Genomic DNA, 52,379 nt, shown 5'->3' on the forward strand with positions numbered 1-52,379 from the left:
AGTTCACGGCAGCAGATAAGAAGGCGATGACCCATGCGGCATACGCCCAGTGTTTCTTCATTCTGGCCCAAGTGATGGCATTCCCTTCCCTAGGGGTGGCTGGCGCTATGGTTGCTGCTCTGTGCGGCATGATGCCGTGGTTGACCAAGTTCGCCAAAGAGGCTCCATCGAAAGCCTTTGGCATGGTGATGGCTTCACTCTGCCTTGCTCCTGTGTACGGGAAACTCTGTGAGCTGGTGGTCCACGCGATTCAGGGAGCTTGAGCTTATGGGGGTAGTACGAGTTCCCTACCTCTTGGCTGAGCTGAAAGAACGCGGATGTGCTGATGAATCTGCTCTGGCGCAGGTTATGCAGCCTGGATGCCGAATTGGAGAGGAAGACCTACGGAAGTTGGCCGCAAATTTAGGGCTTGAAGTTTCTGAGCTGGCACCAGCGCCAGAGAACGCGGCCAACACCCGGTTCAAAGCAAAGCTGAGAGGAGGTTTGGCCTCCTTTCTTTTTGAGTACGACGGCTGTTTCCGACATGCCGAAGGCTCCAGCCATGCAGAAATGTTGGGTATCGAGCAAGAAGACGATATTGGTCTTCCGAGTCGAGCTGCTGACGCCATGCTCCTGGAAAAGATGCTTTACCAGGTAATCGCTCGGGCTAAGTACATGCTCGGCAAAATCGACAGCAAGTTTGTCAGGTCAGAACAAGCAATCGAGTTCCGTGAGCAACTTGCTCCTGGGATCTTCAGGCCAGGGTACAGAGGTTTCCGATTCAAGGAGGCTGCCGCTGGTGATTTGCCTACAGTCATGATTGACGGTCGGAAGTTCAATTGCGTTGCCAGTATAGCCAGAGCGCATGGACTTGATCCGGTAACGGTGCGTAGGCGCATTGCGGACACAAGGAAGGCCGCAGACAAACTCTCCAATGATGAGTGGAAACTCATCCTCGCCAAGAAAAAAGGTAAAGGGAAACCCTTCACCTATCTGGACAGGACCTACAGCAACATTGCCCAGTTCTGTCGTGAGCATCAGCTCAACACCAACCTTGTTTACCAGAAAGTCAAAGACCGGGCTGATAGCGCTGATGAAGAGTTCTGGGGACAGATAATCGAAACATGCAAAAGGAAAGACTAATGGCAGAAAACAAAGAGATCCCCTGGGAGAAAGAGCTCATTGAGAAGTACATGTTCACCCTGCATAAAGAGCAGGTGAAAGACCGGCGCTGGCGGACCATGTTGCGTGTGCTTCGCGCATCAGGTTTCGTGCTTCTCATGATCGGCTTCATCATTTTGGCATCTAATCCGGGTGGGATGCCGTGGCAAAGCGCCAAGGCTGGAGCCCCTCACACCGCGTATATCAACATCCGTGGTGAAATTGCTGCTGGCACACTGGCCGATGCTGATCACCTTATCCCGTCCATCCAAGCAGCATTCGACAACCCGAATTCACAAGCTGTCGTGCTTCGCATAAACAGCCCTGGCGGTAGCCCGGTTCAAGCAGGACGGATTTATGAAGAAGTGAAGGCGCAGCGAGCCCTTCATCCGGAGAAAAAGGTCTACGCCATCATTGATGACATCGGTGCCTCTGGCGGTTATTACATCGCCTCTGCTGCGGATGAAATCTATGCTGACCGCGCCAGTCTTGTCGGTTCTATCGGCGTCATTAGCTCAGGGTTTGGATTCACCGGCTTGATGGACAGGCTCGGCATCGAGCGCCGGGCAATCACTTCCGGAGAGCACAAAGCGCTTCTCGACCCATTCTCCCCTCTTACCTCTGATATGAAGAAATTCTGGGAGGGCGTTCTATCGAAAACCCACCAGCAGTTCATCGAACGAGTGAAGGCTGGGCGGGGTGATCGACTGAAAGACGCCCCAGAGGTGTTTTCTGGATTGCTCTGGAACGGGGAGCAGGCCAAAGAAATTGGGCTGATTGATGGCCTGGGGAGTTTGAACTCCGTGGCGCGAGACGTCATCCACCAGAGCAACTTGGTGGACTACACACCAACCGAAGACATCATCCGGCGACTGACCCAACGAGCGAAGCTCGAAGCCAGTTCCTTCGTGCAAGAACTCAGCGCTGTGAAAGTTTACTGATAGGAGCAGTTTGACATGACAGAACAAAGTACCAAATCACTACGTCTCGGGGTTTTTGCCGCCATTATTTTGGGGCTCGTAGGAACCGGGTTCGGAATCTACCAGCTCGTGAAAGAGAAGGATCTGGCGCAAGAGATCGCCAACGTGAAGTCCACGGTCAACCAGGTGAAAGATGCCGAAGGCGTCACCTTCAAAAGCAAGGCAGAGTTTGAGGCTGCTGTGGCCGAAAGCATCAATAAGTTTGTCGCGCAGAAACAACAAGCCGACATCGATCAGAAGTATGCCCAGTTCGAGGCGGCACCTGAAAAGGTCGAAGACGGCAAACACATCTATGGGGACCTTGGTGCCCGATTCACGCTGGTGGAGTTCTCTGATATGGAGTGCCCCTTCTGTAAGCAATTCCACGACACGCCCAAGCAAATTGTGGATGCCAGTAAAGGCAATGTGAATTGGCAGTGGAAGCACATGCCTCTCGACTTCCATAACCCGGCAGCTCACAAGGAAGCGTTGGCCGCTGAATGTATTGCTGAACAGAAGGGCAACCGTGGCTTCTGGGTCTTCGTGAATGAGATTTTCCATCACAGCAAAGGCAACGGTGCCGGTGTTTCTGACTTGGCCTCTGTTGTCACGGGTGTTGGTGCTGATCTGGATGCTTTCCGTGAGTGTCTCAGCTCTGGCAAGCACGAAGATAAAGTTCAAGCTGACATCCAGAAAGCCAAGAGTTACGGCGTTAATGGTACTCCAGCAACCTTTGTTGTAGACAACCAGACAGGCAAGAGTCAGCTACTCGGTGGTGCTCAACCGGCACAAGCCATCATGGCGGTGATGCGAAAAATGATGATTGAGTCGCAACAAGACGACTCAGCGAACCAATAAAAACTTTCACATGTGAAAGTGGAGTGAGAACTGATGATCAAGATTACAACTAAATTGGGGTGCCTTCTGGCGGGGCTGCTTGTCCTGTCGGCTTGCTCAAGCGTCCCTCAGACAAGCAACGAATACACGAAAGCCCTGGATGATACCAAACAGGTATGTGCTGCCTGTGCTCTGGTTGGTAATGACCTGCTGGTTGCCCTCAACAAGTCATGCGACAAACCCATAACCCCGGAGACTCTAACCAGCGTCATGAACAGTAACTCGATGTTTGCCGCCATGATGGCAATTAACTCCATTGGTGGAACCGACCTTTATCAGGTTTACCGTGATGCGGCTATCGACACCCTGCGATGCAATGAGATGGACACTTGGCCTGAACGGACCAAGGTGCGTTTCCAGCAGCCCGACATGCAAAAGGCGCTGGCCTTGAGGGTTTCTGTCAGACAGCAGAATGCAAATTAACTTTCACATGTGAAAGTCAGGTCCCTCAGGGGCCTGATTTCACTATGAGGTGTACCAATGGAGTTACAAGAAGCAAAAAATGCTCTCGATAGCCTTCACCCCCACAAGGCCTCAGCCCCTTTGAGGCTTGTCATCCACCAGCCTGGAGGGATTGGTGGAACCCCTACCGTAGGGGTGAAAGCAATTCATGCTGGGTTTGATTGGGACAGCAACACCATCCTGATCTACCCGGAAGAGCAGCTCACCCGGTTGACGCCGGATGAGGTCGCCGCCATCACGAAGTCAGTATCGAAGGGACAGTCCTGGCATTCATATCAGCAGTTCAAGAAGTATCGGGAGCAGTTGGCCGAAGCCACGGAGGAAATTAATAGGCTCAGGGCTGAGCTGGGCAGGTATCAGAATAACGGGAGGGGGTAATGCTAAAACGCGGAATTATCAATCTCGCTGCTAGTTACATCATTGTTGATGCCCTACTCCGGAATGCAGCAATTTGGATCTTTGGCTTGTCCTTCTCCATTGGTGGCACTTACGTCGCTGGCGAGGCCAGTACATGGGGCGTTTACCTAGCCACTTCTGGTGCAATGACACTCTGTTCTGTCGTAACAGCCTACCTGCTCGTGACCTATCACCGCTGGGGGCTGATGACGGCCAGGGTCTGGCTGCTATTGAGTGCCTGCCTAAACGGCTATGCCGTCTATTTGAGCAGCCACAACATCCAGTTGGTGGTGGCACTGCTTTCCAGCCTGTTTATTGCTTTGTGGATGCTCAAGACCCTTGAGCAACCAGCAGTGAAGGGGACGTACAAGGTAATCGCTGATCTTCACCGTCAGCTATGGGGAATGTTGAAGGGACAAACACAATGACGACGAATACTCAAAACGCGAACGCCAACCAGGTTCGGTCTTTACGCGACATGCTTGTCCCCGCCCTGTTGTTCTATGTGGTGATGACGGCCATGTTTGTGGGTCTTGACGCATTCATGGATAAACCCACCAGCATGAACCTGCCATTTATGCCGTTCCTTGTCTCGATGGTGAGTTTTACCAGTGACGCACGTCGAGCGTGGGACTGGCGGAACGGGACCAAGGTTGTGGCCGTATTGACTGCGGTAGCCATGCTGTTGGCATTCATCTATCAACTCGCGGTCGGAGAGGTAAATCTCTTAGGGGTTGGTATATACCCGGCCACAGCCATCCTTCTGTTGGCAATCACCTGGGTGATTCGCGCTATCGGAAAGACGGCTCCTTTCCAGTTCCTGGGGAGACACCTGGCGCGGTTTGGTGCATCGAAGTGGGTCCAGCGTACCGCCGCAGTCATTGTGCTCGCGGGTGGCCTTGCCATCACTGTCTATGCCTACTGGCTTAACCACGGGAGCTGATGATGATCATTGCAACGAAGAGCGGCTTGCTGGTGGCCGCAGAACTAATCAAGGAAGAGGCCGGGTACTGGCTACTACAGCCTCGTGACCAAAAGACGCCGGTCAGAGTGAATAAGCAAGATGACAATAAACGCGCTTTCACGCATATGGGAGACGCCCTTCGCTGGGCAGGTGATCCTGAGCTTGCAAAGCAGTTCGATGCCGAGGGGGAAGAACATGCAAATTCGTGACTACATGACAAAGTTGTTTGAAGCATTTGGTGATGTAGAAGAAGTCACCCGAGAAATGCTTCTGGAGCAGGCGGAGCTCATTCATACGATCAGCGATAAGTGTCAGAGCACAGGCCTGTTTCTGGATAGTCAGGTTCGTTTCAACCAGTTCGTTCAAGAGATTGAGGCTGACGACAATGTAGAGGATCGGTTGCTTCATGCTTGGTGCTGGGTAATGGACCGAATAGTGAAGGCACCAACATCCTTTCACATGGATGGGGCTGTGATTTTGACAATGCCTCTGGTCGCCAGATACCTGCCACCAGTTGAACGGGAGCCGGAAACCATCGTGGTGAATCTCGATGAGGACTACAAGGCTCCTGTAGGCAACCAAACACTCTGCGAGCTCATTATGGAACGGAGGCATTGGCCGCAAGGTGCAACGTGCGCGACCCAAGAAGCGGATGGTGAAATCCTCTACTGGGACGCCCCGGTTCAGGTAGTAGAGGAAGGCAGAAAGGCCGCTGGCAAGCATGGCATGATGGCTGAAATAGGATTAAAGCATCAAGTAGACTTTTGGTTTTCTGACATGGCCGAAACTCGGCTCGCAACCGATTGGAACACCGCCGTCATCACACCTCACTGCTTGCTACTTTCCTATCTTGATGTGCTCCAAAAGAACAAAGTGCCGTTTGATGAGGGGGTGCGGCTCGCTGCCGAATGGGTAACGCAACTTGGTGGGGAGTCTCGTAAAGATACCGAGGAAGAGCCGGAAGCTGATGCTACGGTGCTTTCCCTTGGGCGAGCCACAGCTCATTGCTTTAAACCTTATCCGGACACACAAAATTTCTATTACGAGGCCTAAGCCTCACCCAAACAGGAGGATCAACATGCGATACCAGGTATTTAAAACGAAGGAAGGGGGCCTGCCGGTGTTTACTGCACCGTGGTACTGGTTGGCCTCTGCCATTGCTCACTGGTCATCTCTTAACTGGGATGCCTGTCGAATCGTAGACAGCAAGGCGGATAAAACAATGCTCTGCTGGGCCAAGGCTCTACCGGCTGCAAAAAAGATGGAGTGATTATGAGGTTCGGTTTTGCAAAAAAGACGGGGATTTCAGCGTTCCTATCAGCAATGCTGGTGCTGGCTCCTCATGTGTGGGCAGAGACCTTCACTGCAAAGGTTGTGGGGGTGTCTGATGGTGATACGGTCAAAGTGCTAACGGAACAAAGCTGCGATACCGGAAAAGACTGCCGGAGTGGCAAGATCCAGTACCGAGTAAGGCTCGCGGAGATCGATACTCCAGAGAAAAAGCAGCCATACGGCTCAAAGGCGAAGCAGGCCTTATCAGATCTGGTGTTTGGTCGAATGATCAAAGTGGAGCAAATCGACAAAGACCGTTATGGCCGCCTGGTTGCCAATCTCTATGTCGATGGCAAATGGGTCAATGCCGAAATGGTCCGTTCTGGGAGTGCGTGGGTGTACCGGCAGTACGCCAAAACACCGGAGCTGTTCAAGCTGGAGACCGAGGCCAAAGCCGATAAGCGAGGTCTCTGGGCATTACCGGAATCGGAGAGAACTCCCCCTTGGGAGTGGCGAAGAAAGCACTAACCACACCCCAGAGTATGCAGGTGTAAACAGTAACCAAGAAAACAAACAGGAATAACGATGAACAAAAGCGAACTGATTATGAAAGTGGCCGAAGACGCTGATATTAGCAAAGCAAAGGCCGAAGCTGCGGTAAATGCGCTGATCAACTCAGTGAAAGAGGTGCTTAAAGCGGGTGGGACAGTAGCGCTTACTGGGTTTGGTACTTTCCACGTTAAGGAACGCGCAGCGCGAACCGGACGGAATCCCCAGACTGGAGAGAACATCCAGATCGCGGCGGCCAACATTCCTGGGTTCAAAGCTGGTAAGGGGTTGAAAGACTCCGTGAACTAGATCTTAATCATGTGACACATGAATAAGGTTTACATAAGGCTCCTTTCGTGGGAGCCTTATTCATATCAGACATGAATAAGGGGGCGGAATGAGGTTGTCGTCAACTCAAAAGGACGTTTTGTTCATTCTATACGCAATTGAGGCCGGTGGAAAAGCCGAGCCTGTACCAGGTGTAAAAATACTGGAGATGATCAACTCAGCTCGCCAGAGCGGTATTCATGGAACGAACTTCCGAACGTCATGCCACACGCTGGTGGAGAATGGCCTGTTGAACAAGTACCGGAATGCTTCTCTAAAGCTGGCCTTTAGGCTGACCGACGATGGCAGGGAACGTGCAGGAGAGATATACCGCAAACGGCTGGAGGAAGTGCAAGATAAGTAATACGCCCCATAACGGGGCGTATCGAGTTAAACGGCAAAGCCGTAGTGGGTGCCGTCCGGAAGTTCAACATCGAGGCGTAGCTTGCCACCGGAGGCCTCAACGTACCGCTTAATGGACGACAGCTTGAGATCTCGTCCAGGTTTTTCCATCTCGGAGACTGTCGGCTGTCTCACACCCAGAGATGCAGCAATTTCCCCCTGGGTAAGGTTCATGCGATCACGAAGCTCTGCCAAGTGGATGTTCAGTAACATCTCAGTGGCCGCTTTCTGTGCTTTGGCAACAACCTCAGGCTTTTCTGTTGCCAGCATTTGGTCAAGAGTTCTTGCCATAACGTCACTCCTTCTTCAATTTATCCAAGTGCGCCGCAAACTCGCGGTCTGCAATTGGGATCATTACTTCATAAAACCTTTTCTCGTCCCCGGTCTTGTTACCGGCGCAGAGAAGAATCCCCTTACGCTTTGGATCGAACGCAAAGAATGCCCTGATAGGATCTCCTTTGCTTTGGACCCGCAGCTCTTTCATGTTGCTGTAGGATGAACCGTTAACAGTATCCGCGTATGGTCTCGACAGCATGGGACCTCTATCTCGCAGCACCATCATCGAAGCCAGCACGTTGGCTCTATCGGTATCATCCAGTGCATCGAACCACTCATCAAAGGTGTCAGTTGTCTCGATGACCCACATGGTTTCTCCTTACTTAATATAGGTGCAATCCTATATAGATTCAAACCTATAATCAAGAAAAATCGGCGGCTATGGGGGACGAAATGCCGGTAAGTAGTCATGTGACTAAAATAGGGGGTAGAATAGGCCTCAATATAGTCATGTGACTAAAAGGTGTACTGAATGAACAACCTGCCCCTACTGCTCGACGCAAGAGAAGCCATTGACTACTACCACCAGCATCCAGACATGACTGATGCAGAAAAGGCCTATGTGGTCGCGTTCCTAAGCGGAGAGGGGCGCTCAAACAGTCAGATCAGAGAGGAACTGGGGATTGAGAAGGTATACACGGTTACACACCTGAAACGCGCCGGTACGCTGTCGGAGGAAGAGCTCACACTCTGGCTCAGAAATCCACGCAAGATCACCCTGGGACATGTGAGAGCCGTGGCTAAGTTACCTATCAGCAAGAGAGAAAAGCTCCTGAGGGATCTCCTGCATACCAGGACACCGGTTCATACATATGAGGCGATAGCGAAGGGCAAAGAAGTGGATAGGGATGCTGACATTAAGCGTCTGGAAACCCTGATGAGCGATGCGACGGGTAGGCCCATCAAAATTCGCTATAACCCCGCGAAGCGCTCCGGGGAGCTGACGCTGGGATTCTTCACGCTCGATGACCTGGATGACGTGTGCAAGGCTCTGGGGTTTGATCCAAGCGAGCAGATGTAAACCAGAAAACTTTCACATGTGAAAGTCTTGCAAGGTGTCTTTTTATTGTTTACAGTATCATAAAATGAATCTGTAAAGGTGCGCGATGAATGTGCTTCCAACGAAAAGCTGGCCTTGGGCGTTATAACTCAACCAGACCTGAGTGGCTGGCGGCGTACCGAAACGCAAGATGTATGAGAAGCTCAGGTAAAGAACCTGATGCTTCTCTTTCCGGGATAGCTTGGAAGGCGCAACTCATTGTTGCCCATGAAAGAGGCAGAATTGACAGCCTGGCTGTCCCTTTGGATGCCAGATTGATAGCAAAGAACCTCATCGACGAGATCCTTGCTGAGGAGAACTGATGGACGAAAAAATTACCTACGAAGAAATGCTTGAACAACTCGACCAGAAAGGCATCCGCGTCACCAACGGGGCGAGACGGCTTTATGTCGCGTTGAACAACGGAGTCAAAGCTGAGGTGCTGGGTAACTGCGGTCCCGCCACAATCAGCTTGGTTGACGGGATGATTGTTGTGGAAGAGCAGACTCTCCACTAAGGGCAGCAGCATGGGCAAAAAAGTACACATCATTTGTGGAAAGTGCGGCAGTGACGAGATGAACTTTGTCATCAATGGACACTGTCCAGACGATCCCCAGAATGTTGCCAGTATGTCCTGCTCAAATTGTTGCGAACTGACAGGCATAGCCGAGTGGTCGGAATTTAATGGACGTGAGCTGAAAGGTGAAGCCGTCGCCCTATCAACACCGGCAAACGTGAATGCTCTTCTAGGATTGCTTCGCCAGGCGATGGACAGCGTTGAGTATCGCCTCTATGGCGGGGGCATGTCATTGAGCGGTAATGATGCTGCCGAACTCATAGACCTCCAGGAGCGAGCTGAGAAGGTCTTGTCTGTTCTTCGGAGTGATCAGCATGAGTGATTTATACGAACCGCTTGAGTTTGTGTTCTGCGGCTTTAGGAAAGGGGACGCTGGGCTCTTTATCTCGGTAGCCACTTTGCGCGATGGTGTTTTAGGCCGTGAGATGTATTTCTCAAAGGGAAAAAGCAAAAGGCGCTGGGTTGTCGGTGGCATTTACTCAGGGGCCTCGTTTTCGGACAACGGAGCAAAAGGTCTGGATGATGCTCATTACGTTAAAGCATGGGAAGTGCAAGGCGACAAGATAGAGTGGCAAGCAAAAAGCGAGCAAGCCGAAGCCTTGGCGCGAAGCGAGAAACTTGAAGCCGACGATAGGAAGCGCAATGAACTCGAAGAGCTGATGCTACCCATCAGGAAGCAATATGGGGCATTAACAAAGCGACGTGATAGGGCAGGGGCCGCAGCTCTTGAAGAAGCTGTCCTGAGAGCGCTGAGAGCGCCCATCAGGAAGGCTGAGGAGAAATAACCGTGGAGCCAGTCTTAGCTAAAGCATTCGCCGGTTTTAAAGTCGTAGCTGTAAGTGCCCATCAGATTGGCTTTTCGGCTTTTTTTGCCATTGGTGTTTGCTGGCGCTTTAGGGGTCGCAAGTACGCCATAGAACAGGATACCAACAAGTGCCGCTTGCCACGCGAAAACAGCAACCAGAATCCAAAAAGCAGCAGCCAGAACCGGCAGTTTGTGCAGAAGGTTGAGCACCGGCTTGGCCCAAATCACTGCCGGGATAGCCAGCACTGCGTAACCCCAGTTGGTTGCCTCAAGCATAGCCAGGCCAAGAACAACAACAGCCATCAGCGCGATATTCAGTACATGTTTCATGGTCATCTCTCCTTTTCAACTTACACTTTTATCCTATCACAGCATTAAAAAATGCAACTGTGAAAGGGCGTTTTTCATTCAAAAAGAGGTGACACTTTGAGTGCAATTATCAGCAAGTGCGGCATGTACAGATACCGTCTGGAAAGGGATGTGCAACCCGAAGGCCTTGTGTTCGGTTATTTTGGTGTAAACGGCTCTACGGCCACGGCCACCGAGGACGATCACACGGTCAGAAAGTGGATAGGGTTTACCAAGGTCAACGGAGGGAGGCGATTCATAGTCGGTAATGCTTTTGCTTTTCGGGCGACCGACGTTCGAGAGCTGGCTACGGCGGTTGATCCTGTCGGGCCTGAAAATGAAATCCACTTGGAAAGGATTATTCGGGATGCTGATGTCTTGGTGCCCTGCTGGGGGAGCCGAACTAAGCTGCCTAAGTCTTTGCATGTTCATTTGGACAGGCTTTTAGAGCAGCTCGTTGCATCTGGGAAGCCGGTATTGGCATTTGGCGTGACTGGTTCGGGGGACCCGAAGCACCCACTAATGCTTGGATATTCGACAAAACTTGTGCCCTGGGGAGGAAAATAATTATGTCGATGCTTGAAGCACGTTACTTCGTGGCAAAGATAAGCGATGCACAGGCCGTGCTCTGCGATGAGGAGCTGGCGACACTGGAAAGGCTGATCCGGAAGGTTGATGATGGCCGCAGAGCAAATGGCAAGAGCTCGCTTACTTGCGTTGTTGTCGAAGAAGATTGGCCGAACTGGCAGCAAACGGTTGACTCTGTACTTTCACTTGCTGACGGGAAAGACAACGATTGGACCAATGCCACACCAGAACAAATCAAGGCCTTTTGGGTCGATGACTCAGTTTGGAAAACTCTGGATGGCCGGGATAAATGGATTGAAGATCTCGACCTGCTGGTGGACGGTTCCCCGGTGGCTTCTGAGTGGGAACCTTTTGGCTTGGAATCAGGGCAGTCTGTCGTCATACGAGGCGGATGGATAGAAGGGAATGCCTTGAGTGATGATGGCGTACCGCTAGTGCAGGCATTCGTCGCTTGGAAACAGGGCCAAGACAACCACTAAAGGAAAATTACTTCGGAAGGGCGGCTATGGCCGCTTTCTTTTTAATATTTACAGTATCACATAATGATACTATGATGTTGTTAATTTACTTGGGGAGGCGCTTATGCTCACTGCTAAATGTATAGGGTGCGGATGCACCGATGATCACGCTTGTGTTGAAAACGGTCAACCGTGTCACTGGCTTCGCGTGAATAGAGTGGAAGGTATCGGGGTCTGCTCTTCGTGCCCGGATGCTCTCAATCAATTCGCATCGACCAGCCAGGAACAAGCAACTGGACAGGATGACTACCGGAACAGTCCAGAATGGAAGGATTTTTCATCACGCATTGGTAATGCACTATGCGGGGGCCGGAGCAAAGCAAAGTAAGGTAAAAACGGCTATGCCGTTTTTTATTTGTCTATTACGGCATCACATTATAAGCCTGTAAATGCTGAATCTGTAATTGCCCAAAATGGGCGTGAGCAGGGGCGGGGTGTGAGGTCGTTCTAAGGCAAAATACTTTGTACTGGCAGAACAAAGAAAGAATGAACTTTCACATGTGAAAGTTTTTGGGGTACGGGATGGAACAAGCAATTCAAAGTTACTTGGCTGACGACCGGCAATATCAAGACAGGATTACCGCAGCTCTCAGCCAGGTTGAAGAGAAAGGTGCAGAGTACGAAGCTCTTTGCCAACAGCGTGCTCAGTTGGGGATCTGGCAAAAAATTATAACGTTCTGGCAGTTTCGTCGAGACATCGCCGTTATACGTTCAGCACTAAAAGGCCATAACAGCGATTTGCGGTATTTGCGCCGTGGGAGAGACCAGCTCAAAGAGGGATTGGTTTCTCGGGCCGTGAAGCAAGCGATTGACGGTAGCCAGATTCTGGAACGAATCACCCAAGCTCAAGATAGGCTTGACGCCGCATCTCGACTCCACGAGAGCAACAAGCGACTGGTGGACATGGGGCAAAAAGCCTTACGTGAAATCAGTGAGGCCTCTTCCAGTATTTCATCAGCACAAACAATGGAGGTTCTCGACCTTGTGACTGACAACAAGGGCATTTCCGTCATGTCGTCGATGTCAAACTCCTCGGCCAGCAGTGAAATAGACGATGCGAAGAGAGCTGTGAAAGCCTTCGCAAATGCGCTGGGGGATCATCGTGACATTGTGGGCTCACTGCACCACTCAATGGCAACTGAGTTTATCGATCTGGGTATGGACTTTGCCGGTTTGAATGATGGTTTCGACTTTGGGAGCGTCTTCTCGCTGTTCAGCTTGTCGTCTGCCAGTTCCTCTCTGGACAAAGTAGAGTCTCGCGTTGAATCTCTGATGCCAGATCTAAGACGAGCCGCCTCCAATTCGGCAGCAGAGTATGCCCGTGTTAACGAAGAGTTCTTTGGCCTAAAACAACAGGCCTGTTGCCAAGTGCATGAGTTGCTGGTGACAAATGGTATAGACGTGTCAGTCAAGCGCGTTGAGTCCGCCGTGAACAGCTACAGAGTTGGAAGGTGATATTTACAGCATCATAAAATGAACTTATGATGTGAGGTGATCAACAAGTCGAAATTTATTTAAAGGATAAGCGATGAGCGATATTACACAGCAAATGGACAAACTTGAGATTCCAATCAAGTTGTCCTTTCCAGTCATCAACGTTAGCACTTTTGAGCTGGGCCGTGCAGAGAGCGTTTTCTCTGACATTGCAAAGAAAGTCGGCAAGCACTTTATTGTGATGCCATTCAAGAAGCTGCCCGATCCAGGCACGATGAAGGCAATGGTGGACGAGTCCAAGAAGTCCTCCAAAAACGGTGTTGTCGTGTTCGACACTTTCTTTTTCGACCGACAACGTGCAAACCCGGAAACACTCCCAGCCCTCAAGTCATCACTGACCTATCTGGAGAATGAGGGGATCAACTACATCATCGCTGGCAAAGACGTCTTCAATGAAGAGTTCGTTTATCACATCGATCTCCCGGCTATGAGCAATCAGGAAATCCTGAAACTGCTCCAGACCTGTGAAGATAACGTGAAAGATGGTGGAGTCTTCGAGAGCAACGAACGTGCTGTCATCGCAAACCACGCCCTGGGCTTGTCACACACCCAGATGAAGAACGTCTTCACCTATTCCGCTTACTTGAAATTCAAGGGTGAAGAATACCTGGGCGAGATCCGAAAAGAAAAAGCTCACATCTTGCGTGATGTCGGCCTCGATGTGCTTGAGGCCATTGATATTGGGAATGTCGGTGGGCTCGAAAACCTCAAGGAGTTTCTCCAGATACGTAAAGCCGGTTGGGACAAAGACCTTCCGGTAAAAGGTGTCCTTCTGGCCGGTGTACCTGGTGGTGGTAAATCGCTGACGGCAAAAGCCGCTGCCGGTGTACTTGGCACTACCTTGGTTCGCCTGGATATGGGCCGTTTCTATAGTAAGTATCTCGGTGAAACCGAGCGCCAGTTCAATCGTGCATTGCAGACCATTGAGCAGATCGCACCCGTTGTTGTGTTGATTGACGAGATGGAGAAGTTTTTTGGTAATGCCGATGGCGAACACGAAGTATCCAAGCGCCTGCTGGGCTCTTTCCTCTACTGGCTTCAAGAGCGCAAGAAGAAGATCTTCATTGTGGCGACGGCCAACCGGGTTCAGTCGCTGCCTCCTGAATTGATGCGAGCTGGCCGCTGGGACCGAGCATTCTTCATTGATCTGCCAAGTGTGGCTGAGCGCCAGAAGATTTTCGAGATCCACCTCGCCAAGCAGAAGGCCAACATCGCCGCGTTCGATATGCCTACGCTACTGCGTACCACCGAGGGATACACCGGGGCAGAGATTGAACAGGCCGTCATTGACGCGATGTATCTGGCGAACGCTCAGGACAAAGAGCTCAACAATGAAGCGCTGGTGGATGCGGTCACTCGCATTACCCCGACCAGTGAAACTCGCCGAGAAGACATCAACCAGATTCGCAGTTTGCGGGATCAAGGCTTCTATCCGGCCAATAACTTCGATGTTCAAGAGCAGAATGGCTCTGGACGAAAACTCGCCATCGAGGACTAAGCGATTAACTTTGTCATGCCGGAACACGGCATGACCCCCGAAACAACTCAGGAGTGATGAGATGAGCCATATCGTAAAAGGCAAGGTGCAGGTCGCCTACAAAGACAAAGAGCTGCTGTTGAAGGCTCTGGAGGGAGTTGGCGTCGTTGTTGAAAACGAAAAGCTATACCGCGTGGGCGCTGGCTACACCTTCGAGAAATACCCGATTGTTCTGATCGACCAGAACAACAAGGAGCACCGGATTGGCTACAAGGAAAAAAACGGTGTTTGGGAGCAGTACCAGGAAAACTACGGCTCTTATGGCCGCTGGACGCAGCAGGCAAGCAGCAAGGTGCAGGATCGCTACATTGCCTTCCACTACGAGCAGCAGTTGAAAGAGGAAGGTTTCAGCGTGACGGTGAAGCAGCATCACGATGGCACTTTGGAACTGGAAGCTGAGGAAGCTGTTTGGTAATAGCGCCAAGGCAATCAGATTAGTTGAACTTAACGACGAGGTGACAAAGTGAAAAAGGTAAACATCAAGATCAAGGGCGGCAAGATTGCTGCCGATTTCACGGGGTTTCAGGGTAAGACCTGTGAAGCGCTGGAGCAGCGTATTCGCCCGGAAGAGCTCGAAGTCGAAGAAAAAGAGCTGAAACCCGAGTACCACTTCAATGCTGGTCAAACCCAGCACGAAACGGAACAGAACGAATGGTGATGAGAAGGACAGGGCGCGTCCCCCTTCTTTTGCTGGTTGGTCTCATGGTCGCAGCTCCTGCGGCCTTTGCCAGTGACTTTGTGACTGGCGTAATGGTGGGGCAAATGCTCTCAGATGACTCAGGCAGCAAGAAGGTAGAGGACACTGGCCCGGAGAGCAAAACGGTCATTGATTACCATGACGGTCAGCCAGTTGTGACCAAAGTGGAGGCCTTCAAAAGCAATAAATGGCGCAAACTGGATGGCCCTCAGGGCGGCTATTTTGTTTGCCCAGGTGAATACCGTAGCTATTCGGGAAGGCTGCGTTGTCGCGTCCATGATGACGGGCTCAATGGCTTTATGGGCGGTATGACTGATGCTCAGGAGCTACCGCTCCAAGAAGCTCTGACCAAGTTGGAAGGTAAACCCATCTCCCTGCAAACCATTGAAGTCCACGGGAACAACCTGGCAGTCAAATACCAGTTAGCACCACCAGCACAAACGCACGTCAAAACTCAGGACCTGGGGGTGGTTAAGCAAGATGGTGAAATGCAGAAGGTTGCCAGCCAACCACCAGCGCTATCCATAGAGACTGCACCAAAGAGTGAACCTCCCAAGCAGATTGGTGCTGCACAAGACACCGACCGCAATACCAGTGCGTTTCAAAGTCCGTTCGAGGAGGTAAGTGACTCCATGATCGGTCTAATGGATAGCTCTTTCGTCAAAGTCATAGCGGGGTTGATGCTGGTGTTTGGGGTTGCTAGTGGAATTATGAGGCAGAGCCCATCAGGAATTGTGATGGGGATAATGCCTGCAATTATGATCATGACCGCGCCAACGGTTATTCGTACCATGTTCGATACAGGCGCGGCCAGTACCAAGCCAGTGGAAGATAGCGGAAGCTCATTTCCTTTCTTCTTGGTGGCAATAGTGCCGGTGCTGATTTTCTTTGCCTATAGAGCTTTTATGAACAACCGGAGCGACTCCGAAATTGATGAGTTGTTAAGAGAAGCCCGACGTGCTGAAAGGGCTGAACGACCAAGCAATGAGCCTCCCTCAGTGGATGAACTCCGTGAGCGCCAGCAACAAAACCCAGAAAGAGAACCGGTGGTTGTCAGCTCATCAGCTCCGGCACCAAAGGTGCAAAAGGAAGAGCCAATCGAAGTACAGCCAGGCAAGCGCAAAATTATTTTGGATTAGTGGGGTAGGTTATGAGCAAAAAGCGCATCGTAATCAAAAATGGTGAGGTCTGCGGGTTTGCCGATGAGGTTTCCTTCAAAGGCCTTGAAGTGCAGGAATACAGTAAAACAAGGGTTTCGCGCATCGTGCCGACGAGCGGCATTCTAATGATTGCGTTCTATGTTATTCGCGGACTTTGTTCAGACGAGTCAAAGATTGCGGCATGGACTCGTGTTTGGCGTTGCCAGTGGAAGGTGCTGATCGACGGTAAAAGCTATGGACCATTCAGCAGTCGTGCGGATGCTATCTCGTTCGAGAAGGACGAGATCTACAAACAAGGCAAATTCTTTGCCGATGCCACTCACGAGGCGGCAGTATGATGACACGGGCGGCTATGGCCGCGCTGTTATCCGCGTTGGTAATAGGCCTTGTGTCTGATTTGTCCGCACAAGAGCTGGTGGTAAGCCAGGTGGCTATAGACAAGTCCACTGAGGTGGAGAAAGAAGCTACCTTCCACAACCGCAAGTGGGTGTTAAGGACGGGGCAGGTTAGTGGATTCTTCATCTGCCAAGGAGATAACAAAGACATTTACTACCGGCATGACAGGGTGGGCGCTCACTGCCAGAAGACATCGACTGGGTGGCGCAATGTACTGGGTCTCAGGGACGATGTTCCGGAAGTTGAGCTGAGCGTGTACCTGGGGACCGTTGAAGGTGTCCCCGTGAAAGTCCTTCATCAGGAAGTGGATGGTTACGATCTGAAAGTGCAGTACAAGGTTGCACGTAAAGGGTCAGCAAATGAGTGAGAGTGTGCGTCGGTCAACGCCGATGGTAAAGATTAAAATCCTGCCGAGTTTCGTAGGGGTTCCCTTCCCGTCGGTGCTACTTATCGTTGCGGGGCTCCTTAATGGCCCTTTGTGGGGCTTTGCCGCATTCGTCTTTCATATCGTCATCAAGCGGTACATCTACAGAGAATACCGGAGGTTGCCATATCCGATGCCAACCGGCTCAAGGCCTATGGATGAGTTGAGCGAGCTCCTTGTAAAGGGGATACCGGAGGAATTTTTCCGGCGGCTTGACGCAGCTTGCAGCTCTGATGCGTCAGTACAAATAACCTGCCCAAAGAAATACCGGCTGCTCAAAATGTCGTTGAATCGCTATGCCAACCGCGCTGGTTGTTACCCGCAGTTCCGGGAGGGGGATGAAATAGCGATTGAGGTAACAGAGCAGAGACCAAGAAAAGCAGGAGCAGGGAAGGGCTTTCCAAGTATTCAAGTTCTGAAAGCGTCAGAGGGTGTTCTGAGTGAACCGGAGCAGCCTATCGAAATTCAGAAAGATAAGCGCAAGATTATCTTGGATTGAGGTGGGTTGGAATGCGGTCATTTTTATACAGAATATTGCTTCTTTGCTTCGTCATTATCGTCCAGATAGGGCTAATCGCCATTGATGCGAGCCCGTTGGTTGTTGCTATGTTCCTCTCGCTAACAGCTTTAGTCGCTGGGGTCTGGATGGCGTACCTTCATTCCCGATTTTTGATGGCGGTGACTCCAGTAGTTATCTCTGTGCTAATGGCGACCCTCGCCATGAAAATGTTTGAGCCGAGACTCTTTGTTTCTGCCAGCGAAAAAGGCTGGTTCCCTTTGTCATTGTTCGTCTCGATACCGTTTTACTTCTACTTGAGTTACTTGCTTGAGATAGAGGAGAAGAGACGTACATTCCGGGCCAATGTGATTGGGTTTTTGCGTGGAGTTTCGGAAGAGATCCGTCGTTCAACCAGAGAGCATAGAGATCAAGGTGAGATAAGACACGGTGGAACAGAGCTGGGGAGTATTGACGAACTACAAAGGGGCGAGGCCAAAGAGCCAGAAGTCATCAGCTCTACATCGGACCAGAAAGAACAAGGCACTCCCAAGCGAGACAAGAGAAAAATCATTCTGGACTGAACATGGAACAAATCAGAAAAGGCTTAACCCTCGAATACGCAAAAGAGAAGCGTGAGAAGCTCTTGGCGGAGCTCAAATCAGATGAACACTACAGCCAGACTGAAACAGTAGCCTATGGGCACCACGACCCGCTCAGCGTTCCTGTGGCAGCCTGCGATAGTTGTCATGGCCGGGCGCAAATGCAGAAGGTTATAGGTCCTCCTGTGCGCTGGAATATGGTCTGCCTGGGTTGTGGGAAGGCGATCCAACAAATCCAGAAACGACCGTGGCAAGCAGCAATGGCGTGGAACCAAATTAACTTGGGAACACAGGACTACAGACAACTGCCCCTCTTTGGACTTGGGAGTCTGTCTCCTGAATCAGCAAGACAGAGAATGGTGGGAATACGCAGGAACCTGGAGCTGAGAAAGAGCCTCGCCGGTATCGAGAGGACGATAGCCCACAAGGAAGGTCAACGCCCACCAGGGAAAGAGTACCAGCAACGACTGGAAGCATATCTGCAATGGGCCATGCTGGCGCTGAGGTTGCTCAAAGTCAAAGCAAGTTAGTGGTGAGAAGGAAGAGAGAACCCGGTACTGTAAAGCGCCGGGTTTTTTATGCCGCCCTGTTTACAGTATCAAAAAGTGATGCTATAAAGTGAGCAAGTCACAAGGAGAACCAACGAATGGCTGTTATCAACTCACTCCGCGCTCTCAAAGGCGTAACCGCCCCCGAAGAACTGAAAAAAGGGGATGGATTCACTATCTCTCCTCAGCTTCTGCTGGAGGAAGAAGGGTTTAACACCCGTGGCGCTTTCTGCGAGGACTACTACGAGCGCCCGGACATCAAAGCTGGTATTCGAGTGCTGGCCGATGCTTACAAGCGTGGCGACTATGTTCCGCCGATCATCGTCAAAGTTATCGACGGAAAGGTGTATGTCCGTGAAGGTCATCGCCGTCGCCGCGCCATCCTGCTTGCTATAGAGGAAGGTGCCGACATCCAGTTCGTGCAGGTCGTAGAGCACAAGGGCGATGAAGCCGAACAGAGCCTTCTGATCGCCACCAGCAACGATGGGCTCCCTCTTTCTCCACTTGAGCGAGCCGTGATCTACGCTCGGCTTGCAAACTGGGGGTGGAGCGACCAGATGATTGCCCAACGTGTTGGCCGCTCGGCTGAGCACGTTCGTATCGCCCGTGCCCTTTTGGAGATGCCTCTGGAACTGAAACGGATGATTCAGGAAGGCTCTGTGGCTGCCACCTACGCTCAGGAGCTCTACAACGAGCACGGCACCAACGCTGTTGAGATCCTGAAAAAGGCGCAGGAAGAACAGGCCAGTGGCAATGACGGCAAGAAGGCCCCGAAAAAACTGACCAAAAAGTCTGTCGAGAAAGGTCCCCGCCTGGGCAAAAAGGTGGTTGAAGCCATGCACCGAGGCGTGAGCTCTATTACCAGTCGTCTGGACAACATCAAGCCGAACGATGACGGTGAAACGTTCACCCTTACCCTGAGCCGGGAAGATGTTGATGCGTTTCAGGAGCTGAAAGCCAAGCTGGCGGAGCTGGAGCCCAAAACTGACGAGTCCAATGAAGACCAGCAAGAGCTGGATTTGGCGGGTAATCAGTAATGGGGCGCTGTACTGTTGAGGATGCCATCCAGTTGCTGGAAGGGGGAACCATTGTTGCGGTCGTACCGGCGTCATCCGGACCAGATACGCTGGTGGTTTCCTCTATCAGGCTTGAATCCGGACTGACAGTACAGTTTTCCCCTCCAGCGGCAGCCAGTGTCAGTGTTCAGCTCGCGGAGCTCGATGATGAACAGTGACAAGAAATCGTCTGAACTAGCCAGACTGAGGCGTCAGCATCAGCTAGTTTGCTCTGTCATCGCAGCCTTGCTCATCTGTGCAGGTATATATGGGACCGTTGCACGTTTGGGCTTCATCCTGATGGCGCCATTGTTTGTTATCGCCTTAGGTGTGTTAGTCGATGCGTTCCTGCCAAGGGTAAGTTGGTTCTTCTGTGTGCGGGACGTGAGAGACATATTTGGGTGGAGAAAACGATAGTGGCGAAGTTGAAGGTTTATGGCGGGATCACTTATGGGGCCGAGGGGCAGTTCAGAACTGTCGTTGCGGCCACAAGTAAGAGCAAGGCTGCTTCAATTCTGAATATCACGATTTACCAGATGAATAGCTGGTGGACGGAGACTTTTAACAAGTACGAGGTCGAGGCGGCGATGTCTGAGCCGGGGGCTATTTTTTCAAAGCCTCTCGATGGCAGAGACCCATTTGTAAAGCAGGAAGGATAATTGTGAGAAGTGTTTTTGTATGGTTGAAGGCCGGGGCAATACTGGCTTTCCTATTCTTCGGTATTGCTGGTGCTGTCAACCGGGTCTATTGGGTTAACAGCCAAGGTTTGAGCCAGGGGTCGATGTCATCCACATTGGTTAAAGAAAAGTTTGGCCTAGACCTTGGTGCAATGTGCCGTTATGACAAACCCCAGCATGTCGAGTTCAAAGTCCTTCCTGATCAGACAATCCAGTTCCGCTGCTCATGGTTTGAAGGTGGCGGATTAACCTGGTGGCCTTTCTACACCGAGCATGATGTAAAGAGCGCCGAGGCGACCTCTGTGCTCAATGACATATTCCAGGGTACGGAGGGGCATGATGAGTAGCCAGCTAGAACTCTTTCATGTCCAAGAGGCGTATGCCAAGGCCGATAAGCCGTTATCGAATGAGGAGCTCTACGATTCGGTGGCAGAGCTCGCTGGAATCCCGAAAAGCGCTCTGAATGAACAAAGTGAAATTGGCAAGGCAAAGGTCAAGCGGAGCAAGCTGAAAAGACAGATACGCTGGTATCAGCAAACCCTCAAGTCGATGAACCTTCTCCAGAAGGTGGACGGCGAGCGGGGTGTCTGGGAGCTCTCAAGCAAAACCAAGAAGGGCCTGCATGAAGCGCTAGGTGGCGTTCGACTGGTCGCTTATTCAACAAATCTTGGGCTGGCGGTGTGGTCAAACAACAAGAGCTTTTTCTCTGACCTCGATGAGCCGGTGCATCTGTGTGTGACATCTCCGCCGTTCCCGCTCCGTATACAGCGTGGCTATGGAAACGTTGATGAAGCCAAATGGGTGGATTTCATTACTCAGGCACTCGAACCGATAGTCAAGAACCTGGTGCCAGGAGGAAGCGTTGTCCTGAATGTCAGCAATGACATATTCGAGGCCAAGAGCCCCTCCAGATCTCTCTACGTTGAGCGAATGGTGCTGGCGCTCCATGATCGGCTTGGGCTCTCTCTCATGGATAGATGGCCGTGGATCAACCTGTCAAAACCACCAAGTCCGACCCACTGGGCTTGTGTGAACCGTTACCAGTTGTGTGCCGGGTGGGAGCCTGTTTATTGGTTCACCAACGACCCTGACAGGGTGCGTTCTGACAACAGAAGGGTCCTGATCCCTCATACAGAGAAACATCAGAAGCTGATGGCCCAAGGCGGTGATAACAGAGTGGTCAGTTATGGTGACGGGGCATATCGACTGAGAGGGAACGCATTCTCTAACGTCACGGAAGGACGGATACCGAAAAACGTTATCCAGCGCGGCCACCGTTGTGCGGATACTCTGGAGCTTCGGAGAATCGCTAGAGAACTGGGGTTGCCACCGCACCCGGCAATGTTCCCAACAGACATACCTGAAATGGCTATCCGCTTTCTGACGGAAGAGGGCGACCTTGTTGTTGATCCGTTCAGTGGGTCGAATAAGAGCGGGTTGGCCGCAGAAAGGAATAACCGGCGCTGGATCGCCTGTGACATCATTCTTGAGTACATTCGCACCCAGGCGGAAATGTTCACCGGCTTTGATGGATTTTGGATGAACCCGGCCATAGCAGCAGTGGGCGGGGGAGCGTTGAATTAAGAGAACAATGCCCATGAATTTAAGTATTATCGCAAGAGTCTTGCGCCAATTGGCAATTATTTTTGTCCTCTCCGTGCTTCTTGTGGCCGGATATATCTACTATGCCGGTAAACAACATCAGCAGGCAGCAATCAACTTTTGGGGTGAGCAATACCAGCCTGATGCCATCTCGACGCAAATTGATTGGGGGTTTATCGGTAATTGGGTTATTCCTCGCGGGGGGCCAATTATTTCTCCGGGCATTGCTGGAGTGTGTCCCAATACACCACTTCCCGTTGTGCCTCTTAAAACTGGTCCTGATGGCCGGGGTTATGTTCTCTGTGGCATTGGAAGTGAGGCTGTCGCTACCAGCTTTGATGTCAATGACATCCAGGATGAAGAGATACGAAACACATTAAAAACGATGTTTGAGGAAGAATTTGAAAAAACTGTTAAGGGGGATAAATGGACACTCAAGAACTGAACCACATGATAGCTGAGGCCTACAGCCGGGATTTGCAAAAGCCTGAGCTGGTATCGTTCAAAGAGGTGAGTCGCTGGGGGCGTAAGTACGGTTTCCCCGTCGTATGCACTCTGGCCGATGAAAGTGAAGAAAAGCAGATTCACTGGGCTGCCAGTTTGCTCATTCAAGTAGCCGGTACTTGGCCGCGAGAAGATATGCCGGAATTGCTCACACCGGAACGGGGCTCCGCGCTGTTCAACGATGCGATGCAGTTATTGGCGAATGGGCTTGGAGCAGCAAATCAATTGCGCTGACAGCACAAACCTTGTCAATAAGCGGCCTTCATGGCCGTTTTTTTGTTTAAAGTTTGTTTTAACAGAACCATAATTAGATATTGCAGTATCATTTTATGATCGCTACAATCTTTCACATGTGAAAGTTTGGGGGTGGTCTTGATCACCTGCGAGAAACCAAAATAGAGGTGGGTATGGCAAAAGTAATCAGCTTCGCCAACCAGAAAGGCGGAGTGGGTAAGAGTACCCTCTGTATCCAGCAGGCCTTTTATCTGGCGTTACAGAAGAAAAAGAAAGTGCTGGTCTTGGATATGGATGGTCAGGGGAACACGTCCTCTCGACTGGCCCCCAGACGAGAGCTTGAGGATGGTGACTACGAGCCCATCCTCACTGGAACCAAAACCGCAGAGCTGTTCGCTTACGAGCTGGACGGCATTGAGGTCATGCACTGCCCTTGCGGTGCAGACCTCATTCATACGCCGAAGAATGACCCGGATCTGTTTGAGATGGAGGCTGTGCCTCTTGACCAAGCCATGAATCCGGCTCGCCATTTGGCTGAGCTGTTTGAGAACTACGACTACGTGCTGATTGATTGTCCGCCTAGCCTCGGCAGAAAGCTGGTGGCAGCGTTGGTGATGTCTACCCATGTGGCATGTCCGGTAAAGCTCTCTGGCTTCGCTGTGGACGGCGTAGAAGGTCTCCTGAACACGATTATTGGTGTGCGCGAGGCATACAACCAAAATTTGGAGATCCTGGGCATCGTGATCAACGACATGGACCGCTCTGTCAATCACGACAAAGCCCTCAAGTCGCTGGAGAACACAGTTCCGGATCTGCTGTTTGAGAACAAAATTATGCACCGGCCTCCGCTCGATACGGCGACGACTGATGGCATCCCTGTCTGGGAGCTTCGCTATGGACATGTCGCGGCCAAAGAGGTTGAGGCGGTGTTGGAAGAACTATTAGAGAAGGTGGGCTAAGCGATGGCATTGAACAATTTAAAAGGCCTGTCCGAACTTGCTAAAGCCGCCAAAGGCAAGAAAGGCAAAGAGGTTCTTACCGTACCTGTTGACGACGTTGTATCCAAGGTCCAGGTTCGTAAGCGCTTCCGTAACATTGAAGAGCTGGCGGCAACCTTGCTGACCGAAGGGCAGCAATCTCCGATCATCGTGTTCCCGAAGAATGAAGAAGGCAAGTTCGTCATCCAAAAAGGGGAGCGGCGTTGGAGAGCGTGTAAACACGCTGGTATCGAGACCATTGACCTGGTGGTGAATGATAAGGTCCAGAACAATTTGGACGAGACTGCTGGTGAGCTGATCGAAAACATCCAGCGGGATGACTTGACTCCGGTAGAGATTGCCGAGGCGTTAAACCTGTTTATTGAAGAAGGTTGGAAGCAAAAGGATATTGCTGATCGGCTCGGTAAGAATATCACTTTCGTATCTACGCATCTGTCGTTGCTCAAGCTACCTGACTGTGTGCGTGAGTTATACGATAATGAAGTATGTTCTGATACAGAGACCTTGAATAACCTTCGTCTCTTGTTCGATCTGAATGAAGAAAGATGTCGCGCCGTCTGCGCGGTGGCTATGTCTGACGGGATTACTCGTAAACAAAGCCGTGAGCTGCTGAATGATGCCAAACGTATCAAAGACGAAATGGAAAAAGGCCCACTGACTGGCTCCCACCAGAATGATGAGCTTGGCGCTGGCAACACCGACGAGCAATCCCTCAACTCGGGTGGGGATGGTACGTCGGAACAAACCGGGAATGACGACCTGAACCTTGCCCAGGAGGAACTGGAAGGGGGTAAAAATTCCAATGGTCAGGACGATGATGACGAAGACCCTTTGCGTGATGAAGAGGGTGAGCACAAAGATCCTGTCAAGCAGCCAGATAACAGCGGCAAGGACAAAGATGAAGAAGGCGGTGATGCTCTTCCTCCTCTGCCGAAGGACAAGGAATGGAAGAACGTCCGGGCTGACAGTTTGATTTTTGCTGTCAACGTTAACCTGGATGGCGAGACCAAACGTGGAGTCATCATGACCGACCGTGTTGCTCTGGTTCCGTCTACTGTCTGGGTTAAAACGCTCGATGGCGAAGGCAAGGAAAAGCATGTTCATGTGCCTGTGTCAGACATTGAACTCCTGAGTGTCGAAGGCTAATAAAGGAGGCCCAGCCAAAGAGGTTGGGCCTGTCAAGAACAGGTGAATATGAAGATCTCACAGGACATGAAAAGAAAATTTGCTTTGGTGAATGCCCTGTCTAAAACGGAGAAGCCAAGTCTCCAAGACCTTCACAAGGCAACAAATATTCCTGAATCAACGATCAAGAGACAGTTGTCTGCCCTGCGTGATGAGTTCGGAATGAATATCTTGTTCGTCAGGGAGTCTACCGGCGAACGAGGTGCCACCGGCTACTACATGCTGACAGACTGGGGGATCTTAGACAGGTCTTCGTTCTTGAACCGGTACGGAAAACTGTAAGGTGCCATAGAGCAGCGCATTGAATGCAAAACCCGCCAATCGGCGGGTTTTTTTATGCTGCCACGGTAGCGGCGGTTGCTGGAGGTTTTTCGGCGTAGTAGGCGATGTTCTTGGTTCGTCTGCTAAGGGTGTCTATGCCGACGATACTCAGCGTTTTGGGAGTGGTATTGCGGGACTCGAAATAATGGAATAGCTGGATCATGCAGCACTTCACCATCAACGGATCGATGTCTTCCAGGTAGATTGAGGCTTCTCTCAATGCTTCGGGACCGTGGTTCTCGATCAGGTTTTCCATCCAGTGAATGGCGTTGATGCCAGAACCACAGCAGGGCTCATAAAAGTCTGCCGAAGACTGTGAGCCAACAATGAGTGACATCAAGCGGCCAATCTCTGGAGGAGTGGGGAAGTAATTGGTGCCCTTCTTGTGGAAGCCAGACATGCTTAGGACGTAACCCAAAACATCGCTGGTGGGGTCGCGCTTAATGGCGGCAGACAGGACGTGAGAGAGCTCGAAGGCGACCGGCTGAAGTTCTTCCGGGATCTCCTCCTTGGCTGGGTATAGGCCAGTCTGCAAGTATGCCCACTGGTCAATAAAGGCCTCAACAAACCGAGATGTGCCCATTCTGTATCGGGACTGCTCGATGAGAGATAAAGCCTTGGATGTAAGTTGCTGTGTTTCTGGTGACATAAGCGCTCCAGTTTGTTCTGACGAAACATTCAAGAGGTAGAAACGAAGAACCCCGCCGAAGCGAGGTTCTTTGCTTTCCTGCCTGATCGCCTTAATGCCGAAGCAAAGACGTCTTGATAAAGTCGGGGCAACCGGACATTTCCCGGTCGATGAAGTCCTGACGTTTCGCCAGCGGCCATTTCATGAACGCCGCGAGCGGGATGCGCTTATTCGTGTTAGTATTGCCTTGCAGCATAACAAAGCTCCTTAATTGCTTGATTGTGTTGTAAGGGCTGCAACGAAGGTCGAAGAGCGATGCGGCCCTTATTTATGATTATTACAGCATCATAAAATAATATCAAGAGACAATAAAACGATACCAAGAAACAAAACTTTCACATGTGAAAGTCTCCCCGCTGTCCACCTCGCACACTCCAAACGCCCAAACGCCCAAATAACTTGTCTATCTGCCCAAAATGGGCGCGTAAGCGTCCGATAGAAAGTAATTGTTAGTGAGATATTGACTACACGGAATATGGCTATATCATAGAATCATAAAATGATGCTGTAAAAGTGATATGTATGCCAAAGCAAGCAAATCATCTCCGTTTGAAGAAACCTTGCGCCAACTGTCCATTCCGGAAGGAGGGCGCTATCGAGCTGGCCCCTGGGCGATTAGAAGGCATCATCAACGACATCGTTGAAAACGACATGACGACGTTTCATTGCCACAAGACCGTGCACTCAAAGTCAGGTGGTGAATGGGATGAAGAGGGTAACTATGCACCTTCGGGACAAGAGTCGATGTGTGCCGGTGCTGCGGCTTACTTGATGAAAATAGGCAGGCCGACAGTGGCTATGCGAATTGCCTTTGCGTTTGGTGATGCAAAGGTGTCCGACTGGGACGAAGCTCAAGAGCTGGTTGTCGAGCCTTTGGTACAAGGGGACCGAAATGAGTAAGCGATATGCGGTAGTGCCGCATCCGAAACTGAAACGAGAGTACAAAGGTCGGCTGGTCAGAACTACTCGGGTACTAAAAAACGGCTGGGGGTTGATCCCTCTAGGGGCTGTGGCAACGGTCACGCATCAGTCTCCCAAGGGATCAGAACTGACCTTTGAACCATGCGACTGCTGCGGCCTGAAAGCCATTATCAGTCATGTAAGCATGGACTCCATTGAATTTATCGAACCGATTACTGAGGAAGAAGATGGACGAGAACAAGCTCAACATTGAAACGGTCGATGGGCACAACGAGCTGGTAGTCAGCTTTTTGTCCAGAATGGTAAGCCTGAGTGACGAGGAAAAGCAGACAGTATTGTCCTGCCTTCCGGACACCGGCAAACAAACAATCACCCAGCTCTATGAGGCGCTGCGTTCTCAAGGGCACCAGGATCTTGCAGAGAAAGTCGAACCATACCTCCAGCAGGGGGTGTTTGGGCCGATCTTCGATAACGCCAAGTCCAAGGTGTTCGTTCGGGACGAAGCGCCTTTTTTCCTCATGGATGAAAATCCTTTGAACTGGGATGACGCTAAAGCATTCAATCGCCTACGTATGAGTACGACCTGTGTTCTTGGCCGTGGCGGCTGGACTATCGGTGAGCGCTTTGATGACCGCTTTGATACCGAGGTGGGCGGAACACAGCTTATCGTCACTCAGTCACTCAACGAAAAAGGTGAGATTGAAGGAGGACTTCCTACCTCGATGTCGCTGAATGACTTTGCTGAGTTCCCTAAACAGCCAAGGCCTCCTCAAATAGTCGATTACCAGGAAGACAAGCGATACACGCTTGAGGAAGCGGAAGCTATCCCTGAGCTCGCACCAGTGGTTCAGCGTCTGAAAGAGCGCATCGAAGAGTATGAGGAGAGAAGAGCCCATGATTGACCTGACATGCCGCCTTTGTGCTGGTTCCGGTGTTTATGACTTTTCCCCTTCCAAAGAAACCTGCGGTATGTGCCAAGGGCATGGGAAATTTGTTGACGCCAAAGCAATGCTGGTGGCTGCCATCGAGCTGGCAAAGAAGCAACGCGAGCCTGTCATTGAAGTGGTAATGGGGTTGGTGCTCCAGGGTGTGGATGTTAGAGGGAAGGAGCCTGGAGAGCGGTTCAAGGCTGCTCAGGCCTTTAACGCCCCAGGGCACAACCTATTACGATACGGGTGGGATGCTTGGGAGCTCTATGCCCTCCATGAGGGTGTAAGTCCAGAACTTGCATCGCTTGGCCGAAGTGTGATGCGCGAGTGGCATAGCCATTCATGGGGCCGGTTCAGTGGAGAGGTAGGCTTTAACGCCGCCGAGATCATGATCAAACAGGCCAAAGACAACCCAGAAAAAGCAGAAGAGCGCTGGGCGTTCCTGCTTAGTGAAGAATGGATGGTGGAGTAATTGTCGTGACAGAACAAACCAATAAGAAATTGATGCTGGATGAGTCTCCAGATATGCCCCTGCAATTCAAGTGGAGAAAGTTTGGTGGTGCGATTTTTACTGCCACGCAAACAATGGAGCACGTCAAGGAAGGACGTAAGCTCGGGCCGACTCCAGCAGGGATGCTACCTCAAGAAGTGTGGCTGAACCGCCTGATCGCTATGGAAGAAACCCTGCCACGAGGGAAGTTTTTTGACAGATTCCGCCGCCGCGACAAAAACGAGCAGTATGACTTGGCCGCCGATCATCTCCGTCTTGTCGGACAGAAAAAGCGATAGGGGGATAGATGAAAGCCCAGGCATACCCACCATCAGTCATTCGTAAAGGCGCTGTGTTGTACGCAGCCCTTTATTACATCTCTGATGATGATAAAGCAAAGGTCGAGGTTACAGAGTGGATAGTTCGCTCTATTCAGAAACGACGCAACTCAACCAGCGATCAACGCTATGTCAATCTTGCCCAAAAGTTAGATGGGATTACGTGGGGGAAAAGGTCACGGAAGAATGGGGACTTTGGTTGGTTGCCATCTATACCGAGCTGGTGCTTGAAGCAGTTCCGGGAAGGTGGCGAATTGCCTTTTGGCGTTTATACGACGCGACTGGCCGCTCTCAAGTTTGCGAAAGTCAGCTTGCAGGAAGAGGTCCAATATTGCGAGGCCGAGCTGAAAAAGGCTCAGACAGAAGAGGATACTCAGGAACTCCAAGAGGAGCTGGCGGAGAACCAGAGACTTCTGAAAGCTGCTGGAGCAATGGTGAAGCGCGAGCAAAACAAGAAGAAAAGAGGTTGACCAATGTTACCGATCGTCTCCCCCTCCGTAGTAACCAAACAACTTGCGTTCAATCGAGTAGGCGATAAACGCAAGGTTAGGGTTTCGTCCAACTTTTTGGATGTTATGGGGTTCAAGCCAGGTATGGGCATCGCCGTTGAGCCAGGGGAGGGGATGGGCGGTTTTTCGGTGATCCCAGCGACCGATGAACTACAGACACACCAGGTTTATCAGCGCCGGTATCAACCAAAGAGTCGCTCCAACAACCCGCTGGAAACCGTTATTGAGTTTTCTGGACAAGGGCTCATAGATAAGTGCTTCCCTCGCTATACAGAGCGTTTCCACGTCGAAATGCGAAAAGGTCGAGTAGTCTTCACTCCCGTCGCAAACAGAGCCTTTGCCATTGCTGATCGGTTCAGAAAAACCAGCCCTTTCCGTGCCTTTGTGGCATTGACTGGCGGGGTAGACATTCATGTTATGGAATCGCTTGGCTGGAAGGCTGAGATTGTTTTGGAACATCGTCCAGTTGAAGCCAGAGACAGAGCATCCGGGCGGAACCTGAGTGAAGTACATGCGCTCAATACGCTGGTGAACAGCTCCCCGCGTATCCTGCTGAATGAAGACATTCATCACCTGGAGCTGGATCGCCTTGGAGCCTTGCTGGCGGAGTGCCCACCAATTGGTTTGGCCCATTACTCGTTGGGGTGTGATGACCACTCAAACGCCAAAAGTCCAAGGGACAAAGAGCGTTCTCTTGAAGATCTCTCCACCATGCTCGACATGGTTTACCCGGCACTAAAACAGATCGAGGTCGTGAACCCTGCCGTCGTGCTGGTGGAAAACGTCCCGAACTTCAAAGCATCCGGAGCCGGGGCGATGATGGGAACGACACTGCGGCGGATGGGGTACTTCCTCACTGAGATGGTCTTGAACGGTCTGGATTTCGGCGCGTACCAGGGGCGAGAACGCTATTACATGGTGGCGTCGGTCTTCCCTGGGTTCGTTCCACCGAAACCTGAGCAGAGAGCTGGTGGACGATTGTGGCCGGTGATCGAGAAGCACCTCGGGGATTGTGCAGACGTCACAGCGTTGAAGTCAATTCAGGCCAGAGAGTCAACTTCTCGCAGGATGCCTGCGTTCTTGACGAGAGAAAGCACCAGTTGCCCGACCATCCTCAAGTCTCAGGATCGTGGGGTAAAGGATGCAGTGTACATCCAAGACGGTGGCCGCATTTACAAGCCATCGGTCGATCTGGTTCAGGAGTTGATGTCGATACCTGATAGCTTTGATATTTCGTGGATGGCAAAAGAACAAGCGACAGAAACACTTGGGCAGAGTGTGGATTACAGATTGCATTCAGCGGTCATGGCCGCAGTTCGGGATCACCTGAATGTGAATTGCGGTCGCCATACCGTGGTGCAGCACGGTATCAGAAGTAAGGAAGGTAAATAATGGCAGTCATTTACTACGGCGAGGGAACCCATGACGCCGGTTTCGTCGGGTTCCGTGTCGCACGAACAGTTGGGGTGGCGGATGATTACCGGCAGGAATACTTCTCCTTGAGAGAGTATTCCTACGCAACAGCTCACCGGCTGGCCTACAGCTTGGACCGAAAGTGGGAAGCTGAGGCAGAAGAGGTGAAGCGTCAGAATAAGACTTGTAAGCGGCGACGCAACTCCGGGCCAAATATCATTGCTGAGGGGCTGAGGGCTTATATCAGTATCGAGAACCGGAGCCGGATGGGGGTGAAGAGAACCTACTTCGCACCTTGTTTTCTCGTCACAAAGCCAGGCTACGGCAATGGGGATATTGTTTTCAGGATTTCCACTCATGGCTACGCAGAAGCCTACGAAAAGGCGGTGGAAAAATATTGTGAGATCCATGATTTGACGGATGAGCAGTATGTTGAGTTGCTTGACCGTATGCCGAGTACAGAGGTGTTCACTGGATACCTGCTGAATGCTCTTTTAATACGCGGTCATCGCGCCACAAAAGCTGAAATACTGAGTAAGCTGGGGGCTGCGAAGAATGAAGATGACATCACCAATAGCAAAGGGAAAAGCGGCCACAACAGAGTGCGTTGCCCAGAGTATCGGTGGGCGCAATAACAGCGCCAGATGTTCAAACCATGTTTTATAGCAACACCTCTTTGGGGGCGGAATTATGTTTTTTGATAACAAAGTAGAATCTCACTCGCTCGTAATGGGAGCCAGCGGGAAGGGCAAATCGGTCTTGTCCGAACAAGTGCGGAAAAACGCGAGGCTGCGCGGTGATCTGCTGGTGGATACTGAGATGTACCGTGAAGGTCGAGGGTTGAAACCATACGAGCATGAGTACGCTCGTCGCTTAGTTCTGGGGCTAAGTGGACCGTTGCCGCGTGAACTGCGTGGGAAGCCGGTGACGGTTATCTCTGATGTGTCCAGACCAAAAAAGGTAAAGCGTCAGCCAAAGCAATTTGTTAAGACCGTAAATGGCGTCACCCTTGAACGCCAATTGGTGGCAGATGCAAGAGACCAGTTGGAAATGCAAACAGGCGTCTGGCTCAAACAACCTCAGCTCATCGAGCTGATGGAAGAGTCGGGCATAGACGAAACTCTAGCCGATTTTGGTGAGGCTGAAACACAGATCCGAGAAATGCTGGCGGATGCGTTGGCGATGAAACTGGTAGGGCGCTCATGGCCCAAGTGTGGAGCCCTCTATAACGCGGCAGAAAAGTCCGACGTTAACTTTTCCTCCGAGCTTGATGCTGCGGCAAAAGAAGCTGGATACATGGTTCGCTGAATGGGATTTGGTGTGGACAAGATAGATCGGCAAAGTTGGCTCGTTAAATTCAGGCGAGCGAAGTGTCAGGACACTTTAGACACGATGCGGGATGCGGCCATTCGCAACTATGAAGGGAATATTCGTGTTATCGCGGATATTGTATTGGCCCATGAGGCGAGAGAGACAGAAATTGAAAAAGGGATGTTTTGTCTAATAGTTAGATAGTCTGATGAGCTATCAGGTGGTGATTATGAAAAAGAGAATACTTCATCTGCCCGTAAAAAAGATTTACTTCGATCAGATCAAATCTGGAGAAAAACCAGATGAATATCGCCTCGTCACAGACTACTGGATAAAAAGACTAGAGGGGCGCGAGTATGATGAAGTCCATGTTAAGTGTGGCTACCCAAAGGCTGGAGATATGTCCAGGATAGAGATTCGTCCTTGGCGTGGCTTCTCAAGGAACGTCATAACGCACCCGCACTTTGGAGATTATCCGGTTGAAGTATTCGCCATCCATGTGAATTGATTTTGGTATTCTGATTTAAAACTATTGTAGCTCAGGTATCAAAAGAACTTGGGTAATTAAAGATAAGGGGCCGACGGCCCCTTAATTGTTTTAGTTTGTGAATATTGAACAATCGAGGTGGGATAGCGCTTGTTCGTAGCTACCTTTGTTGTTCGTCTTACGCAGTGCCACCAGCTCAACAATCAATTGGCTTAAAGCCAGTGATTGAGGCTCCCAGACGCGCTTGCATTTGTCAGCCATGTTGGCATTTACGTCTGTAATGACGTAGAGGAAATCAGGGACGTCTTTCAAGGTCCCCAGGCCTTTTGCCATATCAACAGCCTCAGGGTTTTGATAGCTTCGAGTGGCGCTCAGGTCATCGTGGGAAATATAGCTGGCAGATGTCTCAGCGAAACCTAACACCATGCCTTTTCCTGCGCTTTTTGCAATGGCCGAGCCGATAGCTAGAGTTGGCATGATGGCCTGACCTATTTGGCGGGTAGATGCAGTTGCCAAGCCTGAGGCGATGTTCTTCCCGGCATCTTCGGCAGTGGCAGAGCTGGTTGTGAGCATCGCAGTTAAAATGATTTTTCCAAACATACTTAATTCCTCTATCAATCCATAAAGTCCGACTTTTTGAAGGGCATAGTGCCTTTGCAATCGGGATACGCTGTGCAGCCCCAGAACTTAGAGGCTCGTTTCTTGCCAGGGGCTTTTCCTTTCCTGAGACGCATCGGGCTACCGCAATCTGGGCAGTCTGGACAATCCTCCGCCGCGATACGTTTCTCGGGTTTCCCTCGGTTGTCTGGGAACGTCTTCTTGCAAGCCTCGTTCTGGCAGCCCCAGAAAAAACCGTTCTTCCCTTTGATCCGGTGCATCTCTCCACCGCAGTTGAAGCATTCGTGTGAAGGAGGCTTCGCGCCCTCGAAGGCTTTAGCCATCGCGCCACCTTCTTTGGTCAGAACCGGTGCGGCCACTTTGAGCTGCTCAACCATTTGGCAGATCCAGGTGGAAATCTGCTTCATGAAGACAGACATGTTCCCGGAGCCGGAGGCAACTTTCTCAAGCTCCTGCTCCCAAGCCGCAGTCATGCCGGGTGATTTGATGGCTGGTGGAAGCACTGCTATAAGCGCATGAGCCTTATCAGTTGCAAGCAGTACCTTTTTCTGACGCTTGAAGTAGCCTTTATCAACAGCGCCCTGGATGATGCTTGCGCGTGTTGCTGGAGTGCCTAAACCGGCTGTGTCTTTGAGGATTTGTTTGAACTTCTCCTCAGTCACGAACCGGGCAATGTTCTCCATCGCGGCAAGCAATGTGGCTTCGGTGAAGTGCGGTGCTGGCCGCGTCATTTTGTTTGCCAGCTCGGCCCCATTCAGCAAGGCAGGTTCGCCCTGGCTAACCCTGGGGAGCTTCTCTTGTTCAACCGGCGCGTCGGTGTCTTCCCCCTCGTCCTTGGGACTGCTTTCACTATCAGAAGCAAACAAAACCTTCCAGCCTTGTTTGGTAGGTGTCTTACCAGCGGACGCAAAGAGGTGACGCCCACACTGCACCTCGATGGAGGTTTTGGTGAACTCGAACTCGCTGTAGAACTGCGCGATGTAGAAACGACGGATGGCGTCGTAAAGATTGAACTCGATCTCAGACATGGCACTGATGTCTGTTCTGGCCGGTGTTGGAATGATCGCGTGGTGCGCGGTCACTTTGGCGTCATTGAATACCCTGGCCTTGCGATGAGGATCTGCGCCAGCCACCAGCCCAGAGACGTTCTGATCGGACAAAATGAGCGCCTGGAGAATGTCCGGAATGTCTTCCTTTTGGCTCTCGGGTAGATAACGACTGTCAGTACGAGGGTAGGTGGTCGCTTTGTGCGTCTCGTACAGAGCTTGAGCTGCATCCAGTACCTGCTGAGCTGTGTATCCCCATCGTTTGCTCGCGTATTGTTGCAGCGACGTTAGATCGAAGGGGAGGGGGGCTGACTCTTTACCTGGTTTGGTTTCTGCTTTGCTGATAACAGCATTGGCACCATTGACCTGGGAGGCTACCTGCTCGGCATAGGCCTTATTGACGCACCGGCCTTGCTCGTCACTGCACTCTTCTGGTGGTATCCATTGGGCGGCAAACTGTCCATTCTGTACGGACACGTTCACACCCAGAGTCCAGTATGGTGAGGGGGTGAAACCGGCGATCTCTCGGTCCCGTTGACAAACAAGAGCGACGGTTGGGGTGATAACCCTGCCAACGTGAAGAGTGTGGTTGAAGCCGACATCTCGGGCCAGCACTGTGTAGAGGCGGCTCACGTTCATGCCTACCAACCAGTCAGCGCGTTGCCGTGCCAATGCGGCGTAGTAGAGTGAGACCGTATCCTTGCCATCCTTTACGTTGTTCAGCGCTTTCTTGATGCTTGACTCATCGAGAGCCGTCAAACAAACTCGGCGAATAGGGCCAGAGTAGCGGAATCGATCCAGAAGCGAACGGGCGATAGCCTCACCTTCTCGGTCGTAGTCCGTTGAGATGTAGATGGTGCTCGCCTTTTTGACCAGTCCCTCAACAATTTTGTACTGTTTGAACGCACTCTTGCGAACGTTGTACCGCCATGACTCTGGTGCAATAGGGAGGGTCTCCAGTGACCATGACTTGTAGCGTTCGTCATAATCGTCTGGCATATACAATTCCAGCAGGTGGCCGAACGCCCACGTAATAACGCGGTTTCCTCCATCATGGAGAAATCCATCACCTCGTTGGGAGGCCTTCATTACGCCAGCCAAATCTTTTGCCTGAGAAGGCTTCTCGCAGATATAAAGGTCCATTAAGCAGCTCCTCTCATCTTTGATTCCAGATTCGCCAGCTCAGTCCAGCTTTGAGCCAGACCTTTGACTTCGGGGTAGTCTCTGGAGAGGTTTTCGAGGACTCCAGAAATGACATAGGCCGCTTCGCTGGAATTACCCCTCGAACCGGCCTCCTGGAGCATGATTAATAAAGCGTCGAAGAGCTCAGCCTTACGGCCTAGCTCTGTCTGGTTTCTTATTTCAGAGCTTTGCATGGGTTCACCACTGAATAGGGACGCACGGACTCGCGCACAATGCGGCGATCTGCGTCAGTTACAGCCTGACTGGTGCAAAAGTGCGTCCAGGCATTCAGATAATCTTTATAGGTGTGGGTAGGTGGTATGCAGCCGGTTACAACGTCCTTGGGGATGTTTGTGGTTCCCTCGGCTTCCACAAAGCGCCAATCGTGCTCGTCCATACCTTTGCCACCATCGCAATAGCGTTCCCAGCGTGACAACTCGTACAGCGAGTAGCCTTTGCCTTTATTCATGGACTTGAAGGTATTGATGGCTTCGTTGACATCCCCGTGCTGTTTGATCCCTGCTGGAGTTTTATCTGAACCAGCGGAGTCATCTTTGACCTTGTTCATCGTTGCGCTGACATTACCGTCGCCCAGCACATGGATATAACCAGGTTGACGTAATGCAGCACCACCGCGCCCCATGTTGTCCCATGCCATCGACAGTTCCCGGCTAACTCGGGCAGGTTTGTCATTTTCGGCAGGGGCAGTCTGGGGCTGAGGCTTTTGCTCGGGGGCGTTAGAGGCACACCCGGCCAGAATTGCCACTCCCAGAATTGCTATCAGTTGTCTCATCGTGTCGTTCCTCATAAAAAATTGTCGATGAGCCCATTCTAAAAGGGGGGGGATGGAAAGCTGGTTTCTCAAACTGCCCAAATTGGACAGATAGGCGTGTGTGCGATCTAAAGGTGTTTTGAGAGCATGTAGCGACGAGAAATACGATAGGAATATGGTCAACCTACATGCTGAAAGCCCTTAACAAGTTATTTGGTGGGCGAAGTGGAGTGATCGAGACCGCGCCGAGCGTCAGAGTGTTGCCGCTTAAAGACGTGGAAGATGAAGAAATCCCTCGATACCCACCTTTTGCCAAGGGCCTGCCAGTGGCCCCACTAGACAAGATACTGGCAACCCAAGCTGAACTGATTGAGAAAGTGCGGAACTCTCTCGGTTTCACTGTGGACGACTTCAACCGGCTTGTTTTGCCGGTGATCCAGCGGTATGCCGCGTTTGTTCACCTGTTGCCAGCTTCCGAATCACACCACCACCGTGGCGCTGGTGGTCTGTTCCGACATGGGCTTGAAGTGGCCTTCTGGGCAGCTCAGGCATCTGAGTCAGTTATCTTTTCCATCGAGGGGACGCCTCGTGAACGCCGTGACAATGAGCCGCGTTGGAGACTGGCGAGCTGTTTCTCCGGGCTGCTGCATGATGTGGGTAAACCGCTCTCGGATGTGTCCATTACGGACAAAGACGGGTCAATCACATGGAACCCGTATTCGGAGTCACTTCATGACTGGGCACACCGTCACGAAATCGACCGTTACTTTATCCGGTGGCGCGACAAGCGACACAAAAGACATGAGCAATTCTCGCTGCTGGCGGTGGATCGAATTATTCCGGCTGAGACTCGGGAGTTTCTGTCCAAGTCTGGCCCGTCCATCATGGAAGCGATGCTGGAAGCTATCTCAGGAACCAGCGTCAATCAGCCTGTGACCAAGCTGATGCTTCGCGCTGACCAAGAGAGCGTCTCACGGGACCTTCGCCAGAGTCGTCTCGATGTGGACGAGTTCTCCTATGGTGTGCCTGTCGAGCGGTACGTGTTCGATGCCATCCGCCGCCTGGTTAAAACCGGAAAATGGAAGGTCAATGAGCCAGGCGCGAAAGTCTGGCACCTCAACCAAGGTGTATTCATTGCCTGGAAACAGCTTGGGGACCTTTATGACTTGATCAGCCACGACAAGATCCCCGGTATTCCACGAGACCCTGACACACTGGCCGACATTCTCATCGAACGTGGTTTTGCTGTACCAAACACGGTGCAGGAGAAGGGTGAACGTGCGTACTACCGCTACTGGGAAGTTTTGCCTGAGATGCTCCAGGAGGCGGCGGGATCGGTGAAGATCTTGATGCTCCGACTCGAATCAAACGACCTGGTGTTTACGACTGAGCCTCCTGCGGCTGTTGCTGCGGAAGTTGTTGGTGATGTTGAGGACGCTGAGATTGAGTTCGTTGATCCTGAGGAAGTCGATGACGACCAAGAGGAAGATGTGTCAGCTCTGAACGATGACATGTTGGCCGCAGAGCAGGAAGCAGAGAAAGCTCTAGCTGGTCTTGGCTTTGGTGATGCGATGGAGATGCTGAAAAGCACCTCAGATGCTGTCGAGGAGAAACCAGAGCAAAAAGATGCTGGATCAACGGAATCATCTAAGCCTGACGCTGGCAAGAAGGGTAAGCCGCAGAGCAAACCGGGCAAAGCAAAACCGAAGAGTGATACAGAGAAACAACCCCACAAACCAGAGGCAAAAGAGGATTTGTCCCCTCAGGACATTGCCAAAAACGCACCACCTTTGGCAAACGACAATCCGTTACAAGCACTCAAGGATGTTGGGGGTGGACTGGGGGACATCGACTTTCCGTTTGACGCATTCAGCGCATCGGCAGAGACAGCCAGCACTGACGCAACAAACTCAGAAATCCCAGATGTGGCAATGCCCGGAAAGCAAGAGAAGCAGCCAAAACAGGACTTCGTTCCACAAGAACAAAACTCCCTGCAGGGCGATGACTTTCCAATGTTCGGTAGTTCTGATGAACCGCCATCATGGGCGATTGAGCCGCTCCCTATGCTGACTGACGCACCAGAACAAACAACACCAGCGCCAGCAATGCCACCTACGGACAAACCTAATCTGCATGAGAAAGACGCAAAGACCTTACTCGTTGAGATGTTAGCCGGGTACGGAGAAGCATCGGCGTTGCTTGAACAAGCGATCATGCCTGTTTTGGAAGGTAAAACGACGCTGGGCGAAGTCCTATGCCTGATGAAGGGTCAAGCCGTCATTTTGTACCCGGATGGCGCTCGGTCGCTGGGTGCGCCGTCAGAGGTTCTCTCGAAGCTGTCCCACGCCAACGCGATTGTTCCAGACCCGATTATGCCAGGTCGCAAAGTTCGTGATTTCAGCGGAGTGAAGGCAATTGTACTGGCGGAGCAGCTTTCAGATGCAGTCGTAGCGGCCATTAAGGATGCCGAGGCGTCAATGGGGGGATACCAGGATGCCTTTGAGCTCGTCTCTCCCCCTGGCTTGGATGCAAGCAAGAATAAGTCTGCACCGAAACAACAAAGCCGAAAAAAGGCGCAGCAGCAGAAGCCTGAGGTTAACGCCGGTAAACCCTCGCCTGAACAAAAGGCGAAAGGTAAGGACTCCCAGCCACAGCAGAAGGAGAAGAAGGTCGATGTTACTTCTCCGGTTGAAGAGCCGCAGCGCCAGCCGGTCCAAGAAAAACAGAACGTGGCTCGCCTTCCTAAGCGGGAGGTTCAACCAGTGGCTCCTGAGCCCAAAGTTGAGCGTGAGAAGGAATTGGGACACGTCGAGGTGCGAGAAAGGGAAGAGCCAGAGGTTAGGGAGTTTGAGCCGCCTAAGGCGAAAACAAACCCGAAAGACATCAACGCGGAAGATTTCTTGCCGTCTGGTGTTACGCCTCAGAAAGCACTCCAGATGCTCAAGGACATGATCCAAAAACGCTCGGGCAGATGGCTCGTGACACCTGTCCTGGAAGAGGATGGCTGCTTAGTAACCAGTGACAAAGCCTTCGACATGATTGCCGGTGAAAACATCGGCATCAGCAAACACATCCTCTGCGGGATGCTGAGCCGGGCACAGAGACGGCCTTTGCTCAAGAAACGTCAGGGAAAACTGTATTTAGAGGTAAATGAAACATGACAATGAGTTATGACCCGCTCGCCTACGAGATGCCGTGGCGGCCCAACTATGAAAAAAATGCTGTAGCAGGCTGGCTTGCCGCCTCCGGCGCGGCTTTGGCCGTAGAGCAAGTCAGCACGATGCCTCCGGAGCCCTTCTATTGGATGACGGGGATCTGTGGCGTGATGGCGATGGCTCGTTTGCCAAAGGCTATCAAACTTCACCTGCTCCAAAAGCATTTGAAGGGGCGTGATCTGGAGTTTATTTCTATTGCGGAGCTCCAAAAGTACATCAAGGACACGCCGGACGATATGTGGCTTGGTAGTGGGTTCCTGTGGGAAAACCGCCATGCCCAGCGCGTGTTTGAGATCCTGAAACGCGACTGGACTTCCATCGTAGGGAGAGAGTCCACGGTCAAAAAGGTTGTCCGGAAGATACAGGGTAAGAAAAAGGAGCTGCCAATCGGCCAGCCCTGGATTCACGGGGTAGAACCCAAAGAAGAGAAGCTGATGCAGCCACTCAAGCACACTGAGGGGCATTCGCTGATCGTTGGGACCACCGGCTCGGGCAAGACCCGTATGTTCGACATCCTGATTTCACAGGCCATTCTGCGTGGGGAAGCCGTGATCATCATAGACCCGAAAGGGGATAAGGAGATGCGGGACAATGCACGACGTGCCTGTGAAGCTATGGGGCAGCCGGAAAGATTCGTCTCATTTCATCCAGCATTCCCGGAAGAGTCGGTGCGTATCGACCCTCTGCGTAACTTCACCCGCGTGACTGAAATTGCAAGTCGTTTGGCAGCGTTGATCCCGTCCGAAGCAGGGGCCGACCCGTTCAAATCATTTGGATGGCAGGCACTGAACAACATCGCTCAGGGCTTGGTCATCACTCATGATCGTCCCAACCTGACAAAGCTCCGCCGATTCCTTGAAGGTGGCGCTGCTGGCTTGGTCATCAAGGCCGTTCAGGCTTACTCAGAGCGAGTTATGCCCGACTGGGAGGCAGAAGCAGCGGCTTATTTGGAGAAAGTCAAAAACGGTTCGCGTGAGAAGATCGCTTTCGCGTTGATGAAGTTCTACTACGACATCATCCAACCTGAGCACCCAAACTCTGATCTGGAAGGCTTGCTGTCGATGTTCCAGCACGACCAAACCCACTTCTCCAAGATGGTGGCGAACCTCCTGCCGATCATGAATATGCTGACGTCCGGGGAGCTAGGCCCTCTGCTGTCTCCAGACTCATCTGATCTGAGCGACGAACGCCAGATCACTGATTCCGCAAAAATCATCAACAACGCTCAAGTTGCTTATCTGGGGCTCGACTCCCTGACCGACAACATGGTTGGTAGTGCTATGGGGTCCATCTTCCTGTCAGACCTGACAGCGGTTGCCGGTGACAGATACAACTACGGCGTCAACAACAGACCCGTAAATATCTTTGTTGATGAGGCTGCTGAGGTGATCAACGACCCGTTCATCCAGCTCCTGAACAAAGGTCGCGGTGCGAAACTTCGTCTTTTCGTTGCAACTCAGACTTTTGCTGACTTCGCAGCTCGACTGGGTAGCAAAGACAAAGCGCTCCAAGTGTTGGGGAACATCAACAACACGTTTGCTCTGCGTATCGTCGATGGTGAAACACAGGAGTATATCGCAGATAACTTGCCGAAGACCCGGCTCAAGTACGTCATGCGGACTCAAGGCCAGAACTCGGATGGCAAGGAGCCCATTATGCACGGAGGCAACCAAGGCGAGCGTTTGATGGAGGAGGAAGCTGATCTGTTCCCAGCCCAGTTATTGGGAATGCTTCCGAACCTGGAATACATAGCCAAAATTTCAGGCGGAACAATCGTAAAAGGCCGTCTGCCCATATTGACCCAGTAAGAGCAGAGCTATGTGTGACAAGAAGTATAGAAATTACGAGGTAGCCATCATGGTCGATGTGAACCCTTTCGACAGGGTTATGAATGAATTGAAAAGTCGTGGCCGCAAGAACGCTCACATCCTGAGCATCCTCCAATTCGACTGGCCTGCATCGGAGGCCATCATCGAGAAGCTGAGCTGCTACATCACAGACGGGATTAAGGCTAATCAGGAGCCTGTGATTTACCCGATCATTGAAGAAGCTCTGCATCGCTACAGCCAGCTCGTGTTTCATGAGCAGAGAGAGAAATATGAAGACCCGGCCAGAATTGGGGCATTTCTGGAAACCCTGATCACCGAAACCTGCCGGGCGTTGGAAGTGCAAATTGTCGATAGTGGCGGTGATTCATGGTCTGTCGATTCAGGAGAGTCGTTCTCACTGTGGCTTTCTTCCCATCCAGGAGAACTATCCATTAACCCGCAGCCCCATGAGGATGAGACCTCTTTGCGTGGCTTGCTGTATGAGCTCATCACCTGTGAGAGCGTGAAAACTGTTTTAAGGAGAACCGACTATGAAGAAGCCGTGGTTGCTGGTCGCATGGCTGCTGGTTATTGAGTTGCTGGCAATATTGCTGCTGATCCCTGGCGACTGGACAGACAGAGCCATCAAAAGGGAATCCGAGCTGGTGGAACAGAGTCTTGGTGTCGAAGCAAGAGACTGGATACAGAACAAAGCATCTACCTGGTTCAGGTCGAGCGTTATTGATTCAGGATTCTATGAGGGGATGTACCAAACGCTGATCCCATCAGAAGAGGAGCGCCAGAAGTCCAAGGGGATGCAGGACATGGGCAAGGGCTGGTTTGTGTGGGTCAAAGGCCGCATGGAAGCCTTTGTCAACGTCATTTACCAGTTCTACACAAGGTTGGCACTGTTAGCCGCGTGGGCTCCCTATATGCTGATCCTGTTCGTACCTGCGGTATATGACGGGATGATGACATGGCGAATTAAGCGGACCAACTTCGATTATGCGAGTCCGGTTCTCCATCGTTACAGCGTTCGCGGAACGATGTACCTGATGGCCGGATTGTTCATCGCGTTCTTCATCCCCATAGCGCTCGATCCGGTTGTCATCCCGATGACAATGATGACGTGCTGTGTCCTGGTTGGCCTGACGTTCGGCAACCTCCAGAAACGGGTATAGGGAGGGAGGATGAGCTACTCCGTTATAAATCAAGATGGGGTGCATCTGTGCGACATCCCATTGAACGTCTACCAGGTGATACGTCGCCAATCCTTGTCTGCGTTGTGGCTTTACTGGGCGCAGAGCTTGAATTTGGTGAAGGTGCTCATTGCTTGCGTCGGAAAGATGATCTTTGTGATGCCGGTAATGTGGTTCTGGGTGCTGGTGGTGTGCCGCTTGGTTGAACCAGAACGTATCTCAGACGTGTCAGGACTTATCTCTCCGGACGTGATCGGGTGGGCCGCTGGTGCGGCCATCACCCTCATTATCTTTTCCGTATTTACACGCCCAGCGTTGTACGGATACCACAACTTTTTCAAGCAGCATATTTGCTCAAGAGTAAAGCAAGTAACGCCGGAACTCAGAACAGTCACTGGGCCACTGTTCTTTTACCGAAACGAAATTGGAACGATATAGAGAGGAACCATGAAAGTAACTAATAGACTCCAACTGCTGGCACTGGGGCTGTGTATAGCCGGTACTGCCATCGCGGCTCCTGATGTGCTCAATGACGACGCAAAGCTCAAGAACCTTGAGAAGGTGTGTCCCGACTGTCAGATGGTGGCAAAAGATGTACTCAATCTGCGGGTTGAAAACTGCCAGCTCAAAGACACTTCCAGTGCAATGATGATTGGCACCATGCAAAATGACCCTATGTTTTCGTTTATGCTGGCTGTACACACAGCGGCAGGCTCGGAGGCATACAAAACGGTAGTTGGTGCCGCTGGCAACCATGTTGACTGTGAAAACCCGTTGAACTGGATCAAGCTGACCCAGCAAGCGATTAAAGGTGGCAAAGTCTAATGCGTAAGAGAGATTTCTTTTTTGGAGAGGTGTATGAGGGGAGTGGAGGAGCCACTCTACGACTGAGTGATATGGAACCATTGGCAAGAAAAGTGTCGGCAGAGTTCTTCACTGCACAACTGAACCGTATACTGAAAGAGCATGACGGTCAGTTGACGCTCAGCGATGGAACGTCGTACCCCAGCTTTTGGAGCTTCATCGACAAGGTTGATCCAGAGCAGGTTGGTTTCGTGGAGATCTACGCTCGGCAGGATGTTAACGATAATGTTGAAGCGACACTGGCGTGTGACATCGTTTTGGTAAATGGTGTGATCACCGTTAAACCTCACTGGTGTGCTTACAAAGACATCAGGGCTGACGAAGTGATTTCCACCTTACTGGTGCCTTTGCATTTGAAGGCTCTCCAGGGTAAGGCTTACATTCGCTGGGATGATGGTGAAACCGAACCTCTGTTACAAAACGACGACTATCAGGCTGAACTTGAAAATGTGTTTAGTGTTTCCAAGTACCCATCAGCCATGAGCTGGGGCGATACAGCAGACCAGAAGGTTAAGCAGTACAAGATGGACCTTGAGTGCGCCACAGATGTTGGTCGTCGAGGTGTCTCATCAGAGCAAGCATGGGATGCTTATCGAGAACTCCGTTACAATAGAACAGTGTGAAACAAGCGGCCATCGGCCGCTTTGAACTTTCACATGTGAAAGTTTTTCGCCTCCCGCTCTTATCATCTCCTCGAATAAACCTCCATAAAGTGCCCAAAATGGGCCGTAACAGCACTGTTCCTAGATTGATCAATTAAGAGACGATTACTCCGTGATGACGACAAGTTATTTGGAGGGTCTATGTCCGCACAAGCTCACGTCAGAGAAAGCGAAAGCTCATCTGGTTCATTCATCTCCTGGCAGTTCCTTGTCTGGCAGGTGATGTTCGTTATAGGTGTTGTTGCAGGGATGAACCTGGAACACGCATTCAATTTTCTAGGTTAATGGGAGGAAGTGTGAACCTTAATAAACAATTTTTCTGGTTTTTGATGAACGCGGTGCTGATGTGCATCTTCATCGTTCCAGTGGCCGTCGCGTTTTGGCTGTCTGCTTTTGCGGCAGGTTTTGACTGGAGTCAGTGGGTTAAGTTGGCTGCTGATACGGCCAACAGAGCTGCAAGTGACCCGGCCAAGGCTCTGGGCACGGTTCAGACCTACTGGGGCATTCTCAGCTTCTTCCTGCTGGCGGCGTACAGTCTGATGTTCAAGTTTAAAGCCAATGCTAACAAGGAAGTGAAAACTCTGGAGGTGGCCCGACCAGCCAATGAAGTTAGCGTTGCGGCTTCGGAAAAACATTCGGAAGCGGTTCCTCAAAATCAATAACCGATCCAGTAAACGCAAAAAAGGCGGCTTAGGCCGCCTTTTTTTATTTGTCGCTGGAAGTGCCCGAAAAGGGCGCGAAGCCGTGGCAGAAAATCAGTGACCCTGAATGAGAATACAGGCCACTAGGAAAAGAAGAGGGTTGCTATGAAGCCTGTAAAGATACCGCGCCGGGTCGATGAGCCCCCGCATCTGCTGTTGTGGAGCGCAGATGAGTTGGCCCCGATGCTTTTGGGGCTAACGATAGGGGTCATCATCGGTAAGGCTCTGATCTGCTTTCTGGGGGGGTTACTTGTAACCAACCTTTATCGCCGATTCAGGGATAACCATCCGGATGGATACCTGCTCCACATGATCTACTGGGCCGGGTTCATCATGACCAAGGCCAAATCTCTCAAGAACCCGTTTGTCCGGAGGTATTTGCCTTGAACCTGAAAAAGTATCTCAAGACCTGGGAAGGGACCCAAACAGAAAATAAGTGGGGGCGAATCTTCCAGGGTGGTCTTATTGCTATCGTTTTCCTGCTGGTGGTCCAAGTATTCAGCAAGGAAACCATCGTCACTATCCAGCCTTTCACGCTCACGGAAGAAGCCTGGGTGACGAAAAGTAACGCCTCTCAGTCCTATAAAGAGGCTTGGGGTTTCGCTTTTGCTCAGCTCCTTGGCAATGTGACGCCAGGAACCGTTGACTTTGTGAAAGAACGGATCACCCCGCTTCTCTCCCCGAGCATCTATCAGGACGTGATTGATGCCATCGAAATTCAAGCTCAACAGATCAAGAACGACCGCGTAACCATGCGGTTTGAGCCGCGTTTTGTTGAGTACGAGCCCAAGAGCGACAAGGTGTTTGTCTACGGATATTCCTACGTCAAAGGGGCTTCTTCTAACGAAGAGCGTAGCGAACGCTCCTACGAGTTCGCCATCAAGATTTCAAACTACGCGCCCGTGCTGGACTACATCGACACCTATGTAGGAAAGCCACGCACCAAAACTGTTTTGGAGCAACTCCAGCGCAAAGAAGAAAACCGGAGAAAGCATGAAGAACAACGCTAAACTTTCGCTCCTGGCGCTGTCCTTGGCGCTTGGAACTTCAATGGCCTATGCCTCGGATGACATTCCTGTTGTCCCGGCCAGTGTTATGAAAAAGGATGTTCCTGCCCCTGTGACGTCAGGACAAAGCTCCCATGAGGTTGTGGGCAGCATGAATGAAAACCCCTTACTGACGATGAAGCCGGGGGTTAACCAGATCATCCCGATAGCCGTTGGTCATCCGAACCGAATCGTCACGCCTTTCAGCAATCCTGAGATCGTTTCAACATCTCTGACCGGGGCGACGGATAACGGCCAGTGTGGTGAGGTCTGCATCAAAGAGAATGTGGTCTATGTCGCCACGGATAAGCAGTATCCGGTGACTATGTTCATTACTGAAAAAGGCTCGGAAGCCCAAGCTCTCAGCCTGACGATGGTTCCCCGTCGTATTCCGCCCAGAGAAGTCTTTCTCAAGCTCGATGGTGGTGTAGGTATCACTGGTGCTTTTGCCAATACCAAGGCTGAGACCTGGGAACAGAGCCAGCCTTATGTCGAAACCATCCGGTCGGTATTCCGCAAGATTGCTCTTGGTGAAGTCCCTCAAGGTTACACGTTGAACCGCATCCCTGCTGGTGCTGCGGTGCCGAGCTGCGCTCATCCTGGGGTAAAGGTGGATTTCAGCAAGGGGCAATACATGATGGGCCACCACCTTAACGTGTTCATCGGTGTCGCCCTGAACGTCTCTGATCAGCCTATTGAGTTCAAAGAGGCGTTGTGTGGGAGCTGGGATGTGGCTGCGGTGACTACGTGGCCGCTTAACGTGCTTGAGCCCGGCCAGAAGACGGAGATCTATGTGGCGAAGAAGCAGAAGCGTGGTCTCGCACCAACGTCTAAGCGTCCATCGCTGCTGGGAGGTGCCCAATGATTAAGCGATTTTGGACACAGTTAGACCCCAACAAGAAGCGTTGGGTGTCTATCGCTGGCGGCGTCTTCGTTCTTTTTGCGGTCGTGACAATGTTCTCTGGTGAACCCAAGAAAGAAGAGAAGCGCGGTCGCCAAGAAACCATCAAGCACGTTCTCACAGACAAAAACACCCGTGAGATCGGGATAGATTCGTTGTCTGCCGATGTGAAGATGGTGTCTCGTGAAAACTCCGACCTGAAAAAGGAGCTGGAACGAGTCAAGAAAGAGCTGGAGGAAACCAAAACCACTGCCGGGAAATCCAGTGATGTTGGCCGTGAGATGACCCGCCTTCGTCAAGATTTGGACCGCCTGACCCAGAAGAACATGGAATTGGCTAAGAAAGTCGAAACCGGCGCTGCTGGTGGAAAAACATCCTCTTCATCAGAGGATGCCAGAGCCGATGTTAATGGTGCATCTGGTGGTGATGGTCAGTTCATGGAGAAAAAGCTCGACTACAAAGATCCTGCATCCTTTTTTCGGGACGCACCGCTTCCTGACTCGAAGGGTGGGGCTCCTGCAACTGGCAAGGGAGACGGTCGTGATGCAACTAAACCAGGCATCCAAATAGTGAGCTACTCGCAGAAAGCGCCAGAAGTTGAAGAGAAGGACAACAAGGATGATGAGTCTATCTACCTACCTTCTGGCTCCATCCTGACAGGGGTGCTCATCAACGGTATGGACGCACCAACATCTCAAGGTGCTCGTCGAGATCCGTTCCCTTCGACCCTCAGGATTCAGAAAGAGGCTATTTTGCCTAACCGCTTCCGTGCGGATGTTCGTGAGTGCTTCCTGATTGTTTCAGGCTATGGAGATCTCAGTTCAGAGCGAGCGTACCTGCGTGGCGAGACCTTCTCGTGCGTTCGGGATGATGGGGGTGTCATAGAAGCGAAGCTGGATTCCTATGCAGTGGGTGAAGACGGTAAGGCCGGTGTCCGTGGTCGCGTCGTATCGAAGCAGGGGCAAATCATCGCCAAGAGCTTGATGGCAGGCTTCCTTGGTGGCGTTTCCGAAGCCTTTGACGTCAATCCTGTGCCGGTCGTTAGCACTAACCCTGGCTCAAATACCCAGTACCAGTCTGTGTTCTCCGACCAGATGTTGCAGGGAGCAGCAGTGAAGGGGGCCAGTAAGGCGCTAGATCGCATCGCTCAGTTCTATATCGACATGGCCGAAGGCATCTTCCCTGTTATCGAGGTCGATGCTGGCCGTCAGGTAGACATCATCGTGACCAAAGGAACCAAGCTACAAATTCGTTCCACCGGGGGAACCAAGAAATGAAAAATTTGAACATTTTGACCAGAAAGGGCAGTTCCAGAGGCGAGGCTCAAAAGGAACAGGCAGTAAGATCCGCAAAGATGTTGGGGGTGGGTGCAGCGCTACTTATTTTGTCGGGCTGTTCGACGTTCAACATCGGCAAGGATGAGTATAGCTGTCCGGGAATGCCGAATGGTGTTCAGTGTATGTCAGCGCGAGACGTTTACGCCGCAACCAATGACGGAAATGTCCCGCGTCCAATGAAACCAGAGGAAGTCGAGGCCAAAGCGGAAGCGGATGGCGAAGGTTCCTCAAACGTTTCAGCGAACTCATCTAGCTCCGGAGACCCGGTGATTGACAACTATGTCGCACCGCGTCTTCCGGATCGCCCGATTCCAATTCGTACACCAGCACAGGTTATGCGGATTTGGGTAGCTCCCTGGGAGGACACCAATGGTGATCTCATCGTGACAGGGTATGTCTATACCGAAATCGAACCGCGCAGGTGGGTGATTGGGGATGGCACACCGCAAAGTGAGCCAGTTTTGAGACCGCTGCAAACGGTACAACACGAACCGAAGTCTGAAACAACCAAATAGGAGATGTTCTTGATGAACGCAAATCAGTTGGCGAATGCCTCAAGTAAAAACAACGCACTCTTCCTCTTCCTGGGGTTGATGGTGGTAGCCTTCCTGCTCGTGCCGGATCAGGCCCACGCTGGTACTGGTGGTACAGCGTTTGACGACGTATGGGTAACTCTCAAGGATTGGACCCAAGGTACTTTGGGTCGAATCGTTGCGGGTGCGATGATCCTGGTCGGTGTTGTTGGTGGTATCGCTCGCCAGAGCCTCATGGCTTTCGCTATGGGTATCGGTGGCGGTATGGGCCTGTACAACTCCCCGACCGTAGTGGAATCCATCATGTCTGCTACTCTGGAACATGCAGAGAAGGTCATCCCGGCTGTTGTGCAACTCAGCAATGGCCTGGGGGTGTAAAAGACACCTTGCCGTTAATCAACGGGTGATAGGGGCAGCCTAAAAGCTGCCCTTATTTTTTGGCAAAAAGTCCAGTCATAACAAATTCCAACTATTTCCTTATTTGCTCAAAAAGGGCACTTCCACAGCCCATGTTTATGCACTCCCTCCCGTAACCTCCAGCATTGGGTTCTTGTAACTCAAAACGAATGGAGAATGCGATGATCAATTTCAAGCCTAAAATTCCGGCGATGCTTGGGGCTCTGGCGGTTCTTACCGCTGGTGCTGCTCATGCAGAGCTGCTGGAATACACCTTTAAGGCTCCAGATGGTACGCAACGGTCTCTGACTCCGAATGCCAACTATGCCAACCCAACGGGCAATATCTCGTTTGCCTTGAGTGCCGGTATCGACCGAAAGGTAAAGATTTCGGTGCTTCGGTCGGATGGAACAGTGGTTTCGACAGCGACCAGCCACCTTCTTGGGGCTACTGATCGCATCACAGTGGGTGGAAAATCCTACTATGGTGCGGAACTTCAACTACCAGCTCCAGTTGGTGGGGCATACACTATCAGGGCGGAAATTCTTGCCTCTGATGGTTCTACAGTACAGACGGATGAATACCCTCTTACTGTCGATGTGACGCCGCCAACCTACTCTTCGCTTGCCCCGGTTTATAGTAACTATGGGCAGGTTACTAGCGGTGATGTTTGGAAACTGGGTCTAGGTGGCTCTGAGGATAATGCCTTTTTGCTGTCAGGAATCTCTGATGAGTCACCCATCAAAGGCGTCAAAGCAAAGCTGTATCGTCAAGACGGTTCACTCTACAAAGATGTATCCGTGAACTACGATGACGCTAACGGACAAGCTAGACAGTCTTTCCAATCTGGCTTTTTCCCAGCCTCTGACTTGGATGAAGTGTTTACACTTCAGTTTGAGATAAGCGATAGCGCTGGAAATAGCTATCTTTCACCTCGTCAAAAAGTGATGTTTGATAGCATAACCAATGCTCCGTCTGCACCTTTTGGTGTTTATGACCCTTCAAGTACAAACAACTTAGGCCCTGGATTAACCGGATTTGTTGCTTACACTGAGGGCATGACAGTTAAAACTAACCCAATCAAGTTAGCTTGGCGTGTTCCGCGTGATAACTGGCATGAGTATAGAGAAGGTGGGATAAATATGACCAATGCCTTGGGAGAGATGTCCAAGGTAGGAGAAGATGCCAGCTATGTTTATCTCGTCACAACCGCACCTTATGGCAATACCGACGGCAATTATTGGCGTTGGGTGAACTTCGGCCAGTGGGGGGGAGGCGGTATTGCTTATAACCTCACACTCTCTCCATCAGCGCCTAAAAGTCCCAGACTTTTGGGTGTGGACTACAATTACAGTGATATAGGATGGTCTAGTTTTTACCGCTACTGGGTGAACAATTCTGTTCTTCCTGTCACTGTTAGTAGTATCCGTGTCAAAGTTGAACCAAGGCCTTACGTTCAAACTGCCGTTCACAGGGGAAGCTGTGAAATTCCTGTTGGTCAAGATAGCTGCGTGATTGCAAATAGCTTCACAATGGCTAAAGGCACAACAGGGTACGTCCACGATAATGCGACAGTTTTCAATCCGGATAAATCTCTTCGCTCGAATCCTCTTTGGGCAGAGGTTAACTGGAACGATCAGCACTACCCTCAGCTAAGTCAGCAGTTCGATCAAAATAGCAAGGTATTTACCTTATTCGTTAACCAGCCAGGACGAGGCGCTTACTTTGATAGGCTGCGTCTGCGAAGTGCATGGATTGAAGATAGCAAAGGCAACAAGCTGTCTCCAACTGGTGGGTTAATAGCCAACAACTGGGAGAACTACACTTACCAGTGGGATCTTAAAACTCTCCCTGAGGGGCAATACAGTCTTGTTGCCGCAGCAGAGGAGATGCACGGGCCTTTAACGCGACAACCAATGTTCCAGATAACGTCTGATAGAACGCCACCAACCATGACACTCAGTGTGGCAGATGGAGCAGCTATCCAGACTCTAGATGATGTTGTTATTACCTTGGCTGATGCTATCGACCCTTCACCTAAATTGACCTCTATTGCCCTTGTAGGGGGGCCTGCCAATGACAAGGTGCAGTTGTCTTGGCGTGAGGAGTCGAAAGGTCGATTCCGCCTTGAGTACCCGGTAATGTTCCCTTCTTTGAAGGAAGGGGAATCTTACACGCTGACTGTTTCCGGTGAGGATGCACAAGGCAATGCGGTTCAAAAGGCTGTTGGCTTCGAGTACAAACCTCGTCAGGTAATGCTGGCGGATGGGATGGATGGCAAGGTCATGGTCCCCGCTGTCACTCATGAATTTGTTCATGCAGATGGCAAACGGATCATCGAAACCAAGCCGCTGACGCTCAGTGATGGTGCTGTCGTGACAGGTTCATACGACGTGTTTGCGACCCTACGTTCTGATGCGAAAGTACCGCTGGTGGTTAATGGGGTGCGTATCGAGCCAGGCCAGACAATGGGGATCATGAGCCAACATGATTTCGGTGCGTCAGGTGGTCGTTTGAGCATTCCGGTTAAACCTGCTGTTCCTGATGTGGTCGGCTCTTCCAGCCTTCTTGTCATGACCTCCGCGCCGAACTCACCCATCTTGGTTGTGGACATCAATACCTGGAAAGGGACGGCTAAGCTCTCTGCTGAATCATGGACAATTCGCCAGGTCATTGACCCAGTGAAAATCTATGCCCTGCCAGAGTCGGGTGTGCCTTGCCGGTTCACCACGAAAGAGGATGTGGCTATGGCCGCAGACCCAATTCGTGACCCGGTGTGTTTGCTCCAGTGGGACAGAACTCCAGATGAGGCTGAACAAACTACGCAGGACAACAACGGGATGAAAGTTGCTGGGCTGGTGGGGCAGGCTGTGAGCATTGGTGAACAACCTGTCGAATACAGCCTGTACCTGTTCAGTGGTGACGGTTCCAAGGTAAAAGTTGGGTCTGGCTCTCAGAACCTGACGGTAACTACTGCCTATGGCTCTGTTGGCTACACCCCGATTGATGACATTGCTCAGGTGAATCGCGTCATTGAAGATTTTGATGTGAACTTCAAGCAGAGCAAGGGGCCAGACTGTTCTATAACCCTCAGCGCAGACCGTGCGAAAAAAGAGGCCGCGAACAAGGCTGTTGGTAGTGCAAGCCGTGCCTGTCTGTTCGAGTGGCAGCAGATCCCCGATGGATTGGTCCAAGACCCGTTATCGGAATCACCTTCGCTCTCTGGTTCATTGGCCTCCAACGGCGTTCATCCACTGGGGTGGCGGGTAAGTATTTTCACCCGTAACGGCACTAGGGTGACGTTGAACGACGAGACTTTCAATGTCGAAGCGGTTGACCCACCAGCTCCGACCGTTGAACTAGCCTCCGACTACAACTTCAAAGACAACATCTACTTGGTGCCGATGACAGGTAACTACCTGGGTGATGCCATTATCAACTCTGAACGAGCTGATCTGGATATTGCCATATCGCGCAACTCGGATGTTCTTGAGTCTGAGACCT

At 51.4% G+C, this 52,379-nt stretch carries 75 protein-coding genes (2 of these 75 cut by a window edge); 66 read left to right on the forward strand and 9 right to left on the reverse strand.

Features of this window, described 5'->3' with window-relative positions; all coding sequences use genetic code 11:
* From R7P80_RS23170 to R7P80_RS23235, 14 genes are all read left to right on the forward strand, one after another.
* A protein-coding gene (locus R7P80_RS23170; RefSeq protein ID WP_001370730.1) for a hypothetical protein crosses the window boundary here: on the forward strand, positions 1–263 show its 3' portion. It extends 31 nt beyond the left edge of the window; only the last 263 of its 294 coding nucleotides appear in the window; the start codon falls outside the window, past its left edge; the stop codon is at positions 261–263.
* Between the two features lie 4 nt (positions 264–267).
* Positions 268–1,122 (forward strand): hypothetical protein, encoded by an 855-nt coding sequence (locus R7P80_RS23175; RefSeq protein ID WP_000539391.1) that lies wholly within the window; start codon positions 268–270, stop codon positions 1,120–1,122.
* Complete coding sequence (locus R7P80_RS23180) at positions 1,122–2,081, forward strand: S49 family peptidase (protein ID WP_000829617.1); 960 nt, start codon at positions 1,122–1,124, stop codon at positions 2,079–2,081. Before R7P80_RS23175 ends, R7P80_RS23180 begins: the two co-directional genes overlap by 1 nt.
* A 15-nt stretch (positions 2,082–2,096) precedes the next feature.
* The gene (locus R7P80_RS23185) at positions 2,097–2,957 is read left to right on the forward strand and encodes a DsbA family protein (RefSeq protein ID WP_000139696.1); all 861 of its coding nucleotides are present in this window, start codon (positions 2,097–2,099) and stop codon (positions 2,955–2,957) included.
* Positions 2,958–2,990: 33 nt separating this feature from the next.
* Positions 2,991–3,419 carry a hypothetical protein gene (locus R7P80_RS23190; protein ID WP_000591076.1) on the forward strand — a complete coding sequence of 143 codons (429 nt, stop codon included), beginning with the start codon at positions 2,991–2,993 and terminating at the stop codon, positions 3,417–3,419.
* A 57-nt stretch (positions 3,420–3,476) separates the two neighbouring features.
* Complete coding sequence (locus R7P80_RS23195; protein WP_000422769.1) at positions 3,477–3,836, forward strand: hypothetical protein; 360 nt, start codon at positions 3,477–3,479, stop codon at positions 3,834–3,836.
* Positions 3,836–4,282, forward strand: coding sequence for a hypothetical protein (locus R7P80_RS23200; protein WP_000919343.1), 447 nt, complete (start codon positions 3,836–3,838; stop codon positions 4,280–4,282). The genes R7P80_RS23195 and R7P80_RS23200 overlap by 1 nt, the downstream gene beginning before the upstream one ends.
* Positions 4,279–4,797 (forward strand): nitrite reductase, encoded by a 519-nt coding sequence (locus tag R7P80_RS23205; RefSeq protein ID WP_000210757.1) that lies wholly within the window; start codon positions 4,279–4,281, stop codon positions 4,795–4,797. Before R7P80_RS23200 ends, R7P80_RS23205 begins: the two co-directional genes overlap by 4 nt.
* 2 nt (positions 4,798–4,799) lie before the next feature.
* Complete coding sequence (locus R7P80_RS23210) at positions 4,800–5,027, forward strand: hypothetical protein (RefSeq protein ID WP_004201084.1); 228 nt, start codon at positions 4,800–4,802, stop codon at positions 5,025–5,027.
* The gene (locus R7P80_RS23215; RefSeq protein ID WP_001167036.1) at positions 5,014–5,871 is read left to right on the forward strand and encodes a hypothetical protein; all 858 of its coding nucleotides are present in this window, start codon (positions 5,014–5,016) and stop codon (positions 5,869–5,871) included. The genes R7P80_RS23210 and R7P80_RS23215 overlap by 14 nt, the downstream gene beginning before the upstream one ends.
* Before the next feature lie 25 nt (positions 5,872–5,896).
* Positions 5,897–6,088, forward strand: a complete 192-nt coding sequence (locus R7P80_RS23220; protein ID WP_001270409.1) for a hypothetical protein — start codon at positions 5,897–5,899, stop codon at positions 6,086–6,088.
* 2 nt (positions 6,089–6,090) lie between these two features.
* A complete protein-coding gene (locus R7P80_RS23225; RefSeq protein ID WP_001210659.1) occupies positions 6,091–6,618 on the forward strand; it encodes a thermonuclease family protein in 528 nt (175 codons plus the stop codon).
* A 57-nt stretch (positions 6,619–6,675) separates the two neighbouring features.
* Complete coding sequence (locus tag R7P80_RS23230) at positions 6,676–6,948, forward strand: HU family DNA-binding protein (RefSeq protein ID WP_001043046.1); 273 nt, start codon at positions 6,676–6,678, stop codon at positions 6,946–6,948.
* 88 nt (positions 6,949–7,036) lie between these two features.
* Positions 7,037–7,330, forward strand: coding sequence for a hypothetical protein (locus tag R7P80_RS23235; protein WP_001239998.1), 294 nt, complete (start codon positions 7,037–7,039; stop codon positions 7,328–7,330).
* A 26-nt stretch (positions 7,331–7,356) separates the two neighbouring features.
* Here the strand turns inward: R7P80_RS23235 and R7P80_RS23240 are convergent, their stop codons facing one another.
* Both R7P80_RS23240 and R7P80_RS23245 read right to left on the reverse strand, forming a co-directional pair.
* Positions 7,357–7,659 (reverse strand): XRE family transcriptional regulator, encoded by a 303-nt coding sequence (locus tag R7P80_RS23240; protein ID WP_000124640.1) that lies wholly within the window; start codon positions 7,657–7,659, stop codon positions 7,357–7,359.
* A gap of 4 nt (positions 7,660–7,663) precedes the next feature.
* Positions 7,664–8,014 carry a type II toxin-antitoxin system RelE/ParE family toxin gene (locus R7P80_RS23245; protein WP_000270043.1) on the reverse strand — a complete coding sequence of 117 codons (351 nt, stop codon included), beginning with the start codon at positions 8,012–8,014 and terminating at the stop codon, positions 7,664–7,666.
* Positions 8,015–8,176: 162 nt separating this feature from the next.
* Here R7P80_RS23245 and R7P80_RS23250 point away from each other — a divergent pair, with 162 nt between their 5' ends.
* The 4 genes from R7P80_RS23250 to R7P80_RS23265 all read left to right on the forward strand — a co-directional run bounded on the left by R7P80_RS23250 (position 8,177) and on the right by R7P80_RS23265 (position 10,105).
* On the forward strand, positions 8,177–8,725 hold the full coding sequence (locus R7P80_RS23250) for a hypothetical protein (RefSeq protein WP_001061573.1): 549 nt from the start codon (positions 8,177–8,179) through the stop codon (positions 8,723–8,725).
* Between the two features lie 340 nt (positions 8,726–9,065).
* Complete coding sequence (locus R7P80_RS23255) at positions 9,066–9,260, forward strand: hypothetical protein (protein WP_000343597.1); 195 nt, start codon at positions 9,066–9,068, stop codon at positions 9,258–9,260.
* 10 nt (positions 9,261–9,270) lie between these two features.
* Entirely contained in the window at positions 9,271–9,642 is a 372-nt protein-coding gene (locus tag R7P80_RS23260; RefSeq protein WP_000516918.1) for a hypothetical protein, read from the forward strand.
* Positions 9,635–10,105, forward strand: coding sequence for a hypothetical protein (locus tag R7P80_RS23265; RefSeq protein WP_001281821.1), 471 nt, complete (start codon positions 9,635–9,637; stop codon positions 10,103–10,105). The genes R7P80_RS23260 and R7P80_RS23265 overlap by 8 nt, the downstream gene beginning before the upstream one ends.
* Positions 10,106–10,119: 14 nt before the next feature.
* Here R7P80_RS23265 and R7P80_RS23270 read toward each other — a convergent pair whose 3' ends face one another.
* Positions 10,120–10,455, reverse strand: a complete 336-nt coding sequence (locus R7P80_RS23270) for a hypothetical protein (RefSeq protein WP_000683477.1) — start codon at positions 10,453–10,455, stop codon at positions 10,120–10,122.
* A gap of 96 nt (positions 10,456–10,551) precedes the next feature.
* Here R7P80_RS23270 and R7P80_RS23275 point away from each other — a divergent pair, with 96 nt between their 5' ends.
* The 22 genes from R7P80_RS23275 to R7P80_RS23380 all read left to right on the forward strand — a co-directional run bounded on the left by R7P80_RS23275 (position 10,552) and on the right by R7P80_RS23380 (position 25,470).
* Positions 10,552–11,040 carry a DUF1643 domain-containing protein gene (locus R7P80_RS23275; RefSeq protein ID WP_001273096.1) on the forward strand — a complete coding sequence of 163 codons (489 nt, stop codon included), beginning with the start codon at positions 10,552–10,554 and terminating at the stop codon, positions 11,038–11,040.
* A 56-nt stretch (positions 11,041–11,096) separates the two neighbouring features.
* Complete coding sequence (locus R7P80_RS23280) at positions 11,097–11,540, forward strand: hypothetical protein (protein WP_343075053.1); 444 nt, start codon at positions 11,097–11,099, stop codon at positions 11,538–11,540.
* Between the two features lie 561 nt (positions 11,541–12,101).
* The gene (locus tag R7P80_RS23285) at positions 12,102–13,034 is read left to right on the forward strand and encodes a hypothetical protein (RefSeq protein WP_000434070.1); all 933 of its coding nucleotides are present in this window, start codon (positions 12,102–12,104) and stop codon (positions 13,032–13,034) included.
* A gap of 73 nt (positions 13,035–13,107) precedes the next feature.
* Positions 13,108–14,571 carry an AAA family ATPase gene (locus R7P80_RS23290; RefSeq protein ID WP_001280522.1) on the forward strand — a complete coding sequence of 488 codons (1,464 nt, stop codon included), beginning with the start codon at positions 13,108–13,110 and terminating at the stop codon, positions 14,569–14,571.
* A gap of 61 nt (positions 14,572–14,632) precedes the next feature.
* On the forward strand, positions 14,633–15,025 hold the full coding sequence (locus R7P80_RS23295) for a hypothetical protein (RefSeq protein ID WP_000018404.1): 393 nt from the start codon (positions 14,633–14,635) through the stop codon (positions 15,023–15,025).
* A gap of 48 nt (positions 15,026–15,073) precedes the next feature.
* Complete coding sequence (locus tag R7P80_RS23300; protein ID WP_000757530.1) at positions 15,074–15,268, forward strand: DUF2997 domain-containing protein; 195 nt, start codon at positions 15,074–15,076, stop codon at positions 15,266–15,268.
* A 44-nt stretch (positions 15,269–15,312) separates the two neighbouring features.
* Entirely contained in the window at positions 15,313–16,446 is a 1,134-nt protein-coding gene (locus R7P80_RS23305; protein ID WP_223369384.1) for a hypothetical protein, read from the forward strand.
* A gap of 11 nt (positions 16,447–16,457) precedes the next feature.
* The gene (locus R7P80_RS23310) at positions 16,458–16,805 is read left to right on the forward strand and encodes a hypothetical protein (protein WP_000039129.1); all 348 of its coding nucleotides are present in this window, start codon (positions 16,458–16,460) and stop codon (positions 16,803–16,805) included.
* Positions 16,802–17,230, forward strand: a complete 429-nt coding sequence (locus R7P80_RS23315; protein WP_000988988.1) for a hypothetical protein — start codon at positions 16,802–16,804, stop codon at positions 17,228–17,230. Before R7P80_RS23310 ends, R7P80_RS23315 begins: the two co-directional genes overlap by 4 nt.
* A gap of 22 nt (positions 17,231–17,252) precedes the next feature.
* Entirely contained in the window at positions 17,253–17,786 is a 534-nt protein-coding gene (locus R7P80_RS23320) for a hypothetical protein (protein ID WP_001348525.1), read from the forward strand.
* Between the two features lie 11 nt (positions 17,787–17,797).
* Positions 17,798–18,367, forward strand: coding sequence for a hypothetical protein (locus R7P80_RS23325; RefSeq protein WP_001256126.1), 570 nt, complete (start codon positions 17,798–17,800; stop codon positions 18,365–18,367).
* Positions 18,368–18,369: 2 nt separating this feature from the next.
* Entirely contained in the window at positions 18,370–18,915 is a 546-nt protein-coding gene (locus R7P80_RS23330) for a hypothetical protein (protein ID WP_000435225.1), read from the forward strand.
* Between the two features lie 116 nt (positions 18,916–19,031).
* Positions 19,032–19,970 (forward strand): ParB/RepB/Spo0J family partition protein, encoded by a 939-nt coding sequence (locus tag R7P80_RS23335; protein ID WP_000268394.1) that lies wholly within the window; start codon positions 19,032–19,034, stop codon positions 19,968–19,970.
* Positions 19,971–20,153: 183 nt separating this feature from the next.
* Positions 20,154–20,405 carry a hypothetical protein gene (locus R7P80_RS23340; RefSeq protein WP_001348524.1) on the forward strand — a complete coding sequence of 84 codons (252 nt, stop codon included), beginning with the start codon at positions 20,154–20,156 and terminating at the stop codon, positions 20,403–20,405.
* Positions 20,405–20,647 (forward strand): hypothetical protein, encoded by a 243-nt coding sequence (locus R7P80_RS23345; RefSeq protein ID WP_001096360.1) that lies wholly within the window; start codon positions 20,405–20,407, stop codon positions 20,645–20,647. Before R7P80_RS23340 ends, R7P80_RS23345 begins: the two co-directional genes overlap by 1 nt.
* Before the next feature lie 122 nt (positions 20,648–20,769).
* Complete coding sequence (locus R7P80_RS23350; protein WP_225452413.1) at positions 20,770–21,012, forward strand: hypothetical protein; 243 nt, start codon at positions 20,770–20,772, stop codon at positions 21,010–21,012.
* Complete coding sequence (locus tag R7P80_RS23355; protein ID WP_000098294.1) at positions 21,005–22,249, forward strand: DNA-methyltransferase; 1,245 nt, start codon at positions 21,005–21,007, stop codon at positions 22,247–22,249. Before R7P80_RS23350 ends, R7P80_RS23355 begins: the two co-directional genes overlap by 8 nt.
* 13 nt (positions 22,250–22,262) lie before the next feature.
* Positions 22,263–22,712, forward strand: coding sequence for a hypothetical protein (locus R7P80_RS23360; RefSeq protein WP_001053910.1), 450 nt, complete (start codon positions 22,263–22,265; stop codon positions 22,710–22,712).
* Positions 22,694–23,005: a hypothetical protein gene (locus tag R7P80_RS23365; RefSeq protein ID WP_000380893.1), complete on the forward strand. Its 312-nt coding sequence runs from the start codon at positions 22,694–22,696 to the stop codon at positions 23,003–23,005. Before R7P80_RS23360 ends, R7P80_RS23365 begins: the two co-directional genes overlap by 19 nt.
* Positions 23,006–23,178: 173 nt before the next feature.
* Positions 23,179–23,964, forward strand: coding sequence for a ParA family protein (locus tag R7P80_RS23370; protein WP_001151305.1), 786 nt, complete (start codon positions 23,179–23,181; stop codon positions 23,962–23,964).
* Positions 23,965–23,967: 3 nt separating this feature from the next.
* Positions 23,968–25,149 carry a ParB/RepB/Spo0J family partition protein gene (locus R7P80_RS23375; RefSeq protein ID WP_001207227.1) on the forward strand — a complete coding sequence of 394 codons (1,182 nt, stop codon included), beginning with the start codon at positions 23,968–23,970 and terminating at the stop codon, positions 25,147–25,149.
* Between the two features lie 48 nt (positions 25,150–25,197).
* Positions 25,198–25,470 (forward strand): helix-turn-helix domain-containing protein, encoded by a 273-nt coding sequence (locus R7P80_RS23380; RefSeq protein ID WP_000703827.1) that lies wholly within the window; start codon positions 25,198–25,200, stop codon positions 25,468–25,470.
* Between the two features lie 52 nt (positions 25,471–25,522).
* Here the strand turns inward: R7P80_RS23380 and R7P80_RS23385 are convergent, their stop codons facing one another.
* Together R7P80_RS23385 and R7P80_RS23390 are read right to left on the reverse strand one after the other, a co-directional pair.
* Entirely contained in the window at positions 25,523–26,158 is a 636-nt protein-coding gene (locus R7P80_RS23385; protein ID WP_000074431.1) for an N-6 DNA methylase, read from the reverse strand.
* 91 nt (positions 26,159–26,249) lie between these two features.
* Positions 26,250–26,393 (reverse strand): hypothetical protein, encoded by a 144-nt coding sequence (locus R7P80_RS23390; protein WP_000939033.1) that lies wholly within the window; start codon positions 26,391–26,393, stop codon positions 26,250–26,252.
* Positions 26,394–26,719: 326 nt separating this feature from the next.
* Between R7P80_RS23390 and R7P80_RS23395 the strand changes: the two genes are divergently transcribed.
* From R7P80_RS23395 to R7P80_RS23440, 10 genes are all read left to right on the forward strand, one after another.
* Positions 26,720–27,097 (forward strand): hypothetical protein, encoded by a 378-nt coding sequence (locus tag R7P80_RS23395; protein ID WP_001125904.1) that lies wholly within the window; start codon positions 26,720–26,722, stop codon positions 27,095–27,097.
* On the forward strand, positions 27,090–27,371 hold the full coding sequence (locus R7P80_RS23400; RefSeq protein ID WP_000044823.1) for a hypothetical protein: 282 nt from the start codon (positions 27,090–27,092) through the stop codon (positions 27,369–27,371). Before R7P80_RS23395 ends, R7P80_RS23400 begins: the two co-directional genes overlap by 8 nt.
* Positions 27,346–28,020, forward strand: coding sequence for a hypothetical protein (locus R7P80_RS23405; protein WP_000344149.1), 675 nt, complete (start codon positions 27,346–27,348; stop codon positions 28,018–28,020). The genes R7P80_RS23400 and R7P80_RS23405 overlap by 26 nt, the downstream gene beginning before the upstream one ends.
* Positions 28,013–28,519 (forward strand): hypothetical protein, encoded by a 507-nt coding sequence (locus tag R7P80_RS23410; protein WP_000566443.1) that lies wholly within the window; start codon positions 28,013–28,015, stop codon positions 28,517–28,519. The genes R7P80_RS23405 and R7P80_RS23410 overlap by 8 nt, the downstream gene beginning before the upstream one ends.
* Positions 28,520–28,524: 5 nt before the next feature.
* Positions 28,525–28,836 (forward strand): hypothetical protein, encoded by a 312-nt coding sequence (locus R7P80_RS23415; RefSeq protein ID WP_002210541.1) that lies wholly within the window; start codon positions 28,525–28,527, stop codon positions 28,834–28,836.
* 8 nt (positions 28,837–28,844) lie between these two features.
* Positions 28,845–29,345, forward strand: coding sequence for a hypothetical protein (locus R7P80_RS23420; RefSeq protein WP_000647188.1), 501 nt, complete (start codon positions 28,845–28,847; stop codon positions 29,343–29,345).
* A 3-nt stretch (positions 29,346–29,348) separates the two neighbouring features.
* Positions 29,349–30,776 carry a DNA cytosine methyltransferase gene (locus R7P80_RS23425; protein WP_000936897.1) on the forward strand — a complete coding sequence of 476 codons (1,428 nt, stop codon included), beginning with the start codon at positions 29,349–29,351 and terminating at the stop codon, positions 30,774–30,776.
* Positions 30,776–31,432 (forward strand): hypothetical protein, encoded by a 657-nt coding sequence (locus R7P80_RS23430; protein ID WP_000268552.1) that lies wholly within the window; start codon positions 30,776–30,778, stop codon positions 31,430–31,432. Before R7P80_RS23425 ends, R7P80_RS23430 begins: the two co-directional genes overlap by 1 nt.
* A gap of 124 nt (positions 31,433–31,556) precedes the next feature.
* Positions 31,557–32,105 carry a phage head-tail adapter protein gene (locus tag R7P80_RS23435; RefSeq protein WP_225452416.1) on the forward strand — a complete coding sequence of 183 codons (549 nt, stop codon included), beginning with the start codon at positions 31,557–31,559 and terminating at the stop codon, positions 32,103–32,105.
* A gap of 232 nt (positions 32,106–32,337) precedes the next feature.
* The gene (locus tag R7P80_RS23440; protein WP_000746034.1) at positions 32,338–32,616 is read left to right on the forward strand and encodes a hypothetical protein; all 279 of its coding nucleotides are present in this window, start codon (positions 32,338–32,340) and stop codon (positions 32,614–32,616) included.
* Between the two features lie 90 nt (positions 32,617–32,706).
* Here the strand turns inward: R7P80_RS23440 and R7P80_RS23445 are convergent, their stop codons facing one another.
* The 4 genes from R7P80_RS23445 to R7P80_RS23460 are packed head-to-tail and all read right to left on the reverse strand — an operon-like array spanning position 32,707 to position 36,234.
* Positions 32,707–33,195: a hypothetical protein gene (locus R7P80_RS23445; RefSeq protein WP_000467110.1), complete on the reverse strand. Its 489-nt coding sequence runs from the start codon at positions 33,193–33,195 to the stop codon at positions 32,707–32,709.
* A gap of 14 nt (positions 33,196–33,209) precedes the next feature.
* Positions 33,210–35,402: a DNA topoisomerase 3 gene (locus R7P80_RS23450; RefSeq protein ID WP_000366823.1), complete on the reverse strand. Its 2,193-nt coding sequence runs from the start codon at positions 35,400–35,402 to the stop codon at positions 33,210–33,212.
* Positions 35,402–35,635, reverse strand: coding sequence for a hypothetical protein (locus R7P80_RS23455; protein ID WP_001191890.1), 234 nt, complete (start codon positions 35,633–35,635; stop codon positions 35,402–35,404). Before R7P80_RS23455 ends, R7P80_RS23450 begins: the two co-directional genes overlap by 1 nt.
* A complete protein-coding gene (locus tag R7P80_RS23460) occupies positions 35,617–36,234 on the reverse strand; it encodes a hypothetical protein (protein WP_001249395.1) in 618 nt (205 codons plus the stop codon). Before R7P80_RS23460 ends, R7P80_RS23455 begins: the two co-directional genes overlap by 19 nt.
* A 167-nt stretch (positions 36,235–36,401) precedes the next feature.
* On the opposite strand from R7P80_RS23460, the gene mobH reads away from it, so the two are divergent.
* The 16 genes from mobH to R7P80_RS23540 all read left to right on the forward strand — a co-directional run.
* Entirely contained in the window at positions 36,402–39,374 is a 2,973-nt protein-coding gene (mobH, locus tag R7P80_RS23465) for a MobH family relaxase (protein ID WP_001326173.1), read from the forward strand.
* On the forward strand, positions 39,371–41,236 hold the full coding sequence (gene traD / locus R7P80_RS23470) for a conjugative transfer system coupling protein TraD (protein WP_000178857.1): 1,866 nt from the start codon (positions 39,371–39,373) through the stop codon (positions 41,234–41,236). The genes mobH and traD overlap by 4 nt, the downstream gene beginning before the upstream one ends.
* Before the next feature lie 49 nt (positions 41,237–41,285).
* On the forward strand, positions 41,286–41,831 hold the full coding sequence (locus R7P80_RS23475; RefSeq protein ID WP_000228720.1) for a hypothetical protein: 546 nt from the start codon (positions 41,286–41,288) through the stop codon (positions 41,829–41,831).
* The gene (locus R7P80_RS23480; protein WP_000743449.1) at positions 41,788–42,417 is read left to right on the forward strand and encodes a DUF4400 domain-containing protein; all 630 of its coding nucleotides are present in this window, start codon (positions 41,788–41,790) and stop codon (positions 42,415–42,417) included. Before R7P80_RS23475 ends, R7P80_RS23480 begins: the two co-directional genes overlap by 44 nt.
* A gap of 47 nt (positions 42,418–42,464) precedes the next feature.
* Positions 42,465–42,641 carry a hypothetical protein gene (locus tag R7P80_RS23485; RefSeq protein ID WP_169342285.1) on the forward strand — a complete coding sequence of 59 codons (177 nt, stop codon included), beginning with the start codon at positions 42,465–42,467 and terminating at the stop codon, positions 42,639–42,641.
* Between the two features lie 241 nt (positions 42,642–42,882).
* The gene (locus tag R7P80_RS23490; RefSeq protein ID WP_000869297.1) at positions 42,883–43,260 is read left to right on the forward strand and encodes a hypothetical protein; all 378 of its coding nucleotides are present in this window, start codon (positions 42,883–42,885) and stop codon (positions 43,258–43,260) included.
* Complete coding sequence (locus tag R7P80_RS23495) at positions 43,260–43,922, forward strand: hypothetical protein (RefSeq protein ID WP_001231464.1); 663 nt, start codon at positions 43,260–43,262, stop codon at positions 43,920–43,922. The genes R7P80_RS23490 and R7P80_RS23495 overlap by 1 nt, the downstream gene beginning before the upstream one ends.
* Positions 43,923–44,102: 180 nt before the next feature.
* Positions 44,103–44,246 (forward strand): hypothetical protein, encoded by a 144-nt coding sequence (locus R7P80_RS23500; protein ID WP_001275801.1) that lies wholly within the window; start codon positions 44,103–44,105, stop codon positions 44,244–44,246.
* A gap of 11 nt (positions 44,247–44,257) precedes the next feature.
* Positions 44,258–44,623: a hypothetical protein gene (locus R7P80_RS23505; protein WP_001052530.1), complete on the forward strand. Its 366-nt coding sequence runs from the start codon at positions 44,258–44,260 to the stop codon at positions 44,621–44,623.
* Positions 44,624–44,767: 144 nt separating this feature from the next.
* Positions 44,768–45,049, forward strand: coding sequence for a type IV conjugative transfer system protein TraL (gene traL, locus R7P80_RS23510; protein ID WP_000805625.1), 282 nt, complete (start codon positions 44,768–44,770; stop codon positions 45,047–45,049).
* Positions 45,046–45,672 carry a TraE/TraK family type IV conjugative transfer system protein gene (locus R7P80_RS23515; RefSeq protein ID WP_001049717.1) on the forward strand — a complete coding sequence of 209 codons (627 nt, stop codon included), beginning with the start codon at positions 45,046–45,048 and terminating at the stop codon, positions 45,670–45,672. Before traL ends, R7P80_RS23515 begins: the two co-directional genes overlap by 4 nt.
* On the forward strand, positions 45,656–46,573 hold the full coding sequence (locus R7P80_RS23520) for a type-F conjugative transfer system secretin TraK (protein WP_000794249.1): 918 nt from the start codon (positions 45,656–45,658) through the stop codon (positions 46,571–46,573). The genes R7P80_RS23515 and R7P80_RS23520 overlap by 17 nt, the downstream gene beginning before the upstream one ends.
* Entirely contained in the window at positions 46,573–47,886 is a 1,314-nt protein-coding gene (locus tag R7P80_RS23525; RefSeq protein ID WP_024131605.1) for a TraB/VirB10 family protein, read from the forward strand. Before R7P80_RS23520 ends, R7P80_RS23525 begins: the two co-directional genes overlap by 1 nt.
* Positions 47,883–48,461, forward strand: a complete 579-nt coding sequence (gene traV / locus R7P80_RS23530) for a type IV conjugative transfer system lipoprotein TraV (RefSeq protein WP_000793435.1) — start codon at positions 47,883–47,885, stop codon at positions 48,459–48,461. Before R7P80_RS23525 ends, traV begins: the two co-directional genes overlap by 4 nt.
* Before the next feature lie 78 nt (positions 48,462–48,539).
* Entirely contained in the window at positions 48,540–48,857 is a 318-nt protein-coding gene (traA, locus tag R7P80_RS23535; RefSeq protein WP_064754699.1) for a TraA family conjugative transfer protein, read from the forward strand.
* A gap of 200 nt (positions 48,858–49,057) precedes the next feature.
* On the forward strand, positions 49,058–52,379 hold the 5' portion of the coding sequence (locus R7P80_RS23540) for an Ig-like domain-containing protein (protein ID WP_000606835.1). Its footprint extends 2,165 nt past the window's final position; only the first 3,322 of its 5,487 coding nucleotides appear in the window; its start codon is at positions 49,058–49,060; the stop codon falls past the right edge of the window.

Source organism: Vibrio sp. 2092, from assembly GCF_033339635.1.
GTDB classification, from domain to species: Bacteria; Pseudomonadota; Gammaproteobacteria; order Enterobacterales; family Vibrionaceae; genus Vibrio; species Vibrio alginolyticus.

What these genes read in the sequence shown, in the direction of transcription:
- R7P80_RS23175 (WP_000539391.1), top strand. Translation starts at nt 268, where the DNA reads ATGGGGGTAGTACGAGTTCCCTACCTCTTGGCTGAGCTGAAAGAACGC.
- R7P80_RS23180 (WP_000829617.1), top strand. Translation starts at nt 1,122, where the DNA reads ATGGCAGAAAACAAAGAGATCCCCTGGGAGAAAGAGCTCATTGAGAAG.
- R7P80_RS23185 (WP_000139696.1), top strand. Translation starts at nt 2,097, where the DNA reads ATGACAGAACAAAGTACCAAATCACTACGTCTCGGGGTTTTTGCCGCC.
- R7P80_RS23190 (WP_000591076.1), top strand. Translation starts at nt 2,991, where the DNA reads ATGATCAAGATTACAACTAAATTGGGGTGCCTTCTGGCGGGGCTGCTT.
- R7P80_RS23195 (WP_000422769.1), top strand. Translation starts at nt 3,477, where the DNA reads ATGGAGTTACAAGAAGCAAAAAATGCTCTCGATAGCCTTCACCCCCAC.
- R7P80_RS23200 (WP_000919343.1), top strand. Translation starts at nt 3,836, where the DNA reads ATGCTAAAACGCGGAATTATCAATCTCGCTGCTAGTTACATCATTGTT.
- R7P80_RS23205 (WP_000210757.1), top strand. Translation starts at nt 4,279, where the DNA reads ATGACGACGAATACTCAAAACGCGAACGCCAACCAGGTTCGGTCTTTA.
- R7P80_RS23210 (WP_004201084.1), top strand. Translation starts at nt 4,800, where the DNA reads ATGATCATTGCAACGAAGAGCGGCTTGCTGGTGGCCGCAGAACTAATC.
- R7P80_RS23215 (WP_001167036.1), top strand. Translation starts at nt 5,014, where the DNA reads ATGCAAATTCGTGACTACATGACAAAGTTGTTTGAAGCATTTGGTGAT.
- R7P80_RS23220 (WP_001270409.1), top strand. Translation starts at nt 5,897, where the DNA reads ATGCGATACCAGGTATTTAAAACGAAGGAAGGGGGCCTGCCGGTGTTT.
- R7P80_RS23225 (WP_001210659.1), top strand. Translation starts at nt 6,091, where the DNA reads ATGAGGTTCGGTTTTGCAAAAAAGACGGGGATTTCAGCGTTCCTATCA.
- R7P80_RS23230 (WP_001043046.1), top strand. Translation starts at nt 6,676, where the DNA reads ATGAACAAAAGCGAACTGATTATGAAAGTGGCCGAAGACGCTGATATT.
- R7P80_RS23235 (WP_001239998.1), top strand. Translation starts at nt 7,037, where the DNA reads ATGAGGTTGTCGTCAACTCAAAAGGACGTTTTGTTCATTCTATACGCA.
- R7P80_RS23240 (WP_000124640.1), bottom strand. Translation starts at nt 7,659, where the DNA reads ATGGCAAGAACTCTTGACCAAATGCTGGCAACAGAAAAGCCTGAGGTT.
- R7P80_RS23245 (WP_000270043.1), bottom strand. Translation starts at nt 8,014, where the DNA reads ATGTGGGTCATCGAGACAACTGACACCTTTGATGAGTGGTTCGATGCA.
- R7P80_RS23250 (WP_001061573.1), top strand. Translation starts at nt 8,177, where the DNA reads ATGAACAACCTGCCCCTACTGCTCGACGCAAGAGAAGCCATTGACTAC.
- R7P80_RS23255 (WP_000343597.1), top strand. Translation starts at nt 9,066, where the DNA reads ATGGACGAAAAAATTACCTACGAAGAAATGCTTGAACAACTCGACCAG.
- R7P80_RS23260 (WP_000516918.1), top strand. Translation starts at nt 9,271, where the DNA reads ATGGGCAAAAAAGTACACATCATTTGTGGAAAGTGCGGCAGTGACGAG.
- R7P80_RS23265 (WP_001281821.1), top strand. Translation starts at nt 9,635, where the DNA reads ATGAGTGATTTATACGAACCGCTTGAGTTTGTGTTCTGCGGCTTTAGG.
- R7P80_RS23270 (WP_000683477.1), bottom strand. Translation starts at nt 10,455, where the DNA reads ATGAAACATGTACTGAATATCGCGCTGATGGCTGTTGTTGTTCTTGGC.
- R7P80_RS23285 (WP_000434070.1), top strand. Translation starts at nt 12,102, where the DNA reads ATGGAACAAGCAATTCAAAGTTACTTGGCTGACGACCGGCAATATCAA.
- R7P80_RS23290 (WP_001280522.1), top strand. Translation starts at nt 13,108, where the DNA reads ATGAGCGATATTACACAGCAAATGGACAAACTTGAGATTCCAATCAAG.
- R7P80_RS23295 (WP_000018404.1), top strand. Translation starts at nt 14,633, where the DNA reads ATGAGCCATATCGTAAAAGGCAAGGTGCAGGTCGCCTACAAAGACAAA.
- R7P80_RS23305 (WP_223369384.1), top strand. Translation starts at nt 15,313, where the DNA reads ATGGTCGCAGCTCCTGCGGCCTTTGCCAGTGACTTTGTGACTGGCGTA.
- R7P80_RS23310 (WP_000039129.1), top strand. Translation starts at nt 16,458, where the DNA reads ATGAGCAAAAAGCGCATCGTAATCAAAAATGGTGAGGTCTGCGGGTTT.
- R7P80_RS23315 (WP_000988988.1), top strand. Translation starts at nt 16,802, where the DNA reads ATGATGACACGGGCGGCTATGGCCGCGCTGTTATCCGCGTTGGTAATA.
- R7P80_RS23320 (WP_001348525.1), top strand. Translation starts at nt 17,253, where the DNA reads ATGGTAAAGATTAAAATCCTGCCGAGTTTCGTAGGGGTTCCCTTCCCG.
- R7P80_RS23325 (WP_001256126.1), top strand. Translation starts at nt 17,798, where the DNA reads ATGCGGTCATTTTTATACAGAATATTGCTTCTTTGCTTCGTCATTATC.
- R7P80_RS23330 (WP_000435225.1), top strand. Translation starts at nt 18,370, where the DNA reads ATGGAACAAATCAGAAAAGGCTTAACCCTCGAATACGCAAAAGAGAAG.
- R7P80_RS23335 (WP_000268394.1), top strand. Translation starts at nt 19,032, where the DNA reads ATGGCTGTTATCAACTCACTCCGCGCTCTCAAAGGCGTAACCGCCCCC.
- R7P80_RS23340 (WP_001348524.1), top strand. Translation starts at nt 20,154, where the DNA reads ATGATGAACAGTGACAAGAAATCGTCTGAACTAGCCAGACTGAGGCGT.
- R7P80_RS23350 (WP_225452413.1), top strand. Translation starts at nt 20,770, where the DNA reads ATGTCATCCACATTGGTTAAAGAAAAGTTTGGCCTAGACCTTGGTGCA.
- R7P80_RS23355 (WP_000098294.1), top strand. Translation starts at nt 21,005, where the DNA reads ATGAGTAGCCAGCTAGAACTCTTTCATGTCCAAGAGGCGTATGCCAAG.
- R7P80_RS23360 (WP_001053910.1), top strand. Translation starts at nt 22,263, where the DNA reads ATGAATTTAAGTATTATCGCAAGAGTCTTGCGCCAATTGGCAATTATT.
- R7P80_RS23365 (WP_000380893.1), top strand. Translation starts at nt 22,694, where the DNA reads ATGGACACTCAAGAACTGAACCACATGATAGCTGAGGCCTACAGCCGG.
- R7P80_RS23370 (WP_001151305.1), top strand. Translation starts at nt 23,179, where the DNA reads ATGGCAAAAGTAATCAGCTTCGCCAACCAGAAAGGCGGAGTGGGTAAG.
- R7P80_RS23375 (WP_001207227.1), top strand. Translation starts at nt 23,968, where the DNA reads ATGGCATTGAACAATTTAAAAGGCCTGTCCGAACTTGCTAAAGCCGCC.
- R7P80_RS23380 (WP_000703827.1), top strand. Translation starts at nt 25,198, where the DNA reads ATGAAGATCTCACAGGACATGAAAAGAAAATTTGCTTTGGTGAATGCC.
- R7P80_RS23385 (WP_000074431.1), bottom strand. Translation starts at nt 26,158, where the DNA reads ATGTCACCAGAAACACAGCAACTTACATCCAAGGCTTTATCTCTCATC.
- R7P80_RS23390 (WP_000939033.1), bottom strand. Translation starts at nt 26,393, where the DNA reads ATGCTGCAAGGCAATACTAACACGAATAAGCGCATCCCGCTCGCGGCG.
- R7P80_RS23395 (WP_001125904.1), top strand. Translation starts at nt 26,720, where the DNA reads ATGCCAAAGCAAGCAAATCATCTCCGTTTGAAGAAACCTTGCGCCAAC.
- R7P80_RS23400 (WP_000044823.1), top strand. Translation starts at nt 27,090, where the DNA reads ATGAGTAAGCGATATGCGGTAGTGCCGCATCCGAAACTGAAACGAGAG.
- R7P80_RS23405 (WP_000344149.1), top strand. Translation starts at nt 27,346, where the DNA reads ATGGACGAGAACAAGCTCAACATTGAAACGGTCGATGGGCACAACGAG.
- R7P80_RS23410 (WP_000566443.1), top strand. Translation starts at nt 28,013, where the DNA reads ATGATTGACCTGACATGCCGCCTTTGTGCTGGTTCCGGTGTTTATGAC.
- R7P80_RS23420 (WP_000647188.1), top strand. Translation starts at nt 28,845, where the DNA reads ATGAAAGCCCAGGCATACCCACCATCAGTCATTCGTAAAGGCGCTGTG.
- R7P80_RS23425 (WP_000936897.1), top strand. Translation starts at nt 29,349, where the DNA reads ATGTTACCGATCGTCTCCCCCTCCGTAGTAACCAAACAACTTGCGTTC.
- R7P80_RS23430 (WP_000268552.1), top strand. Translation starts at nt 30,776, where the DNA reads ATGGCAGTCATTTACTACGGCGAGGGAACCCATGACGCCGGTTTCGTC.
- R7P80_RS23440 (WP_000746034.1), top strand. Translation starts at nt 32,338, where the DNA reads ATGAAAAAGAGAATACTTCATCTGCCCGTAAAAAAGATTTACTTCGAT.
- R7P80_RS23445 (WP_000467110.1), bottom strand. Translation starts at nt 33,195, where the DNA reads ATGTTTGGAAAAATCATTTTAACTGCGATGCTCACAACCAGCTCTGCC.
- R7P80_RS23450 (WP_000366823.1), bottom strand. Translation starts at nt 35,402, where the DNA reads ATGGACCTTTATATCTGCGAGAAGCCTTCTCAGGCAAAAGATTTGGCT.
- R7P80_RS23455 (WP_001191890.1), bottom strand. Translation starts at nt 35,635, where the DNA reads ATGCAAAGCTCTGAAATAAGAAACCAGACAGAGCTAGGCCGTAAGGCT.
- R7P80_RS23460 (WP_001249395.1), bottom strand. Translation starts at nt 36,234, where the DNA reads ATGAGACAACTGATAGCAATTCTGGGAGTGGCAATTCTGGCCGGGTGT.
- mobH (WP_001326173.1), top strand. Translation starts at nt 36,402, where the DNA reads ATGCTGAAAGCCCTTAACAAGTTATTTGGTGGGCGAAGTGGAGTGATC.
- traD (WP_000178857.1), top strand. Translation starts at nt 39,371, where the DNA reads ATGACAATGAGTTATGACCCGCTCGCCTACGAGATGCCGTGGCGGCCC.
- R7P80_RS23475 (WP_000228720.1), top strand. Translation starts at nt 41,286, where the DNA reads ATGGTCGATGTGAACCCTTTCGACAGGGTTATGAATGAATTGAAAAGT.
- R7P80_RS23480 (WP_000743449.1), top strand. Translation starts at nt 41,788, where the DNA reads ATGAAGAAGCCGTGGTTGCTGGTCGCATGGCTGCTGGTTATTGAGTTG.
- R7P80_RS23490 (WP_000869297.1), top strand. Translation starts at nt 42,883, where the DNA reads ATGAAAGTAACTAATAGACTCCAACTGCTGGCACTGGGGCTGTGTATA.
- R7P80_RS23495 (WP_001231464.1), top strand. Translation starts at nt 43,260, where the DNA reads ATGCGTAAGAGAGATTTCTTTTTTGGAGAGGTGTATGAGGGGAGTGGA.
- R7P80_RS23500 (WP_001275801.1), top strand. Translation starts at nt 44,103, where the DNA reads ATGTCCGCACAAGCTCACGTCAGAGAAAGCGAAAGCTCATCTGGTTCA.
- traL (WP_000805625.1), top strand. Translation starts at nt 44,768, where the DNA reads ATGAAGCCTGTAAAGATACCGCGCCGGGTCGATGAGCCCCCGCATCTG.
- R7P80_RS23520 (WP_000794249.1), top strand. Translation starts at nt 45,656, where the DNA reads ATGAAGAACAACGCTAAACTTTCGCTCCTGGCGCTGTCCTTGGCGCTT.
- traV (WP_000793435.1), top strand. Translation starts at nt 47,883, where the DNA reads ATGAAAAATTTGAACATTTTGACCAGAAAGGGCAGTTCCAGAGGCGAG.
- traA (WP_064754699.1), top strand. Translation starts at nt 48,540, where the DNA reads ATGGTGGTAGCCTTCCTGCTCGTGCCGGATCAGGCCCACGCTGGTACT.